The organism is Ramlibacter sp. (assembly GCF_041916345.1).
GTDB lineage: Bacteria > Pseudomonadota > Gammaproteobacteria > Burkholderiales > Burkholderiaceae_C > Ramlibacter.
Genome location: NZ_JAYRZR010000016.1, coordinates 1 through 55,416 on the forward strand (window position 1 = coordinate 1; position 55,416 = coordinate 55,416).

53 protein-coding genes and 1 pseudogene (1 of these 54 only partly in view) are annotated in these 55,416 nt (G+C 70.3%); 40 read left to right on the forward strand and 14 right to left on the reverse strand.

All coding sequences use genetic code 11. The annotated features are described in order from the left end of the window. The 7 genes and pseudogenes from ACE3T5_RS06745 to ACE3T5_RS06775 form a co-directional block, all read left to right on the forward strand. Positions 1-230 (forward strand): annotated as a pseudogene (locus tag ACE3T5_RS06745) (TetR/AcrR family transcriptional regulator); the annotation flags it as partial. Between the two features lie 130 nt (positions 231-360). After that, entirely contained in the window at positions 361-918 is a 558-nt protein-coding gene (locus ACE3T5_RS06750; protein WP_374665780.1) for a TRAP transporter small permease, read from the forward strand. 4 nt (positions 919-922) lie between these two features. Then, entirely contained in the window at positions 923-2,203 is a 1,281-nt protein-coding gene (locus tag ACE3T5_RS06755; RefSeq protein ID WP_374665782.1) for a TRAP transporter large permease subunit, read from the forward strand. Between the two features lie 45 nt (positions 2,204-2,248). Beyond that, the gene (locus tag ACE3T5_RS06760) at positions 2,249-3,247 is read left to right on the forward strand and encodes a TRAP transporter substrate-binding protein (protein ID WP_374665784.1); all 999 of its coding nucleotides are present in this window, start codon (positions 2,249-2,251) and stop codon (positions 3,245-3,247) included. Positions 3,248-3,308: 61 nt separating this feature from the next. Continuing rightward, positions 3,309-4,169, forward strand: coding sequence for a shikimate dehydrogenase (locus ACE3T5_RS06765; RefSeq protein ID WP_374665786.1), 861 nt, complete (start codon positions 3,309-3,311; stop codon positions 4,167-4,169). An 18-nt stretch (positions 4,170-4,187) separates the two neighbouring features. After that, a complete protein-coding gene (locus tag ACE3T5_RS06770; RefSeq protein WP_374665788.1) occupies positions 4,188-5,096 on the forward strand; it encodes a 4-hydroxyphenylpyruvate dioxygenase in 909 nt (302 codons plus the stop codon). Between the two features lie 7 nt (positions 5,097-5,103). Continuing rightward, positions 5,104-6,015: a sugar phosphate isomerase/epimerase family protein gene (locus tag ACE3T5_RS06775; protein WP_374665790.1), complete on the forward strand. Its 912-nt coding sequence runs from the start codon at positions 5,104-5,106 to the stop codon at positions 6,013-6,015. A gap of 120 nt (positions 6,016-6,135) precedes the next feature. Here the strand turns inward: ACE3T5_RS06775 and ACE3T5_RS06780 are convergent, their stop codons facing one another. The 3 genes from ACE3T5_RS06780 to ACE3T5_RS06790 form a co-directional block, all read right to left on the reverse strand. After that, positions 6,136-7,776, reverse strand: coding sequence for a methyl-accepting chemotaxis protein (locus tag ACE3T5_RS06780; RefSeq protein ID WP_374665792.1), 1,641 nt, complete (start codon positions 7,774-7,776; stop codon positions 6,136-6,138). A 120-nt stretch (positions 7,777-7,896) separates the two neighbouring features. Then, the gene (locus ACE3T5_RS06785; protein WP_374665794.1) at positions 7,897-8,307 is read right to left on the reverse strand and encodes a PIN domain-containing protein; all 411 of its coding nucleotides are present in this window, start codon (positions 8,305-8,307) and stop codon (positions 7,897-7,899) included. Continuing rightward, complete coding sequence (locus tag ACE3T5_RS06790) at positions 8,307-8,531, reverse strand: AbrB/MazE/SpoVT family DNA-binding domain-containing protein (protein ID WP_374665796.1); 225 nt, start codon at positions 8,529-8,531, stop codon at positions 8,307-8,309. Before ACE3T5_RS06790 ends, ACE3T5_RS06785 begins: the two co-directional genes overlap by 1 nt. A 138-nt stretch (positions 8,532-8,669) precedes the next feature. Here ACE3T5_RS06790 and ACE3T5_RS06795 point away from each other — a divergent pair, with 138 nt between their 5' ends. Beyond that, complete coding sequence (locus ACE3T5_RS06795; RefSeq protein ID WP_374665798.1) at positions 8,670-9,440, forward strand: NAD(P)H-dependent oxidoreductase; 771 nt, start codon at positions 8,670-8,672, stop codon at positions 9,438-9,440. After that, the gene (locus ACE3T5_RS06800; protein WP_374665800.1) at positions 9,437-10,318 is read left to right on the forward strand and encodes an acyl-CoA thioesterase; all 882 of its coding nucleotides are present in this window, start codon (positions 9,437-9,439) and stop codon (positions 10,316-10,318) included. Before ACE3T5_RS06795 ends, ACE3T5_RS06800 begins: the two co-directional genes overlap by 4 nt. Positions 10,319-10,346: 28 nt before the next feature. Here ACE3T5_RS06800 and ACE3T5_RS06805 read toward each other — a convergent pair whose 3' ends face one another. After that, positions 10,347-10,772, reverse strand: a complete 426-nt coding sequence (locus ACE3T5_RS06805) for a nuclear transport factor 2 family protein (protein ID WP_374665802.1) — start codon at positions 10,770-10,772, stop codon at positions 10,347-10,349. Between the two features lie 85 nt (positions 10,773-10,857). Here ACE3T5_RS06805 and ylqF point away from each other — a divergent pair, with 85 nt between their 5' ends. Then, positions 10,858-11,796 carry a ribosome biogenesis GTPase YlqF gene (gene ylqF / locus ACE3T5_RS06810; protein WP_374665804.1) on the forward strand — a complete coding sequence of 313 codons (939 nt, stop codon included), beginning with the start codon at positions 10,858-10,860 and terminating at the stop codon, positions 11,794-11,796. 48 nt (positions 11,797-11,844) lie between these two features. Here ylqF and ACE3T5_RS06815 read toward each other — a convergent pair whose 3' ends face one another. Next, on the reverse strand, positions 11,845-12,165 hold the full coding sequence (locus ACE3T5_RS06815) for a 2Fe-2S iron-sulfur cluster-binding protein (RefSeq protein ID WP_374665806.1): 321 nt from the start codon (positions 12,163-12,165) through the stop codon (positions 11,845-11,847). A 112-nt stretch (positions 12,166-12,277) separates the two neighbouring features. Here ACE3T5_RS06815 and ACE3T5_RS06820 point away from each other — a divergent pair, with 112 nt between their 5' ends. From ACE3T5_RS06820 to ACE3T5_RS06915, 20 genes are all read left to right on the forward strand, one after another. Beyond that, entirely contained in the window at positions 12,278-13,564 is a 1,287-nt protein-coding gene (locus ACE3T5_RS06820) for a Rieske 2Fe-2S domain-containing protein (protein ID WP_374665808.1), read from the forward strand. Beyond that, complete coding sequence (locus tag ACE3T5_RS06825) at positions 13,564-14,058, forward strand: aromatic-ring-hydroxylating dioxygenase subunit beta (RefSeq protein WP_374665810.1); 495 nt, start codon at positions 13,564-13,566, stop codon at positions 14,056-14,058. The genes ACE3T5_RS06820 and ACE3T5_RS06825 overlap by 1 nt, the downstream gene beginning before the upstream one ends. A 31-nt stretch (positions 14,059-14,089) precedes the next feature. Then, positions 14,090-14,917, forward strand: coding sequence for an enoyl-CoA hydratase/isomerase family protein (locus ACE3T5_RS06830; RefSeq protein ID WP_374665812.1), 828 nt, complete (start codon positions 14,090-14,092; stop codon positions 14,915-14,917). Next, positions 14,917-15,651, forward strand: a complete 735-nt coding sequence (locus tag ACE3T5_RS06835; protein ID WP_374665814.1) for an SDR family oxidoreductase — start codon at positions 14,917-14,919, stop codon at positions 15,649-15,651. The genes ACE3T5_RS06830 and ACE3T5_RS06835 overlap by 1 nt, the downstream gene beginning before the upstream one ends. After that, entirely contained in the window at positions 15,648-16,610 is a 963-nt protein-coding gene (locus ACE3T5_RS06840) for an alpha/beta hydrolase (RefSeq protein ID WP_374665816.1), read from the forward strand. Before ACE3T5_RS06835 ends, ACE3T5_RS06840 begins: the two co-directional genes overlap by 4 nt. Continuing rightward, complete coding sequence (locus ACE3T5_RS06845) at positions 16,607-18,070, forward strand: hydroxymethylglutaryl-CoA synthase family protein (RefSeq protein WP_374665818.1); 1,464 nt, start codon at positions 16,607-16,609, stop codon at positions 18,068-18,070. The genes ACE3T5_RS06840 and ACE3T5_RS06845 overlap by 4 nt, the downstream gene beginning before the upstream one ends. Positions 18,071-18,081: 11 nt before the next feature. Next, on the forward strand, positions 18,082-19,284 hold the full coding sequence (locus ACE3T5_RS06850; protein ID WP_374665820.1) for an acetyl-CoA acetyltransferase: 1,203 nt from the start codon (positions 18,082-18,084) through the stop codon (positions 19,282-19,284). Beyond that, complete coding sequence (locus tag ACE3T5_RS06855; RefSeq protein WP_374665822.1) at positions 19,277-20,068, forward strand: enoyl-CoA hydratase/isomerase family protein; 792 nt, start codon at positions 19,277-19,279, stop codon at positions 20,066-20,068. The genes ACE3T5_RS06850 and ACE3T5_RS06855 overlap by 8 nt, the downstream gene beginning before the upstream one ends. Continuing rightward, positions 20,065-20,847, forward strand: coding sequence for an enoyl-CoA hydratase-related protein (locus tag ACE3T5_RS06860; protein ID WP_374665824.1), 783 nt, complete (start codon positions 20,065-20,067; stop codon positions 20,845-20,847). Before ACE3T5_RS06855 ends, ACE3T5_RS06860 begins: the two co-directional genes overlap by 4 nt. 1 nt (position 20,848) lies before the next feature. Then, positions 20,849-22,357: a 3-hydroxyacyl-CoA dehydrogenase gene (locus ACE3T5_RS06865; RefSeq protein ID WP_374665825.1), complete on the forward strand. Its 1,509-nt coding sequence runs from the start codon at positions 20,849-20,851 to the stop codon at positions 22,355-22,357. 28 nt (positions 22,358-22,385) lie between these two features. After that, positions 22,386-23,699 carry a phytoene desaturase family protein gene (locus ACE3T5_RS06870; RefSeq protein ID WP_374665827.1) on the forward strand — a complete coding sequence of 438 codons (1,314 nt, stop codon included), beginning with the start codon at positions 22,386-22,388 and terminating at the stop codon, positions 23,697-23,699. Positions 23,700-23,719: 20 nt separating this feature from the next. After that, on the forward strand, positions 23,720-25,405 hold the full coding sequence (locus ACE3T5_RS06875; protein ID WP_374665829.1) for an acyl-CoA dehydrogenase family protein: 1,686 nt from the start codon (positions 23,720-23,722) through the stop codon (positions 25,403-25,405). A gap of 14 nt (positions 25,406-25,419) precedes the next feature. Next, a complete protein-coding gene (locus ACE3T5_RS06880; RefSeq protein ID WP_374665831.1) occupies positions 25,420-26,631 on the forward strand; it encodes a CoA transferase in 1,212 nt (403 codons plus the stop codon). A gap of 182 nt (positions 26,632-26,813) precedes the next feature. After that, positions 26,814-27,851: a TRAP transporter substrate-binding protein gene (locus ACE3T5_RS06885; protein WP_374665834.1), complete on the forward strand. Its 1,038-nt coding sequence runs from the start codon at positions 26,814-26,816 to the stop codon at positions 27,849-27,851. A 6-nt stretch (positions 27,852-27,857) separates the two neighbouring features. Further along, a complete protein-coding gene (locus ACE3T5_RS06890; protein WP_374665836.1) occupies positions 27,858-28,352 on the forward strand; it encodes a TRAP transporter small permease in 495 nt (164 codons plus the stop codon). A gap of 2 nt (positions 28,353-28,354) precedes the next feature. Further along, positions 28,355-29,662: a TRAP transporter large permease gene (locus ACE3T5_RS06895; protein WP_374665838.1), complete on the forward strand. Its 1,308-nt coding sequence runs from the start codon at positions 28,355-28,357 to the stop codon at positions 29,660-29,662. Positions 29,663-29,672: 10 nt separating this feature from the next. After that, positions 29,673-30,737, forward strand: a complete 1,065-nt coding sequence (locus ACE3T5_RS06900; protein ID WP_374665840.1) for a phosphotransferase family protein — start codon at positions 29,673-29,675, stop codon at positions 30,735-30,737. Further along, a complete protein-coding gene (locus ACE3T5_RS06905; RefSeq protein WP_374665842.1) occupies positions 30,734-31,180 on the forward strand; it encodes a hypothetical protein in 447 nt (148 codons plus the stop codon). The genes ACE3T5_RS06900 and ACE3T5_RS06905 overlap by 4 nt, the downstream gene beginning before the upstream one ends. 2 nt (positions 31,181-31,182) lie before the next feature. Further along, positions 31,183-32,298 carry a hypothetical protein gene (locus ACE3T5_RS06910; RefSeq protein WP_374665844.1) on the forward strand — a complete coding sequence of 372 codons (1,116 nt, stop codon included), beginning with the start codon at positions 31,183-31,185 and terminating at the stop codon, positions 32,296-32,298. Positions 32,299-32,319: 21 nt separating this feature from the next. Then, entirely contained in the window at positions 32,320-33,873 is a 1,554-nt protein-coding gene (locus ACE3T5_RS06915; protein ID WP_374665846.1) for a long-chain fatty acid--CoA ligase, read from the forward strand. A 31-nt stretch (positions 33,874-33,904) separates the two neighbouring features. On the opposite strand, the gene ACE3T5_RS06920 is transcribed toward ACE3T5_RS06915, so the two are convergent. The 3 genes from ACE3T5_RS06920 to ACE3T5_RS06930 form a co-directional block, all read right to left on the reverse strand. Continuing rightward, the gene (locus ACE3T5_RS06920; protein ID WP_374665848.1) at positions 33,905-34,507 is read right to left on the reverse strand and encodes a TetR/AcrR family transcriptional regulator; all 603 of its coding nucleotides are present in this window, start codon (positions 34,505-34,507) and stop codon (positions 33,905-33,907) included. Positions 34,508-34,652: 145 nt separating this feature from the next. Beyond that, positions 34,653-35,642: an NADPH:quinone reductase gene (locus ACE3T5_RS06925; protein ID WP_374665850.1), complete on the reverse strand. Its 990-nt coding sequence runs from the start codon at positions 35,640-35,642 to the stop codon at positions 34,653-34,655. A gap of 19 nt (positions 35,643-35,661) precedes the next feature. After that, entirely contained in the window at positions 35,662-36,876 is a 1,215-nt protein-coding gene (locus ACE3T5_RS06930) for a cytochrome P450 (protein ID WP_374665852.1), read from the reverse strand. A gap of 186 nt (positions 36,877-37,062) precedes the next feature. Here ACE3T5_RS06930 and ACE3T5_RS06935 point away from each other — a divergent pair, with 186 nt between their 5' ends. Continuing rightward, positions 37,063-38,277 (forward strand): ABC transporter substrate-binding protein, encoded by a 1,215-nt coding sequence (locus tag ACE3T5_RS06935; protein WP_374665854.1) that lies wholly within the window; start codon positions 37,063-37,065, stop codon positions 38,275-38,277. A 114-nt stretch (positions 38,278-38,391) separates the two neighbouring features. Here the strand turns inward: ACE3T5_RS06935 and ACE3T5_RS06940 are convergent, their stop codons facing one another. Beyond that, on the reverse strand, positions 38,392-39,210 hold the full coding sequence (locus ACE3T5_RS06940) for a LuxR C-terminal-related transcriptional regulator (protein ID WP_374665856.1): 819 nt from the start codon (positions 39,208-39,210) through the stop codon (positions 38,392-38,394). A gap of 108 nt (positions 39,211-39,318) precedes the next feature. Here ACE3T5_RS06940 and ACE3T5_RS06945 point away from each other — a divergent pair, with 108 nt between their 5' ends. Genes ACE3T5_RS06945 through fahA form a run of 3 tightly spaced genes read left to right on the forward strand, consistent with a single transcriptional unit; the run spans position 39,319 to position 43,407 of the window. After that, positions 39,319-40,305: a Bug family tripartite tricarboxylate transporter substrate binding protein gene (locus ACE3T5_RS06945; protein ID WP_374665858.1), complete on the forward strand. Its 987-nt coding sequence runs from the start codon at positions 39,319-39,321 to the stop codon at positions 40,303-40,305. Positions 40,306-40,315: 10 nt separating this feature from the next. Then, positions 40,316-42,097, forward strand: coding sequence for an FAD-dependent monooxygenase (locus tag ACE3T5_RS06950; RefSeq protein ID WP_374665860.1), 1,782 nt, complete (start codon positions 40,316-40,318; stop codon positions 42,095-42,097). 8 nt (positions 42,098-42,105) lie between these two features. Further along, the gene (fahA, locus tag ACE3T5_RS06955; RefSeq protein WP_374665862.1) at positions 42,106-43,407 is read left to right on the forward strand and encodes a fumarylacetoacetase; all 1,302 of its coding nucleotides are present in this window, start codon (positions 42,106-42,108) and stop codon (positions 43,405-43,407) included. Positions 43,408-43,411: 4 nt separating this feature from the next. Here the strand turns inward: fahA and ACE3T5_RS06960 are convergent, their stop codons facing one another. From ACE3T5_RS06960 to ACE3T5_RS06980, 5 genes are read right to left on the reverse strand one after another with little or no spacing between them, the layout of a single operon-like run. Then, positions 43,412-45,388 (reverse strand): FAD-dependent oxidoreductase, encoded by a 1,977-nt coding sequence (locus ACE3T5_RS06960; RefSeq protein ID WP_374665864.1) that lies wholly within the window; start codon positions 45,386-45,388, stop codon positions 43,412-43,414. A gap of 10 nt (positions 45,389-45,398) precedes the next feature. Next, positions 45,399-46,142, reverse strand: a complete 744-nt coding sequence (locus tag ACE3T5_RS06965) for an SDR family NAD(P)-dependent oxidoreductase (RefSeq protein ID WP_374665866.1) — start codon at positions 46,140-46,142, stop codon at positions 45,399-45,401. A 20-nt stretch (positions 46,143-46,162) separates the two neighbouring features. Further along, positions 46,163-47,002 carry an SDR family NAD(P)-dependent oxidoreductase gene (locus ACE3T5_RS06970; RefSeq protein WP_374665868.1) on the reverse strand — a complete coding sequence of 280 codons (840 nt, stop codon included), beginning with the start codon at positions 47,000-47,002 and terminating at the stop codon, positions 46,163-46,165. Further along, the gene (locus ACE3T5_RS06975; protein WP_374665870.1) at positions 46,999-48,693 is read right to left on the reverse strand and encodes an FAD-dependent oxidoreductase; all 1,695 of its coding nucleotides are present in this window, start codon (positions 48,691-48,693) and stop codon (positions 46,999-47,001) included. The genes ACE3T5_RS06970 and ACE3T5_RS06975 overlap by 4 nt, the downstream gene beginning before the upstream one ends. A 19-nt stretch (positions 48,694-48,712) precedes the next feature. Next, on the reverse strand, positions 48,713-49,942 hold the full coding sequence (locus ACE3T5_RS06980; protein ID WP_374665872.1) for a cytochrome P450: 1,230 nt from the start codon (positions 49,940-49,942) through the stop codon (positions 48,713-48,715). 140 nt (positions 49,943-50,082) lie between these two features. Between ACE3T5_RS06980 and ACE3T5_RS06985 the strand changes: the two genes are divergently transcribed. From ACE3T5_RS06985 to ACE3T5_RS07010, 6 genes are all read left to right on the forward strand, one after another. Further along, entirely contained in the window at positions 50,083-51,120 is a 1,038-nt protein-coding gene (locus ACE3T5_RS06985) for a TRAP transporter substrate-binding protein (protein ID WP_374665874.1), read from the forward strand. 9 nt (positions 51,121-51,129) lie between these two features. After that, positions 51,130-51,651, forward strand: a complete 522-nt coding sequence (locus ACE3T5_RS06990) for a TRAP transporter small permease (protein ID WP_374665876.1) — start codon at positions 51,130-51,132, stop codon at positions 51,649-51,651. Further along, complete coding sequence (locus ACE3T5_RS06995; protein WP_374665878.1) at positions 51,648-52,946, forward strand: TRAP transporter large permease; 1,299 nt, start codon at positions 51,648-51,650, stop codon at positions 52,944-52,946. Before ACE3T5_RS06990 ends, ACE3T5_RS06995 begins: the two co-directional genes overlap by 4 nt. 189 nt (positions 52,947-53,135) lie before the next feature. Further along, positions 53,136-53,927, forward strand: coding sequence for an ABC transporter ATP-binding protein (locus ACE3T5_RS07000; RefSeq protein WP_374665880.1), 792 nt, complete (start codon positions 53,136-53,138; stop codon positions 53,925-53,927). After that, complete coding sequence (locus ACE3T5_RS07005) at positions 53,927-54,643, forward strand: ABC transporter ATP-binding protein (protein WP_374665883.1); 717 nt, start codon at positions 53,927-53,929, stop codon at positions 54,641-54,643. The genes ACE3T5_RS07000 and ACE3T5_RS07005 overlap by 1 nt, the downstream gene beginning before the upstream one ends. Before the next feature lie 13 nt (positions 54,644-54,656). Then, positions 54,657-55,416 carry the 5' portion of a branched-chain amino acid ABC transporter permease gene (locus tag ACE3T5_RS07010; protein WP_374665885.1) on the forward strand. 110 nt of this gene lie beyond the right edge of the window, so 760 of the gene's 870 nt are visible here — the first part of the coding sequence; the start codon lies at positions 54,657-54,659; its stop codon lies off the right edge, out of view.

Here is a 55,416-nt window from a genome sequence, read left to right on the forward strand (position 1 = left end):
CCATCGCGGCCATCCGCCACCTGTATGAGCGCGGCCTGAAGCAGGGCGTGTTCCGCCCCGGGCTGGACCCGGTGGACATCCATGCGTCCATCTCGGCGCTGAGCTTCTTCAACGTGTCGAACCGGCACACCTTCGGGCTCATCTTCAAGCTCGACACCACCTCGCCCGCGTACATCGCGCATCGGCGCGACAACGTGATCGAGATGGTGGTCCGGTTCATGAAGAAGTAGCTGGGATTGCGCTGGCGCTCCAGCCCAGCCTACGAATACCGACGGACCCTGGCTGGCTTGCCCAACCCCGTACTTTCCCCAATCGTAAAACTAACCAGTCCGTACAAAATGCGGATCCAGGAGACCTGATGTGGCGCAACGACTCTTGGACGCGATCTTCCGGCTGTTCCAGTTCCTGATGGTGCTGGCGCTGGCCGGCATGGTGCTCATGGTGTTCGGCAACGTGGTGCTGCGCTACGGCTTCAACTCCGGCATCACCGTGTCGGAGGAGCTCTCCCGCTGGCTCTTCGTGTGGATGACCTTTCTCGGCGCGCTGGTCGCCATGCGCAACCACGGCCACCTGGGCACCGATGCGCTGGTGAGCCGTCTGCCGCCCGTGGGCAAGAAGATCTGCTTCGCGCTGGCGCATGTGCTCATGCTGTACGCCTGCTGGCTGCTGTTCCGCGGTGCGTGGCAGCAGACGGCCATCAACCTGGGCACCACCAGCGCGGTGATGGAGGTCTCCATGGCCTGGCTCTACGCGAGCGGCCTGCTGTTCTCGGTGATGGCGGCGCTGGTGCTGCTGCTCGAGCTGTGGCGCATGGTCACCGGCCAGCTCGCCGAGGCGGAGCTGATCGGCGTGCGCGAATCCGACGACATGCCCCACGGCGACCCGCACCCCGTGGACACGCCCCCGCGCAAGGACTGAGCCGATGACCATCGCCATCTTCCTCGGGGCGCTGCTGGGCGCCATGGCCCTCGGGGTGCCCATTGCCTTCTCGCTGCTGCTCACAGGCGCGGCGCTGATGTGGCACCTGAACATGTTCGACGCGCAGATCCTGGCGCAGAACGTGATCGAGGGCGCCAACAGCTTCCCGCTGCTGGCCGTGCCCTTCTTCATGCTGGCCGGCGAGATCATGAACGCGGGCGGCCTCTCGCGCCGCATCGTGAACTTCGCGATGACGCTCGTGGGGCACGTGCGCGGCGGCCTGGGCTACGTGGGCATCATGGCGGCCATCCTGATGGCGGCCCTGTCGGGCTCGGCGGTGGCCGACGCCGCTGCGCTGGCCGCCCTGCTGCTTCCGATGATGAACCGCGCCGGCTACGACACCGCTCGCTCGGCCGGCCTGCTGTCGGCCGCCAGCATCATCGCGCCCATCATCCCGCCTTCGATCGGCTTCGTGATCTTCGGCGTCGCGGCCAACGTGTCGATCTCCAAGCTGTTCATGGCCGGCATCGTGCCTGGCTTGATGCTCGGTGCCGCGCTGTGGCTCACCTGGTGGTGGCTGGTGCGCAAGGAGAAGATCCAGCCCGCGCCCCGCGCGACGCGCGCCGAGGTGCTGAGCGCGCTGAAGGACGCCACGTTTGCACTCGTGCTGCCCGTGATCGTGGTGGTGGGTCTCAAGTTCGGCGTGTTCACGCCGACGGAGGCCGCCGTGGTGGCCGCGGTGTATGCGCTGTTCGTCGCCACGGTCGTCTACCGCGAGCTGAAGCTCTCGCAGCTCTACGGCCTGTTCCTGGCCGCCGCGCAGACCACCGCCGTCATCATGTTCCTGGTCGCCGCCGCGATGGTGAGCGCCTGGATGATCACCGTGGCGAACCTGCCGGCGCAGCTGGTGGACCTGCTCAAGCCGCTGCTGGACAACCCCACGCTGCTGCTGATCGCCATCATGGTCATCACCATGCTGGTGGGCACGGCGATGGACATGACGCCCACCATCCTGATCCTCACGCCGGTGTTCATGCCGATCATCAAGGCCGCGGGCATCGACCCCGTGTACTTCGGCGTGCTGTTCATGATCAACAACGCCATCGGCCTCATCACCCCGCCGGTGGGCACGGTGCTCAGCACCGTGGCCGGTGTCGGCAAGGTCAGCATGGACGACGTCACCCGCGGCGTGTGGCCGTTCATGCTGGCGCAGTTCGCCGTGATGTTCCTGCTCGTCCTGTTCCCGAGCCTGGTGCTGGTGCCCGCGCGCTGGTTCTACGGCTGACGCCCTGTCCCTTTCTTCCCTCCCTTCATCCCCAGGAGACAACCCATGCAGCGCTTCTTCCTCAAGACCCTGGTCGCCGCCGTGGCCGTGGCCGCCTTCGGCGTGGCCCAGGCCCAGACCAGGACCATCAAGTTCGCCAACCAGAACGCCAAGGGCCACCCCATCGTGATGGGCATGGAGAAGTTCGCCGAGATCGTGGAGGCCAAGTCGGGCGGCAAGCTCAAGGTCAACGTGTTCCCCGGCGGCGCGCTGGGCAGCGACCAGGCCAACGTGTCCTCGCTGCAGGGCGGCACGCTGGAGATGGCGAGCATGAACTCCGGCATCTTCGCCAGCCTGGTGAAGGACTTCGCGATCTACGACTTCCCCTTCCTGTTCGGCAACCCGAAGGAGGCCGACATGGTGGTGGACGGCCCCTTCGGTCAGGGCCTGCACAAGAAGCTGGAGGAGAAAGGTCTGGTGGGCCTGGCCTACTACGAGCTGGGTTTCCGCAACCTCACCAACAGCAAGCGGCCCATCGCCAAGGTGGAAGACATCGCCGGCCTCAAGCTGCGCGTGATCCCGAACCCGATCAACGTGGACTGGGTGAAGGCCGTGGACGCCAACCCCACGCCGTTGCCCTTCCCGGAGCTGTACGCCGCGCTGGAGCAGAAGGCGGTGGACGGGCAGGAGAACCCGGTGGCCACCATCCGCGGTGCCAAGCTGTTCGAGGTGCAGAAGTTCCTGACGCTCACCAACCACCAGTACAACCCGCAATCGGTGGTGATCAGCAAGCGCTTCTGGGACACGCTGTCGGCCGACGAAAAGAAGATCCTGCAGGACGCCGCCGTCGAATCCGCGAAGTTCCAGCGTGAGCAGTCGCGCAGCGCCGCCGCCGGCATCCTCGACGAGCTGAAGAAGAGCGGCATGCAGGTGACGGAGCTGCCGGCCGCCGAGGTGGCCAAGCTGCGCGACAAGATGAAGCCCGTGATCGCCAAGCACACCGACAGCGTGGGTGACGCCACCGTGAAGGCCATGATGGCCGAGCTGGAGAAGGCGCGCCGCTGAAGCGCACCGTGACGCAACAGGCCCTGTCCCGGGCACCCGCTGCGGTGCCTGGCCTCCTGCCATGAACGCCCGCATCGCCAGCCCCCTGCAGATCGACGGCCACACCGAGCTGATTGCCCACCTCGGCTGGCCCACGCACGCCTTCAAGGCACCGATGATCTACAACCCGTACTTCGAGTCCATCGGGCTCAATGCGGTGGTGGTGCCCATGGGCTGCAAGCCCGAGGCCTTTGCGACGGTTCTGCGGGGGCTGTTCCAGCTGGAGAACATCCGCGGCGCGCTGATCACCATGCCGCACAAGGTGAGCGTGGTGGACCTGCTGGACGAGGTCACGCCGACCGCCCGCGTGGCCGGTGCCTGCAACGCGGTGCGGCGTGCGCCAGACGGCCGCCTGCAGGGCGACATGTTCGACGGCGAGGGCTTCGTGCGCGGCCTGCAGCGCAAGGGCCTCGCAGTGCAGGCCGCCCGCGCCCTGGTGGTGGGCTGCGGCGGCGTCGGCTCGGCCATTGCCGCTTCGCTCGCCGCGGCGGGCTGCGCGGAACTGCATCTGTTTGACGTGCAGGCGGCGTCGGCCGATGCGCTGGCCGGCCGCCTGGCCACGCACTTTCCCACGACGCGTGTGCACACCGGCGGGCGGGATCCCGCCGGCATGGACCTGGTGGTCAATGCCACGCCACTGGGCATGAACCCGGGCGATCCGCTGCCGGTGGACATGAGCCGGCTGGAGGCCCGCACCTTCGTGGGCGAGGTGGTGATGAAGGCGGAGCAGACCGCCTTTCTCGCGGAAGCGCAGGCCCGCGGCTGCCGGGTGCAGGTGGGCACGGACATGCTGTTCGAGATGATCCCGCCCTACCTGGCGTTCTTCGGCCTGCCGACCACCACCGCCGAGAACCTGCGTGCCGTGGCGCGGCTGCGCTATTGACCCACAAGGAGCGCGTGCATGAGCGATCTGCTGCTGCAACCCGATTCCCTGCGCGAGCCGCTGCAGGACGCCTGGAGCGACGAGCACAACCCGGCCGGCCTGGACGGCATCGAGTTCATCGAGTACGCCACCTCGCGCCCGCAGGCGCTGGGCCATGTGCTGGAGATGATGGGCTTCCGGCCGGTGGCGCGGCACCGCTCGCGTGAGGTGACGCTGTATCGCCAGGGCGAGCTGAACATCGTGGTGAATGCGCACCCGGTGGACGGCGAGCACACCGCGGCCGATGCGCGCCCGGCGTTGGCCGCCATTGCCCTGCGCGTGCGCGATGCGCGGGCCGCCTATCGCCACGTGCTGGAGCGCGGCGCCTGGGAGGTGCCCACCCACCCGGAGGCGATGGAGCTCAACATCCCCGCCATCCATGGCGTGGGCGGCAGCCGCATCTACTTCGTCGACCGCTGGCGCGACTTCTCCATCTACGACGTCGACTTCATCCCCATCCCCTCGGTGGACGCCCAGCCGCCGGCCGTGGCGGGCATCCACTTCTTCGGCATCGTGCAGTACATCGGCCTGGGCCGCACAGCGGATTGGACGGCCTTCTACCAGGCGCTGTTCGGCATCGTGCCGATCCCGGACGCGCAGCGCTACGGCATCCTGCCCGGCGGCACGCTGCTGCGCGCACCCGCGCGCGAGCCGGGCCACGGCTTCCTGCTGCAGCTGATCGAGCCGCAGTCCGATGACGCGGAAGACGACGAACGCTGGCAGCGCATCGGCCTGGGCGTGCCGGATGTGCTGGCCGCGGTGCGGGCCCTGCGCGCCCTGGGCATGGAGTTCGTGGAGACCGAGGCCGCGCACACCGAGCAGCGCGGCGCGCTCACGCGCACCTATCTCGGCAGCGTGGTGTTCGAGCTGGTGCACAGCCCGCGGTGAGGCGGCCATGACGCACCGCCGCAGCCTGCAGCAGGCCATTGCCGGTTTCGGCATGGACACCATCACCCTGGCCGGCCCGCTGGAGGCCAAGCTCGAGGCCATGGCCGAGGCCGGCTTCAGCCAGGTGATGCTCAAGGCCAACGATCTGGTGGGCCATCCGCAGGGCTGGCGTGCGGCGGTGAAGGCGGTGCACGCCAGTGGCCTGCGCGGCACCGGCTTCCAGGTGCTGCGCGACTTCGAAGGCCTCTCGGGCCACCTGCACCAGTACAAGGTGGACATTGCCAAGGCCATGCTGGAGATGTGCGCGGTGCTGGGCTGCAAGGTGCTGCTGGCCTGCTCGTCGACCTCCACCCATGCCAGTACCGACCCCGACCACCTGGCGCGCGACCTGCGCAAGCTGGCCATGCTGGCGCTGCCGCTGGGCATTCGCATCGCCTATGAGGGCTTGTCGTGGGGCCGCACGGTCAATGAGTTCACGACCTCATGGGACATCGTCACGCGTGCCGACTGCCCGAACCTCGGCATCGGCATCGACTCGTTCCACATCCTGGCCGCGAAGACGCCGCTGGCGGCCATGGACGACCTGGATGCCTCGCGCATCTTCCTCGTTCAGCTGTCCGACTTCATGTGGCAGGAGACGCGCACCTTCGAGGAGCGCATGGCCACCGCGCGCACCTTCCGCGTGTTTCCGGGCGAGGGCGTTCACACCCCGCAGCTGGTGGAGATGGTGCTGAAGCTGCGCGACCTGGGCTACGCCGGCGACTGGAGCTTCGAGGTCTTCAACGACGACTATGTGCAGATGCCGCTGCCCTTCGTGGCCGAGCGCGCGCGCCGCTCGGCGCTGTGGCTCGCCGAGGAAGTGCTGCGCACGGCGCAGCCGCTGCCGAACCAGCTGCGGCTGCGGGCGGTACGGGGGTAGGCGGGAACGCTGGGGTTGCGCTGCGCTTCACCCCAGCCTACGGGGAGGGTACGGGAAAGCACCGGAACTGGCGGGTTGTTCGTAGGCTGGCGGTGACCGAAGGGAACCCCAGCGATCCCCTCACCGCTGCCAGGGCAGCGACTGCCCCGCCGCATGCCCCACCGCCATCGGCGGTTCGATCTCCGCCAGCACCGGCTCCGGCGCATGCATCGGTTCGCCCTCTCGCTGATCCCCCAGCCGGAACCGCTGCAGCTGTTCCAGCAGCGCCTGCGCCTGGGCCTTCATCGCCTCGGTGGCCGCGGTGGCCTCTTCCACCAGCGACGCGTTCTGCTGCACCACCTGCTCCATGTGGACCACGGCGGTGTTCACCTGGCCGATGCCCTGGCTCTGCTCCTGGCTGGCGGCGGCGATCTCGGCGATGAGCGCGCTCACGCGCTGCACCGAGGCCACCACCTCGCGCATCGTCGCGCCGGCCTGATCCACCATCTTCGTGCCGGTCTCCACGCGGTTCACGGAGTCGGCGATCAGGGTCTTGATCTCCTTGGCGGCGGCTGCGCTGCGTTGCGCCAGCGTGCGCACCTCGCCTGCCACCACGGCGAAGCCGCGGCCCTGCTCGCCGGCGCGCGCGGCCTCCACCGCGGCATTGAGCGCGAGGATGTTGGTCTGGAAGGCGATGCCGTCGATCACGCCGATGATGTCGCCGATGCGGCCCGAGGCGGCGGAGATGTCGTGCATGGTGCTGACCACGCGGCCCACCACCTGACCGCCCTTCTGCGCGATGTCGGCGGCACCGGCGGCCAGTTCGCTGGCCTGCCGCGCGTTCTGCGCGTTCTGCGCCACGGTGGACGTGAGCTCCTCCATCGAGCTGGCCGTCTGCTCCAGCGTGCTCGCCTGCTCCTCGGTGCGCTGCGACAGATCGAGGTTGCCCTGCGCGATCTGCTCACTGGTGTCGGCTACCACGTGCGCGCCGCGCGCCACCTGCGCCACCAGCTCACGCAGGTTCTGCGTCATGCCCAGCAGGGCGCGTGACAGCTCCGCCGTCTCGTCCGAGCCGACCACGCGGATCTGCGCGGTGAGGTCGCCCTCGGCAATCCGCGCGGCCGTCTTGATGGCGGCATCCAGCGGCCGCACGATGGCACGGCTCACCGCCACCGCGATGCCCACCGAGGCCAGCACCGCCAGCGAGAGGATCACCAGCAGCAGCACCTGCCCTTGGCGGTAGCTGGCGGCGGCGCGGTCATAGCTCTCCTGCGCCAGCTTCTTCTCCAGGTCGCCCAGCGCATTGAGCGCCTGCAGCGTGGCCTGGTAGGTGTTGTCGGCATCGGCCATCAGCCCGCCCGCCGTGGCGGCACCGCCGCTCTTCTCCACCGCCTCGCGAACGCCATTGCGGTATTCACCCAGGTGCCCCAGCGCCTGCTCCAGCAAGGCCCGCTCCTGCGGGGCCAGGCTGGGCTGCGCCTTCATGCCGGTGAGGAAGCCGTGCACGTCGTCGATCTGGTCCGTGAGCGGCCCGGCCGTCGCCTTGATGCTCTCGTCACTGAGCGTGCCGCGCCAGGTGAACAGCCGGTAGATGCTGGCATGGGTGGCGCTCAGCCGCTGGGCGGTGCCCATCGCGGCCTCCACGCCGGACCGCCGGTTGGTGGTCAGCTCCTCCAGCGAAGCGGCCTGCCGCTCCAGCACCCCATAGGCCAGGGCGCCGAAGGCCAGCAGGCAGACGATGGCCACGGCGGGCGCGATGAGGATCTTGAGCCAGATTTTCATGGGGGGTCCGTGGGGCGGGCTGGGGCCAACGTGGAGCCACTGTAGCAAGGGGCGGACCACCGGGCGAGCGGGCCATCCCGGACAGGGATGGCTGAGTCCCGGCCAGAGGTAGGGAGGCCCCTACGCCGTCCCGCGCGGAACCGCACGCGCGCCCTGAACCTTGGCTGCCCGCCTGTCGAAGGTCCATAGTGGCAGCGCACCGGCCTGTGCAGCAAGTGCCACGTGCAGGCAGTCCGCGAAGTCGGCCGTTCCTTCGCGGTACAGCTGCAGCGCCACCTCGAGCGCCTGTTCGGATTCGAAGCGAAGCTCAGTGGTCGAAAGCAGGTTCGCAAGTACCGCCATGACGTCCTCCTTGTCGAAGCCGAAGCTGGCGCGCAGCACCCATCCCAGCTCCAGTGTCACGGTCACCGGCACGAAGAGCATCTGCCCGCTGGTGACGTGGTCCGCGATGAGCCGTCTGGCTGCGGCCAGCTGGCCGCTGTCATCCCGAACCACGTAGCGCACGAGCACATTGGTGTCGAGCGCGGCCATCAGCGACGCCAGGGGTTCATGTCATCGATGGCAGCCCGCTTGCCCTTGGGTGCCTTCAACATCCCCGCCAGGTCGAGGATGGACTTCGTCTTCGCGCGAACGATGATCGTGCCGTCGGGCATCACCGACCAGACGAGGCGGGTGCCCGGCTCGGCCAGCAGGCGCGCCCGGATATCCGAAGGCACCGTGGTCTGGCCCTTGGCGGTGATGGTGGACTCGGTCATGGGGCGCTCCTTACAATCCCCTTCATTGTAAGGCACGGTCGCCAGGCGGGGCAGTTCTGCCGACTGGGGCTGGTGGCTTGGTGGCCTGCCTCTTTAAAAGACCGACCCGTCGGTTTATGATGCGCGCAGGAGATCCCCATGCGCGTCCTGATCGTCTTCGCCCATCCCGAGCCGCATTCCTTCGGCCACGCCCTGCTGGACCGCGGGGTCGAGACGCTGCGCGGGCAGGGGCATGAGGTGCAGGTGTCGGACCTGTACGCCATGGGCTTCAACCCCGTGGCCAGCGGGGCGGACTTCACCGAGCGGCGCTTTCCCGACGCGCTGCAGTACGACCGCGAGCAGAAGCAGGCCTCGCAGAAGCACACCTTCGCACCCGACATCCAGGCCGAGCTGGACAAGCTGCTGTGGTGCGACCAGCTCATCCTGCAGTTCCCGTTGTGGTGGTTCTCGGTGCCGGCGATCCTGAAGGGCTGGATCGACCGCGTGTTCGTCAACGGCACGGTGTACGGCGCGGGCGGCCGGCGCTTCGACCGCGGGGGCCTGCAGGGGCGTCGCGCCATGCTCGCCATCACCACCGGCTGCGAGGCGCGGATGATGGCGCCCGATGGTCTGCTGGGCGAGCGAGACGTGATCCTCTGGCATCTGCACCATGGCGTGTTCGGCTATGTGGGCCTGCAGGTGCAGGCGCCCTTCATGGCCTGGAACATCCAGTACACCGATGCCGAGGCGCGGGCGGCTTACCTGGATGCCTACGCCGAACGCCTGCGCACGCTGGCGGATGCGCCGGTGCTGCCCATGCATCGGCTCGACGAGTTCGGTCCCAACTGGCGCCTGAAGCCGGAGGTGGCGCCGCGCACCGTGGGTCATCGGCATGTGGCCATCGGCCAGGCCACCGGGGAGGGCGCATGAAGCTCGCCCCCTGGAACGGCACCGACATCGCCTTGCTGCTGCAGCTGCAGGCGCAGGGCCCCGGCTGCTGGCGCAACGCATTTGGTGATCCCAACAAGAACGGCCGGGCCTATGGCGGCCAGTTGCTGGGCCAGGCCCTCATGGCCGGCCTGCTGGAAGCGCCGGCCGATCGCCCGCCTTCGATGATGCAGTTCCTGTTCCTGCAGGGCGCGCTGCACGACGAGCCGATCGACTTCACCGTCACGCCGCTGCAGGACGGCAAGCGATTCACCTCGCGCCATGTGCGCGGCGCGCAGGCGGGCGGGCGCATGGTGCTGGACGCGCAGGTCACCTGCGCCGCCGAACTGGCATCGCCCACGCACGAGCAGCCCTGTGCGGCCCCACCCGGGGAGCACGCGACGGATCTGCCCGCCATGCAGGATCTGCCGGCGGACTTGCTGCAGGGCATCGAGTCGCTGGGCGGCTACTCGCAGGACATGAAGGCGAGCGTGGATTTCCGCGTGCCCGACGCGCGGCGGCAGATCCTGGCGCTGGACCGCCAGCCGCGGCTGCGCTTCTGGTTGCGCGCGGCGTCCCCGCTGCCGAATGACCCGCGCGTGCACGCCGCTGCCTTCGCCTACCTCTCGGACTGGTGGACCAACTTCGCCAGCCTGGCGCTGCACCGTGCCGACCTGGGCGCCCGCCGTCTCTACATCGCCAGCCTCAACCACGCGATCTGGCTGCACCGCCCGCCGCGGGTGGACGAGTGGCTGCACTTCGATTGCGAGAGCCCGGGTTCCATGCGCGGCCGCGGGCTTTCCATCGGCCGCGTGCACGACGCGCAGGGGCGCCTCGTGGCCTCGGTCACGCAGGAGTGTCTGCTGGCCTACGCGGACTGAGCGGCTGCCTGTCCTTCGCGCTGCGCGGTCAGCCCGGCTGCGGCAGGCTATGCCACCAGATGCGTGCCTCGCTGCACAGGCCGTCGGCAAACGTGCCTTGCAGCACCCCATCCAGCACCATCCGCGGGAGTGGATCGCCCGGCTGGCGCGCGACGAGGCTGGTGCCCGTGGACCGCGCCCAGATCTGGAACAGCTCTTCCGAGGCGACCTGGTAGGTGACATGCCAGTGCGCGATGCCGGAGGCGCCCTGGTCCGCCAGCACCTCGAAGCGGACCCGCACGTCCTCCTGCAGCTGCACCCGCTTCCAGTAGTCCATCAAGGCCGCGGTGCCGCGCTGCACCTGGAACGGGGTGTTGTGGTACTGGCCGTCGGGGTGGAACAACGCGGCGAACTGCGACGGGTCGCGTTGTTGCCAGGCGGCCTGGTAGCCGAGCATGAAGGTGTGAATGTTCATGAGGTGCCTTCTTCGCGGACGTTGCCGGTGCGCCATTGTGAGGGCCCGGCACGGCCTGCCAGCCCGCACCCGGTAGCATCGCCCCATGGCCATCCAATGGTTCCCCGGACACATGCACCTCACGCGCAAGGCGATTGCCGAGCGGGTGAAGGACATCGACGTGGTCATCGAGGTGCTGGACGCACGGATGCCCGGTTCCAGCGCCAACCCGCTGCTGGCGGAGCTGACCGGGCACAAGCCCACGCTGAAGATCCTGAACAAGCAGGACATGGCCGACCCGGCGCGCACACAGGCCTGGCTGGCCCACTACAACGCCGTGCCCGGCACGCGCGCGCTGGCGCTGCAGGCCATCGACGCCGCGGCGGTGCAGCCGCTGGCCGCCGCCTGCCAGGCGCTGGCGCCTGGGCGCGGCGGCCTGGCCAAGCCGATGCGGGTGCTGATCTGCGGCGTGCCCAACGTCGGCAAGTCGACGCTGATCAATGCGCTCACCCGCAAGCGGCATGCGAAGACGGGCGATGAAGCCGGCGTGACCAAGCTGGAGCAGCGCATCACGCTGGCCGATGACTTCTACCTGTACGACACGCCCGGCCTTCTGTGGCCGCGCATCATCGTGGCCCGCAGCGGCTTCAACCTGGCCGCCTGCGGCGCCATCGGCCGCAACGCGTATGACGAAGAGCTGGTGGCGCTGGAGCTGCTGGGTTACCTGCGGCAGCACTATGCGGGCCTGCTGGAAGCGCGATTCAAGTTGAGCGGCGTGGCCGCGATGCGGGACGAGGACTTGCTGGAGGCCGTGGGCCGGCAGCGCGGCGCGCTGCTGGGCAAGGGCAGGGTTAACACCCAGAAGGCCGCGGAGATCGTGATCCAGGAGTTTCGGGGTATGACGCTGGGGCGGATCACGCTGGAGACCCCGGCGGAGTTTGCGCAGTGGATGGCCGAGGGTCAGGCGCTGGACGCAGAGCGGCTGGCCAAGAAGGCAGCGCGGGCCGGCAAGCGTCCGCAGCGGCAGGCGACCGACGGCGAGTGAGCGTGGGGCGCCGCCTGCGCGCCGAGACAGTGCGCGCGGCAGGCGCGACTACACCTGCTCGTCGGGCAATTGCACGGTGATGCCCTCCAGCGCTTCGGTCACCCGCAGCTGACAGCACAGGCGGCTGGTCGGCCGCAGGTCGGGCACGCCCTCCAGCATGAACACCTCGGTCTCGGAGCGGGGTGGCAGCAGCGCGGCATGGCCCTCGTCCACGTAGCCGTGGCAGGTGGCGCACGAGCAGGCGCCGCCGCAATCGCCCAGGATGCCGGGCACGCCGTTGTCCAGCGCCACCTGCATCAGGGTGCGGCCGATGGGGGCCTGCACGTTGTGCGTGTGGCCGGCGGGATCGATGAAGACGACGGTGGGCATGGCGCTCCAGAAATGGGTTCCGATCCGGCGTTGACATAGTCCGTCTCGTCGGACTATTATTGCATCACTTTCCGCCGGTCCACAACCGGTCCTCACCTGGGAGCCCAGACCCTTGAACGCCTGCCCCACCGAAGCGCCGCCCGTGCCCGTATCGGCGCCCATCGCCTTCCACAAGCTGGTGAAAGACAGCCACGTGCATGGCTCGCTGTACACCGATCCGGCGATCTGGAACGCCGAGCTGCGCCAGATCTGGGGCCGCACCTGGGTGTACGTCGGCCATGAGAGCGAGGTGCCCAACGCCAACGACTACGTCATGAAGTCCATTGGCCCCGAGCCGGTGATCATGACGCGCGGCAGGGATGGCCGCGTCCACCTGCTGCACAACCGCTGCCCGCACCGCGGCAACCGCGTGTGCATGACAGAGCAGGGCAACGCGCGCTCCTTCACCTGCCCGTACCACGGCTGGACCTTTGCGAACGACGGCGCGCTCAAGGGCTGGCCCTTCCCCTCGGGCTACGAGGGTGTGGACCGCTCCGAGTTGGGCCTGGGCCGCGTGGCCCGGGTGGACAGCTACCGCGGCTTCGTCTTCGGCTCCCTCGCGGCCGAGGGCCCGTCGCTGCAGGAGCACCTGGGCGCCGCGATGCGCTCCATCGACGCCCTGTGCGAGACCTCGCCGGAGGGCGAGGTGGAGATCACGGCCGGCTTCCTCAAGCACAAGGTACGCGCCAACTGGAAGTTCCTGGTCGAGAACGAGACGGATGGCTACCACCCCTCGTTCGTGCATGCCTCCATCTTCGAGGTGGCGCAAAGCGGCATCGGCAGCCTGTACAGCGCCGAGTCCACCGCAGTCTCTCGCGACTTCGGCAACGGCCATACCGAGAACGACCTGCGGCCGGAGTTCCGCAAGCGCGACCAGCCGCTCTCGTGGTTCGGCACCACGGCCGACAAGCTGCCCGAGTACGTGGCGAAGATGAACGCCGCCTACGGGGAAGAGAAGGCGCGCCGCATCCTCATCGACGGCACGCCGCACATCATGATCTTCCCCAACCTGTTCATCGCGGAGATCCAGATCTTCGTGATCCAGCCGGTGGCGGTGGATGAGACTATCCAGCACGTGACGGCGCTCCAGTTCAAGGGCGCGCCCGACCTGAACCGCCGCCTGCGCCAGCAGACCATGGGCTCGGTGGGGCCGGCCGGCTTCCTGCTGGCCGATGACGCCGAGATGTACGAGCGCACCCAGATGGGCGTGCAGATGCGCAACCCCGAGTGGCTGTTCCTCGGCCGCGGCAAGCACCGCGAGCGCCGCGACGAAGACGGCTTCCTGATCGGCGACAACACCGACGAGGTGCCCAGCCGCGGCATTTGGCGCCACTACCGCGCCCTGATGGAGGCCGCCTGATGCCCATGACCGCAGCCCAGCGCGAGACGCTGGAGGACGTGACGGCCTTCCTGGTGCGCGAGTCGCGCCTGGCCGACGAGCACGCCTATGACGACTGGGAAGCCCTGTGGGCCGACGACGGCGTCTACTGGGTGCCCGCCAACGGCGACGACATCGACCCCGAGCAGAAGATGTCGATCCTCTACGACAACCGCTCGCGCATCGCCCTGCGCATCCGCCAGTACCACACCGGCAAGCGGTTCAGCCAGACGCCGCAGTCGCGCCTGCGCCGGCTGGTCTCCAACATCGAGGTGCTGGCCGACGACGGGCGCGAGATCCGCGTGGCCGCCAACGTGCTGGTGTTCGAGTCGCACACGCGGGGGGATCAGCTCTGGGCCTCGCGCAATGAGTACCTGCTGCGCCGCCAGGCGGATGGCAGCCTGCGCATGGCGCTGAAGAAGGTCATGCTGGTGAACAACGCCAACGCGCTGTACTCCATGGCGTTCCTGATCTGATGGCCGCGCGCCTTACCTGAGGACCCCACGCATGACAACGGAGACAACCCCCCCCGAGGCGCTGGTCGCCACCGGCCTGGCCCTGCTGGACCTGCATGCCGATGGCGTGGCGCACATCCGCCTGAACCGGCCTGAGGCGTCCAATGGCCTCAACATCGAGCTGCTGAAGACCCTGCACGAGGTGATCATGCGCGTGCACGGCGACAAGCGCGTGCGGGCCGTGCTCATCACCGGCGAAGGGCGTCACTTCTGCGCCGGCGGTGACACGCACACCTTCCTGGCGCAGGGGGAGGATCTGCCGCACTACATCCGCGTGGCCACCGGCTACTTGCAGCTCGTGGCGGCGGGGCTCATCCGCCTGAACCCGCCGGTGGTGTCCGCGGTGCAGGGCTTTGCGGCCGGCGGCGGCGGCATGGGGCTGGTGTGTTCGTCGGATTTCGTGGTGGCCGGTGAGTCGACGAAGTTCCTGGCCGGCGCCACGCGCGTGGCCATGGTCCCCGATGCCGGCGTGTCCGTCACGTTGACGCAGCTGGTGGGCTTCCGCCGCGCGATGGAGATCCTGATGCTCAATCCGGTGATCGATGCGGCCGAGGCCAAGGCCATGGGCCTGGTCACGCGCGTGGTGCCGGATGCCCAGTTGATGGACGAGGCCTGGTCCCTGGCGCGCCAGCTCGCCAGCGGTGCCCCGCGCGCGCTGGCCAACACCAAGCGCCTGCTGTGGAACGGCATCGGCGCCGGCGTGGAAGCCGCCATGCCGGAGGAGAACAACACCCAGGCCGTGCTGTGCGGCACCCAGGACGCACTGGAGGGCCTGGCCGCGGTGATCGAGAAGCGCGCACCGCGCTTCACGGGGCGGTGATGGCCGGCGGCGCCAGGCGGCGAGCGCTGGTCACGGGTGGCGCCAGTGGCATCGGCGCGGCCATCGCGCGTCGGCTCGCGGCGGACGGCCTGCACGTGGTCGTGGCCGATCTGCAGGGTGATGCCGCACGCGAACTGGCCGCCACCATCGGCGGTACCGGGCTCGTGCTGGACGTGACGGACTACGACGCAGTCACCGCGGCCGCAGCTGCCCACGGCCCGTTCGCGGTGCTGGTCAACTGCGCCGGCATCGACCAGCACGCCTTCTTCACCCAGACCACGCCGGCGGATTGGCGGCGGCTGCTGTCGGTGAACCTCGACGCGGTGCTGAACACCACGCATGCCGTGCTGCCCGCCATGCAGGCAGCCGGCTGGGGGCGCATCGTCAACGTCGCTTCGGAGGCGGGTCGCCTCGGCTCGCGCGGGGGCGCGGTGTACGCAGCGGCCAAGGGCGGCGTGATCGCCTTCACGCGCTCCATCGCCCGCGAGAACGGCCGCAAGGGCATCACCGCCAACGTGGTGGCGCCGGGGCCGATCGACACGCCGCTGCTGCAGCAGGCCGTGGCGCAGGGCGGTGAGAAGCTGCTCGCGGCGATGACCGGCGCCACGCTCGCCGGGCGGCTGGGCACGTCGGATGAAGTCGCGGCCACGGTGGCTTTCCTTGCCTCCGAGCCGGCGGGCTACATCACTGGCGAAGTGCTGGGCGTCTCGGGCGGCATGGGGTGTGGGGCGTGAGCGCGTCGGCCACCACGCCTGCCGACGCCATCGCTTGCATCCGCGCGGTCTACGCCCGCTGGACGCGCGAGACGACCCTCGCGCAGATGCGCGCCGACTGGGACGCGCTGTTCGACCTGCCCGTCACCGCGCACCACGCCGCTGTCGACCTCGATGGCATCCCCAGCGAATGGATCACCGCGCCCGGCGCGCGCCAGGATGCCGCGATCCTCTACCTGCACGGTGGCGGCTTCCAGATCGGCTCGGTCGCCTCGCACCGGGAGCTGATGGCGCGCCTCTCCGCTGCCGCCGGCGTGCGCGTGCTCGGCATCGACTACCGCCTGGCACCGGAGCACCGTCATCCCGCCCAGGTGGAAGACGCCTGCCGCGCGCTGCGCTGGCTGCTGGCGCAAGGTCTCACGCCGGACCGCATCGCGCTGGCAGGGGATTCCGCCGGTGGCGGCCTCGCGCTCTCGGCGCTGCTGGCGATGCAGGCCGAGGGGCTGGCCAACTGGGCAGCCGCCACGCTGTTCTCTCCCTGGACCGACATGGCGCTCACTGGGGCCACCTACGGCGATGGCGCCGTGGACGATCCGTTGAACGCGCGCCCGATGCTGCAGGCCATGGCGCGTGCGCGCCTGGGCCGCGAGGCCGATCCGCTGCATCCGCTCGCCTCGCCGGTGCACGCCTCGATGACTGCGCTAGGCTGCCTGCCGCCACTGCTGGTGCAGGTGGGCGAGCGCGAGATCGTGCGCAGCGATGCGGCCGATCTCGTGGCCCGTGTGCAGGACGCCGGCGGCCGCGCGCAGCTGCAGGTGGCGCCCGGCCTCTTCCACGTGTACCAGCAGTTCCCCGGCCTGCCGGCGGCGCGCGACGCAGTGGAAGCCGCGGGCCGGTTCCTCGCCGGGCACCTGGGCGTGGCCGTGACTGGCACCCCTTCACGCATCACTTCCTCCGTCACAGAAGGACCTTCCTCATGATCGGCATCACCGCCCATGGCGGCTACATCCCGCGCCTGCGCCTGTCGCGCCAGGCAGCGGCGCAGGCCAACGCCTGGTATGCACCGCACTTCGCGGGGCGCAAGGGCACACGCGCCTTCGCCAACTGGGACGAAGACAGCATCACCCTGGCCGTGGCCGCCGCGCGCGACTGCCTTGGCCCTCGCGAGGACCGCAGCCACGTGCGCACCGTGTTCCTGGCTTCCGACACGCTGCCCTTCGCCGAGCGCCTGAATGCCGGCGTGGTGGCGGGCGCGCTCACGCTCGACGACGAGGTGGACGCGGTGGATCTGGGCGGCTCGCAGCGCGCCGCGCTCACCGCCGTGGCGCAGGCCGTGGCGCGCGTGCAGGCGGGCGGCGGCGACGTGCTGGTGCTGGCCGCCGACAACCGCCGCACCCGCGCCGCCAGCGCGCAGGAGCTGGACTACGGCGACGCTGCCGCGGCCCTGCTGATCGGCCGCGAGAACGTGATCGCGGAGTTCCTGGGCAGCGGCACGCTCTCGGTGGACTTCGTCGACCACTTCCGCGCCAGCGGGGAGGAGGTGGACTACCACTGGGAAGAGCGCTGGGTGCGCGACGAGGGCATCGCCAAGCTGGCGCCGCGCGCCATCGAGGCGGCGCTGAAGCAGGCGGGCGTGCCGCCCGCGCAGGTGGATCACTTCATCTTCCCGACCAGCTTCGCGAAGATGGATGCGCAGCTCGCCAAGGCCTGCGGCATCCGCGCCGAGGCGGTGGCAGACGCCCTGCTGGACCGCGTGGGCGATAGCGGCCTGCCGCATGGCCTGCTGCTGCTGTCGCACGTGCTGGAGCGCGCCGAGCCGGGCCAGGTGATCGTGGTGGCGCAGTTCGGCAGCGGCGCGCAGGCGCTGGTGTTCCGCGTCACCGAGGCGATCCGCGGCTTCCGGCCCGCGCGCGGCGTCAGCGCTTGGCTCGCGCGCGGTGTCGAGGAGCGGCACTACACGAGGTTCCTCGCGTTCAAGGGCCAGCTCGCCCTGGAGCGCGGCATGCGCGGCGAGCAGGACAAGAAGACCGCGTTGTCCACCGCCTGGCGCCATCGCTCGGCGCTGCTGGGCTTGGTGGCGGGCCGTTGCGAGGTGACGGGCAGCGTGCACTTCCCGCCCTCGCGCCTGTCCTACGACCCCGGCCAGCCGCGGCTGGACACCCAGAAGCCCTGGAAGCTGGCCGACCGCGCGGCGCGCGTGCTGAGCTGGTCCGCCGAGTACCTCTCGTACCACCCCTCGCCGCCGCACCACTACGGGCAGATCGATTTCGAGGGTGGCGGCCGCATCCTGATGGATTTCACCGATCTCGAAGTGGGCGAGGTCGACACCGGCTGCGCGATGGAGATGGTGTTCCGCATCAAGGACACCGACGAGCGCCGCGGCTTCACCCGCTATTTCTGGAAGGCGACGCCGGTGCGCGCCGCCACCCCCAACCCCTGAAGGAGCGCCGCATGGCCAGTGGAATCAAGGACAAGGTCGCCATCCTCGGCATGGGTTGCAGCCGCTTCGGCGAGCGCTGGGACGCGAGTCCCGAAGACCTGATGCTGGAGGCCTACAACGAGGCGATGGCCGATGCCGGCATCACGCCGGACCAGCTGGGCGCCGCGTGGTACTCCACGCACATGGACGACGTGGGCACGGGCCGCGGCGGCACGCCCATGAGCATCGCGCTGCGGCTGCCCAACATCGGCGTCACGCGGGTGGAGAACTTCTGCGCCGGCGGCTCCGAGGCCATCCGCGCGGCGGTGTACGCGGTGGCCGCGGGCGCGTGCGACATCGCGCTGGCGCTCGGCGTGGAGAAGCTCAAGGACACCGGCTATGGCGGCCTGCCCATGGCGCAGGTCGGCACCTACATCCCGCAGTGGTACCCCAATGCGGTGGCGCCGGCGAACTTCGCGCAGCTCGCGAGCGCCTATCGCGCGCGCCATGGCGTGGACGCGGCGCTGCTGAAGCGCGCCATCTCGCACGTGTCGGTGAAGAGCCACGCGAACGGCGCGAAGAACCCCAAGGCGCACCTGCAGAAGGAGATCACCGAGGAGCAGTGCCTGAAGGCGCCGACCATCGCGGCGCCGCTGGGCCTGTTCGACTGCTGCGGCGTCTCCGACGGCGCGGCCGCCGCCATCGTCACCACGCCCGACATCGCGCGCGGCCTGGGCAAGACGGACCTCGTCACGTTCAAGGCGCTGCAGCTCGCGGTGTCCAACGGCTGGGAGCTGCAGGGCAGCGGCTGGGACGGCAGCTACGTGCACACGGCGCGCATCGCGGCGAAGAAGGCCTATGCCGAGGCCGGCATCACCGATCCGCGGCGCGAGCTCAGCATGACCGAGGTGCACGACTGCTTCTCCATCACCGAGCTGGTGACCATGGAAGACCTGGGCCTCTCCGGCGAAGGCGAGGCGGTGCGCGACGTGCTCGATGGCGTGTTCGACGCCGAGGGCGCGGTGCCGTGCCAGATCGACGGCGGCCTCAAGTGCTTCGGCCACCCGGTGGGCGCCAGCGGCATCCGCATGCTGTACGAGATCTACCTGCAGCTGCAGGGCCGCGCCGGCCGCCGGCAGCTGGCGAACCCGAAGACGGGCCTGATCCACAACCTGGGCGGCCAGCCTTCGCAGAACGTGTGCTCGGTGTCCATCGTGGGGCTGCAGGGTGTCTGAAGCGCCTGAGCCCGTGGTCCTGCTGGATCGCCCCGCGCCGCACGTGGCGCGGCTGCGCATCCATCGCCCGGACAAGCGCAACGCGATGGATCACGCCGTGCGCGAGCTGCTCATCGCCCACCTGCGCGAGCTGCAGGCCGATGCCTCGGTGCGCGCGCTGGTGCTGGGCGGCAGCGGCGGCACGCTCTCGGCGGGCGGCGACGTGCCCACCATGGCGGGGCTCAGCGAGGAGCAGGCGCGCCAGCGCATGCAGCACGGCCATCTGCTGTGCCGCTTGCTGGCCCATGCACGCATCCCGGTGGTGACGGCGATGGAAGGCATCTCTGCCGGCGCAGTGGTCGGCCTGGCGCTGCTGGGCGATCACATCGTGGCCGGGCCCGGCACGCGCGTGCTGTTCCCGTTTCTCAAGCTGGGCCTGGCGCCGGACTGGGGCCAGCTGCTCACGTTGCCGCGCCGCGTGGGCATCGGCCCGGCGCGCCGTCTGTTGACGGCGGGCATGCCGGTGACGGGCGAAGAGGCGCACCGCATCGGCCTGGCCGACGAGCTGGTGCCGGACGACCAGGTGATGGACCGCGCCGTGGCCCATGCGGCCGCCCTGGCCCTGCTGCCATTGGAAGCCTACGGCCGCATGAAGATGCGCCTGAACCACCCGAGCGCGACGCTGGATGACGAACTGTCCCGCGAGGAAGACGACCAGGCCGCGCTGCTGACCGGCCCCGAGTTCGCCGAAGGCTTCGCCGCCTTCCGCGAGAAGCGGGCGGCGAAGTTCACTCCAGACACATGACTGCCTCTACCCCCGATCTCGTGCGCGTGGAGCGCGAAGGCGCCGTCGCGCTGCTCACGCTCAACCGCCCCGACAAGCGCAACGCGCTCGACCTCGCCATGCGCGCCGCCATCGCCGACGCCTTCCGCGCGCAGGACGCCGATGCCGCCGTGCAGGCCATCGTCATCACCGGCGGCGAGGGCATCTTCGCCGCGGGCGCGGACCTGAACCTGCTGGTGGACAAGGGCGCGCAGGACGTGGCCGATCTGGACCTGGGCCAGTACTGGGCGCCGGTGGCCGGCTGCCGCAAGCCGGTGATCGCCGCGGTAAGCGGCTTCGCGCTGGGCGCGGGCTGCGAGCTGGCGCTGATGGCCGACTTCATCGTGGCCGACATGACCGCGCGGCTGGGCCAGCCCGAACTGGCGGTGGGCATCATGCCTGGCGCGGGTGGCACGCAGCGCCTAGTGCGCGCGGTGGGCCGGCAGGTGGCCAGCCTGATGCTGCTCACGGGCGAGCCGTTGACCGGTGAGCGCGCCTTCCAGCTTGGCCTGGTGGCGGAGCTGGTCGAGCCCGCCCAGCTGAGACTGCGCGCGATGGAGCTGGCGCGCAAGGCGGCGCGCATGCCGCCCAAGGCGGTGCAGGCCACGCGCCGCGTGCTGCGCCAGGGCGCGGATCTGCCGCTGGATGCGGCGCTGGCGCTGGAACATCGCGAGTTCCTGCTGTTGTTCGACACCGCCGACAAGACCGAGGGCATGCGCGCGTTCCTCGACAAGCGCAAGCCGGTGTTCAAGGGGAACTGAGATGAACCCGACCGTCATCGGCGTCGTTGGCGCCGGCACCATGGGCCGCGGCATCGTCCAGCTGTTCGCGCAGGCCGGGCACGTGGTGCGCTGCCACGACGCCCAGCCCGGCGCTGCCGCGAAGGCGGTGCAGGCCGTGCTGGACCAGCTGACCAAGCTCGTCGAGAAAGGCCGGCTGAGCGCCGACGCGCTGGCGGCCATCCGCGGGCGGATCCACGTGAGCGAAGACCTGGCCTCTTTCGCCGACTGCGATGTGGTGATCGAGGCCATCGTGGAAGACCTCGATGCCAAGCGCGCGCTGTTCCGCGCACTGGAGGCGGTGGTGTCGCCGGAGGCCATCCTCGCCTCCAACACCTCCTCCCTCACCGTCGCGGACATCGCCGCCGCCTGCGAGCAGCCGGCGCGCGTGGCCGGTCTGCACTTCTTCAACCCGGTGCCGCTGATGAAGGTGGCCGAGGTGATCGCGGCCGTGCGCACCGCGCCGGCGGTGGTGGAGACGCTGCGTACCCTCAGCGAGGGCGCCGGCCACCGCGCCGTGGTCACGGCCGACCAGCCGGGCTTCCTGATCAACCACGCCGGCCGCGGCCTCTACACCGAGGGCCTGCGCGTCGTGGAGGAGCAGGTGGCGACCCCCGCCGACGTGGACGACGTGCTGCGCGAGGCGCTGGGCTTCCGCATGGGCCCGTTCGAGTTGCTGGATCTCACCGGCCTCGACGTCTCGTCGCGCGTGATGAGTTCCATCTACGAGCAGTTCCAGCAGGAGCCGCGCTTCCGCCCGTCGTCGCTGGTGCCGCCGCGCGTGGCCGCCGGCCTGTTCGGCCGCAAGACGGGCGAGGGCTGGTACCGCTATGTCGAGGGCCGGCCCGAGCGCCCACCTGCCCGCGAGCGACCCGCCGTTCCCGCGGGTGTGTCGGTGTGGATCGATCCCGCCGCGTCTGGCCACGGTGAGCTGGCCACGCTGCTGCAGGCCGCCGGCGCCCGCCTGGAAGGCGAGCCGGCCCGGGCCGACCTCGGCATCGTGCAGCCCTGGGGCGAAGACGCCACCAGTGCGGCGGTGCGGCTGGGCCTGGACGCTGCGCGCACCGTGGCGGTGGACCCGATCACGCCGCTCGCGCTGCGTCGCACGCTGATGCTCACCATCGCCACCGCGCCGGCCGCACGGGACGCGGCGCTGGCCCTGCTGGCCGCGGACGCCGTGCCGGTGACGGTCATCAACGACAGCCCCGGCTTCATCGCCCAGCGCGTGATCGCCACCATCGTGAACATCGCCGCCAACATCGCGCAACGCGGCATCGCGAGCGTGGCCGACCTGGAGGCCGCGGTGCAGCTCGGCCTGGGCTACCCGCGCGGCCCGCTCGCCTGGGGCGACCACCTGGGCGCCGAGCGCATCCTCGCCATCCTGCGCGCCCAGCACGCGGCCACGGGTGACCCGCGTTACCGACCCAGCGCGTGGCTCGTGCGCCGCGTGGCGCTCGGCCTGCCCCTCACCACGCCCGAAGCGGCGCGCTGACTCTCACCCTTTCTTGGAGACGACAGACATGACGAATGCATCCCCGCTGCGCTTCGACGCGGTGGTCATCGGCGCCGGCGCCGGCGGCCTGAGCGCCGCGGCGCGCCTCACCGCGGCCGGCCAGCGCGTGCTGGTCGCCGAGCGGCTGAACCGCCTGGGCGGCCGTGCCTCCAGCGAGACCATCGACGGCCACATCGTGAACATCGGCGCCATCGCCATCGAGCGCGGCGGCGTGTTCGAGGAAACCTTCGATCTGCTGGGCGTGCCGCTGGACATCCGTGAGCCGAACCCGGCCACGGTGTTCTACATCGACGGCAAGGTGATCAACGTCGCCAAGGGCGGCTGGGGCATGCTGCTGGGCACCTTCACCAAGCAGGCGGCCAAGATCGGCGCCAAGTTCGCGGATGCGCGCGCGGGCGACCTGCCCGAGGCGAAGATGAGCACGCAGGAGTGGCTGGCCCAGTACACCAGCAACGAGACGGTGCATGCCATCTTCCGCAACCTGTGCGCGGCCATCTTCGCCGCCAACGCAGACGAACTGCCGGCGCGCGCCTTCCTCACCTACTTCGCGATCAAGGGCGCCTTCAAGCGCTTCGGCTTCTGCCCGCGCGGCACAGTGGGGCTTTGGGATGACCTGGCCGGCGGCATCCGCAGCCGCGGTGGCGAGGTGTGGACGGGCGCGAGCGCCACGCGCCTGCATGTGGAGGGCGGCCGCCTGGTCGCCATCGACATCGAGCGCGGCGGCGTGACGCAGCGCGTGGAGGCGGGCGCCTTCATCAGCAACATCGGGCCGGCGGCCACGGCAGCATTGCCCGGCGCGGAGGCCATGGGCGCCCACTACGTCGCGCAGTCGCGCGCCACGCCGAAGCCCGCCGCCAACATCGTCATCAACTTCGCCACGCGCGAGCGCCTGCTTGACGTGCCCGGCCTGGTGACCTTCGGCAAGACGCGCCGCCTGTGCAACATGGGCGAGCTCACCGCCACCTGCCCGGAGCTGGCGCCCGCCGGCTGGTACCAGTACGTGGCCTATGCGGTGCCGAAGCCGGCCATCGGCGACTTCGACGAGAAGGCGGAGATCGAGGAGTCCCTGGCGGACCTGCGCGAGCTGTTCCCCGGCTTCGCGGGTGCCAAAATGCTCTCCGTCCGCGTGATGCGCGGCGACTGGCCGGCGCAGCGTTCCTGCGCGGGCTTCGACATGCCGCAGGACACCCCGCTGGCCAACCTCTGGCACGTGGGCGACGCGGTCAAGGATTACGGCGACGGCGGCACGCAGGCCTGCGCCTACACCGGCCGCGAAGCGGCGAACAAGGCCCTGGCTGCGCTGGAGCGCGCCCCGGCCTGAGAAAGGACGATGCCATCGTGATGGACGACACAAGGCAGTTGCAGGTGGCGCAGGCGCGGGGCGTGCTGCAGGCGTGGCGCGCGGCCTTCGACGCCGCCACTGCGGCATTGGCACGCGACTGCCTCAATGAGCGCGGCCGGCTCGACGCTCGCCGGCTGGACGCGCAGCAGGTCCCCAGCTTCGAGCTGGCCTGGGCCGCCGCGGACCTGCTGGCCGCCGAGACGGCGGTGGAGGCGCTCACGACCGACGCCACGGATGCCGATGCCGCGCTGGCGCTGGTCTTCCTCACCGAAGTCGGGTCCGAGCTGCTGCGCCGGCTGGAGGCCGTGCAGATGGATCTGGGCCTCGACGCCACCAGCGTCAGCGCCCTGCGGTCCCACCCCGCCTGGCTGGACCTGCTGCGCACGGCGGGCGGCGCGCGGGCGCTGGAAAGCGCGGGCCGTGCCGTGGCCGGCACCGATGGTGAGGTCGGCCCGCGGGACCTCGACGAGCCGCACGCCCTGGCGCAGGATGCCTTCCGCCGCTTCGCCGCCGAGGTGGTGGCGCCGCAGGCCGAGGCCATCCACCGCGAAGACCTGACCGTGCCCGAGAGTCTGCTGCAGCCGCTGCGCGAGATGGGGGTGTTCGGCCTCGCCATCCCGCAGGCGCACGGGGGCAGCGCGCCGGACGACCAGGAAGACGCCACGCTGATGGTGGTGGTGACCGAGGCCTTGTCCGAAGCTTCGCTGGCCGCCGCCGGCAGCCTGATCACGCGGCCCGAGATCCTGAGCCGTGCGCTCATGGCGGGCGGCACCGAGGCGCAGAAAGCGCACTGGCTGCCGCGCCTGGCCGCCGGTGACCCGCTCTGCGCCATCGCCATCACCGAACCCGACTATGGGTCGGACGTCGCCGGCCTGGCGCTGCGCGGGACGAGCGTGCCGGGCGGCTGGCGCCTGACCGGCGCCAAGACCTGGTGCACCTTCGCCGGCAAGGCGGGTGTGCTGATGGTGGTGACGCGCACCGACCCGGATCGCTCGCTGGGCCACAAGGGCCTGAGCCTGCTGCTGGTGGAGAAGCCCTCGTTCGACACGCATGCGTTCGAGGTCAAGCAGCCGGACGGCGGCCGCCTCACCGGCCGCGCGATCCCGACCATCGGCTATCGCGGCATGCATTCCTTCGATCTGGCGTTCGAGGACTTCTTCGTGCCCGACGCCAACGTGATCGGCGGCGAGGCGGGCCTGGGCCAGGGCTTCTACTACACCATGGCCGGCATGGTGGGCGGCCGCATGCAGACCGCGGCGCGTGCCTGCGGCGTGATGCGCGCCGCGCTGCGCGCGGCCATCCGGTACACCGCGGACCGCAAGGTCTTCGGCTCACCGCTGGCCGACTACCCGCTGACGCAGGCGAAGCTCGCACGCATGGGCGCGCGCCTTGCCGCCTGCCGCCACCTGGCCTATCGCGTGGCGAAGCTGGTCGATGCCGGGCAGGGCCGGATGGAGGCGAGCCTGGTCAAGCTGCTGGCCTGCCGGTCCGCCGAGATGATCACGCGCGAGGCGCTGCAGCTGCACGGCGGCATGGGCTACGCGGAAGAGACGGCCACCAGCCGCTACTTCGTGGATGCGCGCGTGCTCTCCATCTTCGAGGGCGCGGAAGAGACGCTGGCGCTGAAGGTGGTGGCGCGGGCGCTGTTCGAGCGCGCGCTGGGCGTCACGCCCACGGCGGGCTGAGCAGGGTGCAGGCGATGGCAACGACCGGCATCCTTGACGGCCTGCGTGTGGTGGAGGCCGCGGCCTTCGTCGCGGCGCCGCTGGGCGGCATGACGCTGGCGCAGATGGGCGCAGAGGTGATCCGCATCGACACGCTGGGCGGCGGGCTCGACTACCGCCGCTGGCCGGTGACGGACGACGACACCAGCCTGTTCTGGTGCGGCCTGAACAAGCACAAGCGCTCGGTGGCGCTCGATCTCGCGAAGCCGGAAGGCCGCGAGCTGGCGATGGCGATCATCACCGCGCCGGGGGACGAGGCGGGCCTGTTCCTCACCAACTTCCCGCCGCGCGGCTGGCTGGACCACGAGGCGCTGCAGGCGCGCCGGGCGGACCTGATCCAGCTCACGCTGCAGGGGGACCGCCACGGCGGATCGGCGGTGGACTACACCGTGAACGCCGCGGTGGGCGTGCCCTTCATCACCGGCCCCGAGGACCTCGACGAGCCGGTGAACCACGTGCTGCCCGCGTGGGACCTGATCACCGGCCAGATGGTCGCGGTGGGCCTTCTGGCCGCGGAGCGGCATCGCCGCCGCACGGGGCAGGGCCAGCATGTAAAGCTCTCGCTGTATGACGTGGGCCTGGCCGTGATGAGCCACCTGGGCTTCATCGCCGAGGCGCAGCTCGGCCAGCAGCGCCAGCGCCATGGCAACGAGCTGTTCGGCGCTTTCGGCCGCGACTTCACTTGCGCCGACGGCGTGCGCGTGATGCTCGTCGGCCTGACCGGCAAGCAGTGGCGGGCCATCCGTGAGGCCACGGGCATCGGCGAGCAGGTCGATGCGCTGGGCGCTCGGCTGGGCCTGGACCTCGCGCGCGAGGGGGACCGCTTCCGCGCGCGGCGCGAACTGGCCGACCTGGTGCGGCCGTGGATCGCGGCACGGCCCTTCGCCGAAGTGGCGCGCACGCTGGAGCAGCACGGGGCGTGCTGGGGACGCTACCAGTCCATCACCGAGATGGTGACGACCGATCCGGATTGCAGCGAGGCCAACCCGATGTTCCGCCGCGTGGCGCAGCCGGGCGTGGGCGAGATCCTCGCGGCAGGCCTGCCGCTCGACTTCAGCGCCGCGGCGCGCGTGCCGGCCGCGCCGGCGCCGCGCTTGGGCGAGCACACCGAGCATGTGCTCAGCGAGCTGCTGGGGCTGACGCAGGGCGCCTATGGCGCGCTGCGCGAGAAGGGCGTGGTGGGGTAGGGCGCGCGCCGACCGCTCGTCGGTTCCCCATCGCGAAGCCGCCCTTCGCCATTCACGAATCCGTGCAAACCCGATGCCCAGGCGCCAGACTCCGCGCCTAACATAAACCGACGCGTCGGACTAAAGACGCGAACCGGCCCTGATCGTTCCGTCCCTTTCCAACCGCCAACGGAGACCCCGCCATGTTGATCCCGAAATCCCTGCGCCGCCTTGCCGCGGTGCTCGCTGCCGCCGGCTGCGCCTTCGCCGCCGCCGGTGCCTCCGCACAGACCACGGTGCTGAAGTACTCCAACTGGCTGCCCGCCGGCCAGGCGATGCGGGTGCAGGTCATCGAGCCGTGGATCGCCGAGGTGGAGAAGGTCACGCAAGGCCGCGTGAAGATCGACACGCTACCCAAGGTCGTGGGCACGGTGCCGGCGCAGTTCGACGTGGCGCGCGACGGCCAGGCCGACCTGGTGGTGTTCATCCCCGGCTACACGCCCAACCGCTTCGACATCCTGGAGATCGCCCAACTGCCGTTCCTGGGCGACAACCCGGAGGTGCTGGCGCCCGCCGTGGACCGCTTCTATCGCCGGCACCTGGCCTCGTACAACGAGTTCAAGGGTGTGCATCCGCTGTCGGTGTACGTCGTCTCCCCGGGCCAGCTGTTCAACCGCGTGCGGCCCATCCGCACGCTGGCGGACTTCAAGGGCCTGAAGATGCGCAGCCCGCAGGCCAGTGCCACGCAGGCCCTCACGCTGCTGGGCGCGGTGCCGGTGAGCAAGCCGGTGAGCGAGACCTATGAGCTGCTCTCCTCGGGCGTGCTCGATGGCACCTTCATGCCGCCGGAGTCGATCCCTGCCTTCAAGCTGACCGAGCTGGTCTCGCACGCCACCATCGTGCCGGGCGCCATCTACAACACGGTGCTGGTGCTGGGCATCAACGAGGACAAGTGGAAGGCGATCAGCCAGGCCGACCGCGACGCGATCACCCGCATCTCCGGCGAGGCCTTCGCGCGCAACATCGGCAAGGCCTACGCCAATGGCGACAAGGCGGCGTTCGAGACCCTGCGCAAGGCGGGCAAGAGCGTGGAGACCCTGTCGCCGGCGGTGGTGGCCGAGCTCAAGACCGCGCTGCAGCCGATCGAGAAGGACTGGATCGAGAAGGCGCGCAAGAAGGGCGTCGCCGATCCGCAGAAGCTGCTGGACCAGATGCGCGCCGACATCGCCGCCGGCCGTTGAGATCGCATGCGTAAGGAAGCATCGGCACTGCCGGCTCGCGCGCTGGAAGCGGTGGGCGTCGTCGCGCTGGCCGTGCTGATGCTGGTGGTGCTCGTCGACGTCGCCGGCCGCAACCTCTTCAACCGGCCGCTGCCCTGGGGCACCGAGTTGCTGGAGGTGGTGCTGGCGGTGATGGTCTTCGCGCTCTATCCACTGCTGGCGCTGCGCGCCACGCACATCGTGGTGGACCTGATCCCGGTGCCCGCCGCCCTGCGCCTGCCGCAGCGCCTGCTGTCGGCGCTGGTCGGTGCCGTGCTGTTCGGCGTCATCGCCTACTGCACCGGCCGGCAGGCGGTGCGCTCCGCCACCTACGGCGACGCATCCGCCCTGCTGAAGATCCCCACGGCCTGGGTGCTGTGGGGCATGTGCGCGCTGTCCGTCGTCACCGCACTCGCCTTCCTGGTGGCGGCCTGGCGGCGCGATGCCACCCGAGCGGCCGTGCACGGCGTGGCATTGGACTAGCGATGCTCGCCACCTGCCTCGGCTTCCTCGCCGCCTTCTCGCTGATCCTGTTCCAGGTGCCCATCGCCACCGCGCTGGGCCTGGTGGGCTTCGGCGGCTACGTGCTGCTGAGCGGCTGGACGCCGGCGTTCAGCATGGTCGCCACCATCACCCGCGACAGCACGCTGGTCTACACGCTCATCGTGCTGCCGCTGTTCGTGCTGATGGGCAATCTGGTGGCCGGCGCGGGCATCTCGCAGGATCTGTTCCGGGCTGCGCAGGCACTGATCGGGCGCCGGCGCGGCAGCCTGGCCATGGCCACCGTCGCGGCCTGCGGCGGCTTCGGCGCCATCTGCGGCTCCAGCGTGGCGACCGCGGCCACCATGGGCAAGGTGGCCATTCCCGCCATGCGCCGCCTCGGCTACGGGGATTCGCTGTCGGCCGCGGCGGTCGCCGCCGGCGGCACGCTGGGCATCCTCATCCCGCCCTCGATCATCATGGTGGTGTATGGCGTCGCCACGCAGACGCATATCGGCAAGCTGTTCGCGGCCGGCATTGTGCCGGGCCTGATCGCGGTGGTGGGCTACATCCTGGCCGTGAAGTTCAGCGTGTGGCGCGATCCAGGCCTGGCGCCGGCTGTGGATGAGACCGAAGCGTCCAACGGCCGTGCGTTGCTGGCCTCGCTGTGGCCGGTGGTGGCGATCTTCGGCGTCGTGATGGGCGGCATCTACGGCGGCCTGTTCACCGCGGTGGAGGCTTCGGGCATCGGTGCTGCCGCCGCGCTCGTGTTCGCGCTCGGCCGCCACAACCTGCGCCTGCGTGACATCTACGCGATCTTCGTGGACACGGCGCAGACCTCGGCCATGATGTTCGGCATCATCCTGGGCGCCGCGCTGTTCGGTGAGTTCGTCAACATGACCGGCGTGCACGAGGCGCTGCTCAAGCTGGTGCAGGGCAGCGGCCTGTCGCCCTTCGGCATCGTGCTGATGATGATCGCGGTGTACCTGGTGCTGGGCTGCGTGCTGGAGAGCCTGTCGATGATCCTGCTGACGGTGCCGATCTTCTTTCCGATCATCAAGGCGCTCGGCTTCGATCCGGTCTGGTTCGGCATCCTCATCGTGGTGGTGGTGGAGATCGGCCTGATCACGCCGCCCATCGGCGTGAACCTGTTCGTCATCCGCTCGGTGGTGCCCGACGTGCCCATGCGAACGGTGATCCGCGGCGTGATCCCGTTCATCGTCGCGGACCTGGTGCGCGTGCTGCTCATCGCCGCGGTGCCGGCGCTGTCGCTGTGGCTGCCCGGCCTGCTGTTCAAGAGCGCCACGGGATAGGGGGCGCCACATGGTGGAAGTCATGGAAGCGGGCGGCGCAGCGGTGTCCCACGCCGCGCCGTTCGACGCGGCGGCCCCGAGCCTGCCAGGGCGCCTCGCTGCTTGGCTGGGCCAGCAGTGGGGTCAGCCCGTAGCGGTGTCGCGCTGGCAGCGCTTTCCGGTCGGCATGTCGTGGGTGACCATCGGCTTCACGGCCACCGTCGGCGGCGAAGAGCAATCCCTCATCCTGCGGCTGGGCGACCCCAAGGGGCTGTTCGCGCCCTACCGCACCGAGCCGGAATACCTGGCCCTGAGCGCGCTGGCCAAGTCGCCCGGGATCCCCGTGCCGGCCGTGCTGGCACGCTGCGACGACGCATCGGTGCTGGGCGCGCCTTTCATGGTCACGGGGCGCGTGGCCGGCGACACGCCCACGCCCTGGAACAGCATGAAGCTCCTCGACGACGCCGAGCGCACGGCCCTGGGCCATGCCTTTAGCGACGCGCTGGGCGACCTGCATGCCTTCGACTGGCGGACCACGCCGCTGGCGGCCTGGGCCGAGGGCCTGACGCCCGCCAACGTGGCACGCCGCGAGCTGCACCGCTGGGCGGCCGAGGCCGGCCATCCCGCGCAGCCGCTGCCGCCGGCCATGCACCATGGCCTGCGCTGGTTGCAGGCGCGCGCGCCGGTGGCCGAGCGCATCGCGCTCGTGCATGGCGACTACCGCGTGGGCAACTTCCTGCGCGTGGGTGACCGCATCACGGCCATCCTGGACTGGGAGCTGGTGCACCTGGGCGACCCACATGAAGACCTCGCCTGGGCGTGCATGCGCGCCTTCTCGCCGGCCGCCGGGCAGGTGGGCGGGCTGGTGGACCGCGCCACCTTCCTGGCCCGCTGGTCGGCCCGCAGCGGCCTGCAGGTGGACGAGGCCCGGTTGCGCTACTACCAGGTGATGATGCAGTTCAAGTCGGCGGCCATGCTGCTGGGCGCGGTGCGTCGGGTGGAGGCGGGCCGCGCTTCGGATGCGCGCATGGCCGCCATGGGCTTCCAGCTCGCGCCGACGCTGATGGAGATGCTGCGCCTGATGGAGGCCGCATGAATACCACCCCGGCCACCCTGCTGGAGGCGGCGCGCCGCGCGCTGCGCGATGCCGTGCGGCCCGTGCTGGCCGACGAACATGCGCGCACGCAACTGGCGGCCGTGGACGACATCCTCTCGAAGCTGCAACGCATGACGGCATGGCAGCCGGCGCTGGAACGGGAGGAGGGCGATGCGCTGCGCGCGGGCGAGGCGCAGTTCACCGACCGAGCGCTGGCGCTGGGGTTCGCGCCGCCCGCGCCCATCGATGCGGGGGCGGCGGATGCCCCGCAGCAACGCGCACGCCAGCTGAGTGACTGGCTCTACGACACCGTGCCCGCGGGCGGCACCCGCGACGAGCTGGATGCGCTGCTGCGCGCGGCCCTGCGGCAGGCCGTGGCCGCCGAGCGCCGCCATATTCCCCGCACCGACTTTTCGGCGATGACCGGATCCAAGGACGATTGACCATGCTCACCCCCCAGGACGACCTGCTCGGCCACCAGACCCCCGGCAACTTCACCGACGCCGGTGGCGGCGATGTGCGCTTCACCGAGCGCTACTGGTACACCGCGCATCCGGTCGACGGCAGCGCGCTGATCCTGGATGCCGGCTTCGGCTACTACCCCAATCGCGGCGTGATGGATGCCTTCGCGGGCATCACCATCGGCCGCCGGCAGATCAACTTCCGCGCCTCGCGGCGCCTGGGCCTGCGCCCGCTGGACACCGAGGTGGGCCCGCTCAGCCTGTGGGTGGACCTGCGCACCGGCCGGCACCACCTGGCCCTGCGCGAGAACGCGTCGGGCCTGAGCTTCGAGCTGGTGTTCGAGCCGTCGCTGCCGGCCACGCAGGAGAAGCAGAGCCGGCGCGAGCGCAAGGGCGTGCTGGAGGAGGACCTGGCCCGCGTGGCCCAGTTCGGCCGCTGGTCCGGCTGGCTGGTGGCCGACGGCCAGCGGCATGAGCTGCGCCCCGACACCTGGTGGGGCCAGCGCGATCGCTCCTGGGGCATCCGCTCCGAGATGCGCACCGATCACGACAAGCCGCCCGTGCAGCAGCATGCGCAGTTCCTCTGGACCTGGTCGATGTTCCAGTTCGAGGACTGCGGCGTCTCGGTGTTCCTGAAGGAACGCGAGCCCGGGCACCCGTACTACCTGTCCTGCAGCGAGGTACGCCGCGGCCCGGACGGCCAGGTGACGCATCGCGAGGCCACGGCCGTGCGGCACGACATCACCTGGGCCGACGATCCGCTGGGCCAGACGATCCGTGAAGGCGTGCTGGACATCGAGTTCACGGTCGGTCCGCCGCGCCGCATCCGCTTCACCGGGCTGCCGGCCCGCTTCTACCTGAAGGGCGGCAACTACGGCGGCTTCGCCGGCTGGAACCACGGCGACGACCGCGGCGAGTACGCCGAGGCCCATGACGTGTGGGATCTCGACGACCCGGCGGTGCGCTTCAAGGCGCGCACGCTGTCCGATCATGTGATGCGGGTGGAGAGCGAAGGCGCCACCGGCATCGGCATCAGCGAATACGGGGTGGCGGCCGGCTACCCGCTGTACCCGGCGCCGCAGCAGTTTCCGGCGCTCTGATTGCACTTCCGGGAGACCGTCATGCAGCTCACCCAGGCCCTGACCCGCGCGGTGCAGACGCGCCATGGCCACCTGGCCACGATCTACAACGGCCGCCAGCGCACCTGGCGCGAGGTGGGCGAGCGCGTGCCGCGCCTCGCCGCCGGCCTGCGTGGCCTGGGGCTGAAGCCGGGTGAGCGCCTCGCCGTGCTGGCCCTCAACAGCGACAACTACATCGAGCTTCTGTTCGCTGCCGCCTGGGCCAACCTGGTGCTGGTGCCGCTGAACACGCGCTGGGCCGTGCCCGAGAACGTTTACAGCCTGCGCGACGCGGGTTGCGCCGGCCTGCTGGTGGACGATGCGTTCGCTGCCCAGGTGCCAGACCTGCTGGCCGGCCATGCCATGCAGCACGTCGTGCACATGGGCGATGCGCCCACGCCCGCCGGCCTGCACGCCTACGAGGCGCTGATCGCGCAGTCCGCGCCCATGGCCGACGAATGCGGCCGGTTCGACGACCTGTACGGCATCTTCTACACCGGCGGCACCACGGGGCATCCGAAGGGCGTGATGCTGTCGCACACCAACTTCATCGTCTCCTCCATCAACTGGATCGCAACGCTGCACTTCAGCGACCAGACGGTGTACATGCACTCCGCCGGGCTGTTCCACCTGGCCGGCACCTCGCCCGCGGTCGCCTTGACGCTGGCGGGCGGCACCCACGTGTGCCTGCCGAAGTTCGACGCCGTGCTGGCCTTCGAGGCCATCCAGACGCACCGCGTGAACTACGTGCTGTTCGTGCCCACCATGGTCAACATGCTGCTGAACCACCCGGACTTCAGCCGCTACGACCTGAGCAGCGTGCGCTACTGCGAGTACGGTGCCTCGCCCATGCCCGATGCGGTGCTGGCCGCCGCCATCGAGAAGCTGCCCACGTGGGAGTTCATCCAGGGCTATGGCATGACGGAGACGGCGGCGCTGACGGTCAGCCTGCCCTGGCGCTTCCACTTCGACGGCGATCATGGGCCGGCGAAGCGGGCCGCCGCGGGCCGTGCGGCCTTCGGCGTGGACGTGAAGATCGTCGATCCCGAGGGGCGCGAGCTGCCGCGCGGCACCGTCGGCGAGATCGCGGTGCGCGGCGCGCAGGTGATGCTCGGCTACTGGAACAAGCCCGAGGCCACCGCCGCGGCCATCCGCAATGGCTGGATGCACACCGGCGACGGCGCCTGGATGGACGAGGACGGCTTCATCTACATCGTCGACCGCGTGAAGGACATGATCATCAGCGGCGGCGAGAACATCTACTCCAAGGAGGTCGAGAACGCGGTGCACGCGCACCCGGCGGTGCGCGAGTGCGCCGTGATCGGCGTGCCGGATGAGAAGTGGGGCGAGGCGGTGCTGGCCATCGTGGTGCTGAAGGACGGCCAGCAGGCCACCGCGCAGGCGATCATCGACCACTGCCACACGCTCATCGCCAACTACAAGTGCCCGCGGAAGGTGGAGTTCCGCGACGCGCTGCCCCTCTCGGGCGCGGGCAAGATCCTGAAGAACGTGCTGCGCGAGCCTTACTGGCAAGGGCGCACGCGCGCCGTGCACTGACCGGCGCGGCTTGCGTCACCCGCCCGCTGGCTCAGCCCGCGGGCAGATCCTTGAAGCCGTGCACGAACAGCGCCGCGATGCGCTGGCCCAGCTCCGCCGGAGTGATGTCGCCATTGCGGCGGTACCACGAGAACGTCCAGATCATCATGCCGAACAGCAGCAGCGCGTAGGGCTTGCTCACCTTCTCCTGCGTCATCAGGCCCGGATTGATCTCACGCAGGATGCCCTCCAGCAGCTCCACCAGCTCCACCTCCAGCGCGCGGATCTCGGCCAGCTGCGCCTTGGGCAGGAACTTCAGGTCGTTCATCAGCATCACGTGCTCGTCGCGCGAGCGCGCCGCGCCGCGCATGAAGCTCTCCACGAACTGGTTGAAGCGCTCCTCCGCCGGCAGCGGCAATGCCACGATGCGACGCAGCTCCTCGGCCTGGGCCGTGATGTGCTCATGGAGGATCGCGAACAGCAGCTCCTCCTTGCTGGGGAAATAGTGGTACAGGTGCGACTTGGAGGTGCCGCACGCATTCGCCACGTCCAGCATCGTGGCGTGGTCGAAGCCCTTGCGGGCGATCAGCCCCGCCGCCCGCTGCAGGATGGTCCGCTTCTTGTCCTCGTAGTCGCTTGCGCGCACCCGTGTCATGCCTGCCCCTGTTGCCGACCCGCGTAGGGGCCGGACGCCTTGTCCATTATTAGACCGACGAGACGGACTATAGACCGCCGATGGCCCTTTCGGCATTGGGGAAACCCTTGAGGTGCCGCCACGGGCCGGGCGGCGCGAGCCGGTGTCAGATGGCTCGCACGTCCAGCAGCACGTGGCCCATCAGCGTGCCGCTTTCCACCAGGTCATGCGCCTCGGCGATGCGCGTCAGTGGCAGCCGCCGGGCCACGGTGTGGCGCAGGCGGCCCGCGCGCAGCAGCGAGTCGATCTCGTCCTGCGCCGCCTGGCGGTCCGCCGGTGCGATGTCGTAGATCATGAAGAAGCGCAGGCGGATGCTGGCCTGCATCATCCACAGCGCGGGCAGCGTGGCCTCGGTGCCCGTGATGCCGTACACCACCACCTGGCCGTGCGGCCGCAGCACGCCGGGCAGCTGCGCCGCATTGGCGGTGAGGTTGACCTCGATGACGGCGTCCACGCCATGGCCGCCGGTGAGCGCGCGCACCTGCGCTGCGAAGTCGTGTGCCCGATAGTTCACCGCATGGTGCGCGCCCGCGTCCAGCGCATGCCGCGCCTTGTCGTCGGAGCTGACGGTGGCGATCACCGTCGCGCCGCGCGCTCGCGCCATCTGCACGGCGTAGTGGCCCACCGAACCGGCGCCCGCGGTCACCAGCACGGTCATGCCCGGCGCCGCATCGACCAGCCGCACGGCATGCATGGCGGTGAACGCGGGAATGCCGAGGCAGGCACCGTCTTCCGTGGACACCCCGTCCGGCAGGCGCACGGCCTGGGCCGAGGGCAGGGCGATCCACTCGGCCGCGGTGCCGAAGGGGCGCTTCCACTGGCCGTTCCAGATCCACACCGACTCGCCCAGGCGCGAAGCTGGCACGCCATCGCCCACGGCGTCGATGACGCCCGCGCCGTCGCTGTGCGGGATGATCAGCGGCGCGATGAGCTGGCGGCCGCCGCCGCCCTTGCGCGTCTTCCAGTCGGACGGGTTCACGCCCGACCACTGCAGGCGCACGCGGACTTCGCCCGGTCCGGGCTCGGGGGTGGGCTGCTCGCCGATCGTCAGCACGTCGGCGGCGGGGCCCTGGCGGGTGTAGAAGGCAGCACGCATGGTGTCGATGCGCGGCGGCTTACTTCGGCTGCACGCGCAGCGGCAGCTTGTTCAGCATGCGCATCTGGTTGATGGGGCGGTAGGTCGGCACGCCGGCGAGCTCGATCGACTTCACCCGACGCGCCAGCTCCGACAACAGCGCCTCGGATTCGCCGCGGGCGATCATCTGGCCGATGCAGGCATGCGCGCCCGTGCCCATGGCCAGGTGGTTGCCGGCGAGCTGCGGCCGGTCGATGTCGAAGGCGTCGGGGCGCTCCCAATGCCGCGGGTCCCGGTTCGCCGCGCCCATGAACACGCCGATCTTCATGTCAGCGTCCAGGCGGACGCCCGACAGCTCGGTGGCGGCGGCCGTGGTGCGGTAGGTCACCTGGAACGGCGACTCGTGGCGGATGCCTTCCTCGAAGGCGGCCTTCACCTTGGCGGGATCGGCATGCACCTTGGCCCACTGCTCGGGATGCCTGGCGAGCTGGTGCAGCGCGAAGCCCATGCCCGAGATGGTGGAGTCGGTGCCGCCGCCGACGAAGCTGCGCACGATGTTCGAGGCCACGCCGGCCGCCAGCTCGCCCTTGTCCTCGGCCTGGAACAGCAGCTCCGCGATGGAGCCGGGCAGCACCGCATCGCGCTGCACGGTCTTCTCGAACCATTCGAGATAGGGCTGCGCCTTCTCCATGGCCGCGTGGTACAGCGCGTTCTTGGGGCCGCTCTGGTTGAATCGCATCTCGCCGATGATCAGCGTCTCCTTGCGCGGCAGCCGCACGCCCACGGCCGCGGGGAAGGCCTGCAGCACGAAGGCCTCCACGCAGTGCTCCACACCGTCGAACTCACGCCGCTCGATCAGCTCGTCCACCAGCTTGGCCGCCTTGTCGACGAAGCTCTCCTTGAAGCGCCGGATGACCAGCGGCGACAGCACGCGCGTCACGGCCGCGCGCACCTGCGTGTGCTCGGGCGGGTCCACCTCCAGCAGGCGGCTGGGAATGCGGAAGTCGCCCGGCTTGCGGATGTCCTGGATGCCGATGCCGCCGCTCGTGATGAACCGCGTGTGGTCTGCCAGCACTTCCTTCGCCTCCGCATGGCGGCCCACCGCGTACACGCCGTGCGGCTTGATCAGCACCACCGGCCCGGCCTCGCGCAGGGCGTGATGAAAGGCGTAGGGGTCGCGCAGCACCTCGATCGCGTAGGGATCGATGTCGAGCACGGGCGCATCGCGCACGGGGGTATCGGCAACAGCGGTCATTCGATTCTCCGGTTCAGCGTGCAATCTAGTCGGCGGCGACGCGCCTGTCAGTCCCTCGCGCGGGGACGTCGGGGTCTTGTCACGCCGGGGAGGGACAGACGCAACGTGACACCGTGGGTCTACTTGCGCCCAGATCTGTGCGGCCCCGTGCCGCGCGGGCCGTCCACTCAACGACCAGGAGACTCCATGCGCAGAACCTTCCTCATCGCCGCCGTCGCCGCCGCCAGCGCGCTGGCCTGGGCACCCGCCCACGCCCAGAAGCAGTACGGCCCCGGCGTCACCGACACCGAGATCAAGCTGGGCCAGACGGTGGCCTACAGCGGCCCCGGCTCTGCCTACTCCATGGTGGGCCGCATGTCGGTGGCCTACTTCAAGATGCTCAACGAGACCAAGGGCGGCATCAACGGACGCAAGCTCAACCTGCTGTCGCTGGACGATGCCTACTCGCCGCCCAAGACGGTGGAAGTCACGCGCAAGCTGGTGGAGAGCGACCAGGTGTTCGTGATGGTCAACTCCATGGGCACAGCGATGCAGACCTCGGTGCAGAAGTACCTGAACGGCAAGCAGGTGCCGCAGGTGCTGTTCTATGCCTCCAGCCCCGGCCTGCACGATGCCAAGGCCACGCCGTGGACGGTGCCGTTCTCCTTCGCCTACAACATCGAGGGCGGGATCTACGGCAAGCACATGCTGCAGGCGAAGCCCAACGCGAAGATCGGCGTGCTGTACCAGAACGACGACGTGGGCCGCTCGTACCTGAAGGGCCTGAAGGAGGCCCTGGGCCCCAAGGCCGCCAGCATGATCGTGAAGGAGGCGAGCCAGGAGGTGACGGATCCGACGGTCGATTCGCAGATCCTGCAGCTGCAGGCCGCGGGCGCCGACACGCTGATGATCTTCACCTCCAACAAGGCTGGCGCGCAGGCGATCCGCAAGGTGGCCTCCATCGGCTGGAAGCCCTATACCGTGGTGGCCTACGTCTCCAGCTCCATCACCGGCGTGCTCACGCCGGCCGGCCTGGAGAACTCGGTGGGCCTGGTCTCCACCTCGTGGTTCAAGACGCCGTCGGACCCGCGCTGGGACAACGACAAGGCCATGCAGGAGTACCTGGCCTTCTTCAAGAAGTACCTGCCCAACGACAACCCGGGTGACACCACGTCGGTCTACACCTACATGGGCGCGCAGCTTGCCGCCCTGGCGCTGGAGCGTTGCGGCAACACCCTCACGCGGGAGAACTTCCTGAAGCAGATCCAGGGCCTGAAGGATGTGGAGCTGGGCATGCTGCTGCCCGGCATGAAGGTGAAGTTCGCCGCCGACGACTACTACCCGATCCGCCAGGCGCAGCTGGTGCAGTTCGACGGCAAGAGCTGGAAGCCGATGGGCGAGGTGGTTTCGCTGGACCGGTGACGGCTGAGGAAGCGCTGGGGTTGCGCTTGCGCTCCACCCCAGCCTACGAAGGCACGAAGACCGACGCAACGGGCGGCCTCGTAGGCTGGGGTGAAACCCCAGCGTTTCAGGCGCTCACCCCCGCCACTTCTGTTGCAGCCCGAGATACCACCCCAGCAACTCCCGCTCGCTGCCGATCCCCAGTCGGCGATAGGCGAGCTTGCGGAATGTCTTGACCGTCTCGGTGCCCACGTCCAGGTCCAGCGCGATGCCCGCGGTGGACAGGCCGTAGAGGATGCGGGCGCAGACTTCCGCCTCGCGCTTCGTCAGCGGCGACAGCGCTGCGAGGCAGGCCTCGATGTCCGGCAGGGAGCTGATCACGCCCGACAGGTCGGGTGACTGGCCGCGGTCACGCTGCAACTCGGCGTGCTTGGCCAGCACCGAGATCAGCAGCGCCGCCGAATCGCCCACCCGCTTCACCTCATCGGGGCTGAAGCCCCCGCGCCCTTCGCGCAGGATGCTCATGCTGTAGACCGAGCGGCCGCTGCGTCCGGCGATGACCAGGCGGTCGCGGATGCGCGGCCACACGGCCTCGCGCAGGTCCTCGTCCTCGAAGCGGCGCAGGTCCATGCGCATCAGCAGGGGCTGGTGTGCGGGCAGCCGGGTCTGCGCATAGACCATGGCCGGGTCCTTCTCCCAGGTCTGCCGCGCGAGATAGGTCGAGACGCGGTCCTGTGCGGTGGCCGATCCGTCGTGGCTGCCGGTGGCCAGCTCGCTCGGGGCCTCGGCGCCCAGCCGGAACACGGCGCAGTAGTCGGCGCCGCAGGCCTCTTGCAGGTGGTTCAGCAGGCTGGCGCCGAATTGCGCCGTGCCGGTGGCCTCCAGAGCGGCCGCCAGCGTGCGCGCCGAGGCGGAACCCGGCGGCAGCATTTGCGACGAACGGTGCGTGGCCAAGGTTCTCCTGGGAATGGCGGGCCGGCGGTTCCCCCTGCAGGGGGAATGAAATTGTAGGCAGCCCGGGCTAGAGTGCCCGCCATCGACCCTTTCCAGATGGAGACCCGCATGCACAAGCGCCACTTCCTCGCCGCCCTCGTCGCGGCCCTCGCCACCACGCTCGCGCCCACGGCGTCGGCCCAGGCCCGTTACCCCTCTCAGCCGATCCGCCTGATCGTGCCCTATCCGGCGGGGGGCGGCACCGACTTCTTCGCGCGGTCCATCGCCCCCGGCATCGGCGAGGCGCTGGGCCAGCAGGTGATCGTGGAGAACCGCCCCGGTGCCAGCGGCATGATCGGCGCGCAGTTCGTGGCGAAGCAGGCACCGGCCGACGGCCACACCATCCTGCTGGGCGATATGACCACCTACGCGGTCAACCCCACGATGTTCGAGAAGCAGCAGCAGTACGACATCCAGAAAGACCTGGCCCCCGTCACGCTCGCGGCCCAATTCGACTTCCTGTTGGTGGTGAACCCCAACGTCGTGCCGGCCACGACGGTGGCGGATGTGGTCGCGGCCGCGGCCAAGGCGCCCACGGGCCTGAGCTATGCGTCGCCCAGCATCGGCACCACGCATCACCTGGCGATGGAGATGTTCGCGCGCGAGGCGGGCGCGAAGCTGGTGGCCATCACCTACAAGGGCGGCGGCCCCGCCGTGCAGGACCTGCTGGGCGGCCAGGTGGGCGTGATGTTCCTGGACCGCGCCACCGCCAAGCCGCACCTGGAGTCCGGCAAGCTCAAGCCTATCGCGGCCGCCGGCGGCCAGCGCATTTCGCTGTTCCCCAACGTGCCGACGATGGCGGAGCAGGGCATCAAGGGCTTCAACGTGGCGGGCTGGCAGGGCCTGACCGTTCGCGCCGGCACGCCCGAGGCCATCGTGAAGGCGATTGCGGCCGCCTATGCCAAGACCGTCGCCTCGCCCGAGCTGAAGAAGAAGCTGGCCGACGCCGGCATCGACACCATCACCTCCACGCCCGAGCAGTTCGCGGTCCACATCCAGGCCGAGACGCTGCGCTGGCGCAAGGTGATCCAGGACCGCGGCATCAAGGCCGAGTGAGGCGGCGCACATGGCCCACTTCGAGACCCCGGTCCTCATCGTCGGCGGCGGCGGCTTCGGCCTGACCACGTCGATCTGCCTGTCGCACCTGGGCGTGCCGTCGCTGCTGATCGAGCGGCACGCGACACCGTCGCCCATGCCCAAGGCGCGCTACCTCAACCAGCGCACCATGGAGATCTTCCGCCAGCACGGCGTGGCGGAGCAGATCTACGCGAAGTCGCTGCCGGTGGAGTACGTGTCCACCACCCGCTGGGTCACCAGCCTGGGCGGCGACGGCCCGCATGACCGCAAGATGCTCTACGAGATGGAGACCTTCGGCGGCGGGTCGCTCCGCGCCCACTACCGCGCCAACAGCCCGGTGGAAAGCACCATCTATCCGCAGGTCCGGCTGGAGCCGCTGCTGCGCGACCATGCCGAGGCGCTGGGCGTGGGCCAGCTGAAGTTCAACTGCTCGCTCACCCGCTTCGAGCAGGACGCAGGCGGCGTCACGGCCTGGGTGGAGGACCGCGGCACCGGCGAGACGCACACCGTGCGCGCGCGCTACCTGGTGGCGGCGGACGGCGGCAAGACCATCGGCGAGATGGTAGGCGTGAAGCTCGAAGGCACGCCGGAACTGATCGACATGGTCACGATGTATTTCCGCGCCGACCTGTCGAAGTACCTGGACAACGACAACTCATTCGCCTACTGGATGGCCTCGCCCGGCGGCGACACCGGCTCCTGGGGCACCGGCGTGCTGGGCAAGCTGGGCCCGACGCCAGACCGGCATTCCGAGGAGTGGATGTTCCACTTCAGCTTCAAGTCCGACGACCCCGAGCGCTTCAACGAGGACAAGCTGATCCCGCGCATGCGCGCGCTGATGAAGATCCCCGACCTGCAGCCCGAGGTGCTGGGCGTGGGCCACTGGATCGTGCAGGGCGTGCTGGCGGACCGCTACCGCTTCGGCAACGTGTTCCTGGGCGGCGACTCCGCGCACCGCCACACGCCCACCACCGGGCTGGGGCTGAACTCCGCCATCCAGGACGCGCACAACCTCGCGTGGAAGCTGGCCTGGGTGCTGCAGGGCCAGGCGAGCGACGCGCTGCTGGACACCTACGAGAGCGAGCGCCGCCCCGCAGCCGAGCGCAACGTCAACTGGGCGCTGTTCACCTTCTCCAACCACCAGCTCACCGGCGCGGCCATCGGCCTGGTGCCCGGCGACGCGAAGCGCAGCGAGACCAACTTCAAGGCGCTGCTGGCCGACACGCCCGACGGCGAGTCGCGCCGCTACCGCTTCCGCGAGGTGATGAAGCTGCACAACACCGAGTACCAGGCGAACGACCTGGAGATCGGCGTGCAGTACGAGCATGGCGCGCTGGTCCCGGACGGCACGCCGCTGCCGCAGCGGGACCCGACCGGACGCCACTACGTGCCCAGCACGCGGCCCGGCGCGCGCCTGCCGCATGCCTGGCTGGAGCGTGAGGGTCAGGCGATCTCCACCCAGGACCTGGTGCCGCGCGACGGCTTCGTGCTGATCACCGGCCAGGCCGACTCGCCCTGGGCGGAGGCTGCGGCGCAAGCGGCCGAGGCCTTCGGCGTGCGCATCACCGTGGTGCCGGTCACCGACACGGGCGCGGTGCGGGACGGCAAGCACGACTGGCGCCGCATCCGCGAGATCGGTGACGACGGCGCGCTGCTGGTGCGGCCGGACCAGATCATCGCGTGGCGCTGCATGCATGCGCACCCGCGGCCGCAGGCCGAGTTGGAGGCGGCGCTGCGGGTGGTGCTGCGCCTGTCGCAGGTGGCGGCGTGAGGCTGACCATGCTCGACGAAACCCATGATCCGGCGGCCCGCAGCTGGGTGCCGGGGGCGAATGGCCATGCGGACTTCCCGCTGCAGAACCTGCCCCTGGGCCGGGCGCGCGTGGCAGATGGTGAGGCGGTGTTCACCGCCATTGGCGACCACGCGCTGGACCTCAGCGCGTTGGCGAAAGAGGCTTCCTTGCCCGCCGAGGTGGCCGCGGCGCTCGCGCCCGTGGCGGGCGGCTCCCTGCAGGCGCTCATGGCGCTGGGCCGCCCGGCCAGCCGCGCGCTGCGGCACGCCGTGTTCGGCCTGCTGCGAGAGGACGCCTCACCAGCGCTGTGTGGCCTGGTGGAGCGCCACCTGCTCGCGCGTGCCGGCCTGCAGCTGCTGCTGCCCTGCCAGCCGCCCACCTTCTCGGATTTCTATTCGTCCATCCACCACGCGCGGCGCATCGGTGCGCTGGTGCGGCCGGATGCGCCGCTGCTGCCCAACTACCGCTACATGCCGGTGGCCTATCACGGCCGCACCACCTCCATCGGGGTGTCGGGCCAGGCGGTGCGCCGGCCGCGCGGGCAGATCGTGCAGGGGCCTGACAAGGAGATCGTCTACGCGCCCTGCGCGCGGCTGGACTACGAGGCCGAACTCGGCTTCCTGATCGGCGCAGCCAGCACGCTCGGCGAACCGGTGCCGCTGGGTGAGGCGCACGACCACCTGTTCGGCGTGGCGATGCTCAACGACTGGTCGGCGCGCGACATCCAGTTCTGGGAGTACGTGCCGCTCGGGCCTTTCCTGGGCAAGAGCTTCGCCACCACGCTGGGTGCGTGGGTGGTCACCCGCGAGGCGCTGGCGCCGTTCTGGCAGGCGCCTCCTTGGGAGGCGGACTCCGAGCACCACCTGCTGCCGCATCTGGATCATCCGCAAGAGCGGGCACGGGGCGCCTTGAACGCAACCGTGGAAGTGTGGCTGTCGACCGCGCGCATGCGGACGCAGGGCCTGGCGCCGCATCGGGTGTCGGTGAGCCAGAGTGCGGACTCGTACTGGACGGTCGGGCAGATGATCGCCCACCAGACCTCCAACGGCGCGAGCGTGGACCCGGGGGATCTCATCGGCTCGGGCACGCTCTCGGGGCCGAGCGAGGATTCTTGCGCCTGCCTGATGGAGCTCACGGCCGGCGGCAGGAAGCCCCTGGCCCTGCCGGGCGGTGAGCAGCGCACCTTCCTCGAAGACGGGGACGAGGTGACGATGGTGGGGTACTGCGAGGCGCCAGGGCGCGTGCGGATCGGGTTGGGGGAGGTGACGGCGCGGGTGGTGGCGGCGTAAGGGGTCAGATCGCCCACCCCTCCCGGAACCCCTCCAGCACCGCGTCGTCTACCTCGCGCGGCGCCACGGCGTCGCCGATCCGCCGCGCCGCGATGCCGCCGGCCACGAGCTGGTGGTACAGCCCATCCTCGCTCTCGCGCATCATCGCCAGCACCACGGTGTCGGCGGTCACGGTCTGCTCCACGCCATCGAGTGCGCCGCGCAGCGTGACCTCGCCACGTGCGATGCGTTCCACATGGGTCGCGGTGCGCAGCTGCACGCCCGCCTGCGCCACGCGCGGCATCAGCCACGGCCAGTCGAGCGTGGCCTCCAGCTTGCGCCCCAGCATCGCGTCGTGCGTGACCACGGTCACCTGCCGGCCCAGGCCGGCCAGCAGGCGCGCCAGCCCCAGCGGCAGGTAGTCGCCGTTCTCGTCGACGATCAGCACGCGTGGACCGCAGAAGGCGGGATCCTCGAGCGCCGCCAGTGGATCCATCACATGCGCGCCTTTCGCCTGCGCGATGCCCTCGCGATCCGGCCGGAAGGTGGAGAAGCCGCTGGTCTGCCAGCGTGCACCGGTCGCCACGATCACTTCATCGGCGCCGAAGGCCCGCACGGCTTCCACGGTGGCTTCGCGGTTCACTTCCACCTGCACGCCTCTCCGCTGCAGCGATGCGGCCAGGTCCTCGACCAGGAAGCGCCAGCTGCCGTAGTCGGGCAGCCGCGCGGCCGCGCGCACCTGGCCGCCGACCGCGCTGCCGCGCTCCCACACCGTCACCGCGTGGCCGCGCGCGGCCGCCGTGTCGGCGGCCTTCAGGCCCGCAGGGCCGGCACCGATCACGAGCACCTTGCGTGGCTGCGCCACCGGTCGCAGCGCGGCGGTGCCCACACGCGCCTCGCGCCCCGTCGCCGGGTTCACCGTGCAGCTCATGTTCTGGCCCAGGCGCCGCCAGCAGCCCTGGTTGGCGCCCACGCAGCGGCGGATCTCGTCGGCGCGGCCTTCGCGCGTCTTGTTCACGATCTCGGGGTCGGCGATCTGGGCCCGCACCAGGCCCACCAGGTCCGACTGGCCTTGCGCCACGATCTGCGCGGCCGTCTGCAGCTCGCGCACCGAGCCCTGGATCAGCAGCGGGATGCGCCCCGCCAGGGCCGCGCGCACCTTCTGCGCGTTGGCGGCCAGCGGCGCCGTCTCGCCGCTGGAGGCCGGTGGCACCAGCTTGTGGTTGAAGTGGTAGTCGGTGTGCGAGAGGCACACGTAGTCGAACAGCGGCTCGCGTTCCAGCACCTGCACCACGCGCACCGTCTCGTCGGGGTGCGTGCCGGCCTCGCCCAGGTACTCGTCCAGGCTCAGCTTGATGCCGACCACGAAGTCCGGACCGCAGCGGGCCCGCACCGCGCGGCCGATCTCCAGCGCCAGGCGGCAGCGGCGCTCGGTATCGCCGCCCCAGGCGTCGTCGCGCCGGTTCCACCAGGGCGAGAGGAAGTTGGCGAGCAGGTAGCCGTGCGAGCCATGGATCTCCACGCCGTCGGCGCCACCGGCCTGCACGTTCGCGGCCGTGCGGGCGAAGCCTTCGATCACTTCGCGGATGTCGGCCTCTTCCATCGGCTTGGGCATGGCGCGGTGCACCGGCGAGGGCAGGGCCGAGGGCGCCAGCACCGAGCCCCACAGGTCCAGGCTGTCGGTGCGGCGCCGGCCGCTCGCGCCCATGTGCGTGATCTGCACGAACACGGGCACGCCTTCAGCCTTGGCCGGCGCGGAGAACGCGCGCACCGATTCACGCCACGCCGGCTCCCAGGGGGACACGCCCGCGGCGCCGCTCTGCGGAGTGACATGGAAGCCGTGGGTGACGATCAGCCCGACGCCGCCCCGCGCGCGCTCCAGCAGGTAGGCGCCATAGGTCGTGGCGTCGAACGAGGGTTGGTGCGCCGGCAGGTAGATGCGGTTGCGCGTGGTGACGTGGCCGATGCGCACCGGCTCCCAGAGGCGGTCCAGGCGGGTCATGCCAAGCCCCTCACGAGAAGCACATGCCGCCATTCACGTCCAGCACCGCGCCGGTGGTGAAGGTGGCCCCGGCCGAGGCGAGGAAGGCGCAGGGCCAGCCGATCTCCTCGGGCTGGCCGAAGCGCTTCATGGGGTAGTTGTCCAGCGCGAAGGGCTGGTTGGCCGACACCAGCAGTGGCGTGAGGATGGGGCCGGGCGCCACACCGTTCACGACCACGCCGCTCGCGGCGGCCTGGCGCGCGAAGTAGCGCACCAGGGCCGACAGCGCGCCCTTGGAGGCCGCGTAGGCCGGCTCCACCGCCAGCGTGGAGCCCGCGTTGCGCGCCGCCATGGAACTGGTCAGCACGATGCGGCCGCGCTGGCGTTCCATCATGCCCGGAAGCACCGCGCGGATCAGGTTGGTGGGGCCCTTGACGTTGATGTCCATGGTGCGGGCAAAGAGCGCATCCCAGTCGTCGCCGCCATCGATCCAGTCGCCCTTGACGTAGTAGCCGCTGGTGTCGATCAGCGCGTCGAGTTCGCCGCCGATCGCCTTCACCACCGCGTTCACGTCGTCGCGCTTCGTGTTGTCCAGCGCGAAGGCGGCGCGGGCGCCGATCTCCTTCGCCAGCTCCGTGGGGGCCTTCAGGTCAGCCAGGTACAGCTCCGCGCCCAGCGTGGCGCAGACGCGGGCCGTCGCCCCGCCGATGGCGCCGCCGGCGCCGGTGAGAAAGAGGCGCTGGCCGCGCAGGTCGAAGTGGTTCTTCATGGTCATGGGGTTCGGAAGGAAAAGGGTCAGGCGCCGTCGGGCGCGCCGTAGGCACCGGCTTCCAGCAGCGCGCGGGAGCCGAGGTCGGCCCCGTTCCAGCGCGTGAAGTAGCCGCTGGAGGTGCCGCCATCCACCGGCAGCACCGCGCCATTGATGAAGCTCGCGCCCTCGGACAGCAGAAAGAGCGTGGGGCCCGCCTGCTCCTCGGCGCGCGCCAGGCGGCCCAGGGGCACGCGGTCCACCATGGCGTGCTGCACATGGTCGGCCGGCAGGTTGGCGCGCACCAGGGGCGTGTCCACCACGCCCGGTGCCACGCTGTTCACGCGCACGCCATGGCGGCCCCATTCGATGGCCAGCGCGCGGGTGAGGCCGATCACGCCGTGCTTGGAAGCGCTGTAATGCGCGCGGCCAGCGTGGCCGCCCAGGCCGTCGACCGAGGAGATGGTGACAATGGCACCGCGGCGCCGCGCCACCATGCGCCGGCCCACCGGCTGGATGGAGCGGAACATGCCGCTCAGGTTGACGTCGATGCAGCGGCTCCAGATCTCGTCTGCCATCACGGCGGCGGGCTGCGGCGGCGAGATGCCGGCGCAGGCCACCATGCCGGTGAGCGGCCCGAGCAGTGCTTCCACTTCCGCCACGGTCGCCTCGCAGGCGGCGGCGTCGCGCACATCCAGCGTGCGGCCCAGGGCGGGCACGCCCAACGCGCGCAGCTCGGCCTCAACCTGCTGCGCGCGTTCGGCCACCGCGTCCACCACGGCCACGTGCGCACCGCCGCGGGCAGCTTCCAGGGCGATGGCCCGGCCGATGCCGGAGCCGCCGCCGGTGATGAGGAGCACGCCGCCCTTGAGTCCGTAGTCCATCATGCCGTCACCTCCTGGGCGCGCACCGGCGCCGCCACGCGAGGCTGGGCCATCTGCTGCGCGGCGATGTAGCCGAAGGTCATGGCCGGCCCGATGCTGGAGCCGCCACCCGGGTACTTGCCGCGCATGATCGAGTTCATGTCCAGGCCCGCCGCATAGAGACCGGGGATCGCGCGGCCCTCTTCGTCCAGCACCTCGGCGCGGCCGTTGGTGGCGAGACCGCCCACGGTGCTGAGGTCGCCGGGGTGCAGGGCCAGGGCGTAGTAGGGGCCTTCGCCCACCGGCGCCACTGAGGGATTCGGCCCGTGTGTCTGGTCGCCGCGGAAGCGCGAGTGCGCGTCGGCACCTTTGCCGAACTCGGGGTCCTCGCCACGCGCGGCGCCTTCGTTGAAACGCTGCACCGTCTCCACCAGCGCGCGCGGCGGCACGCCGATCTTCGCGGCCAGCGCCTCCAGCGTGGGGGCCTCGATGAGGTGGCCGGACTCGACATAGGGCCGCTCACTGAACGGTGCCGGCCGCGCCAGGCCCAGGCCGTACTTGCGCACGAAGTCGCGGCTGGCCACCAGGTGCACGCGCGTGAAGCCGCGCGCATGCATGGTGCCCACGAAGGTCTGGTAGGAGGTGCCCTCGTTCACGAAGCGGCGGCCCGAAGGGTCCACCGCGATGCAGCCCGGCATGGCGCGGTCGATGAAAATGTGCGGGTACTTCACCAGACCGCCGCCCGGCGGACGGTGCAGCGACACCGGCGTCCAGATGCAGTCGCCGGCATGGCGCGGATCATGGAAGCCGCCTACCGCCGCGCCCAGGCGCACGCCGTCGCCCACGTTGCCCTCGGGCTGCAGCGAGTGGTGGTGCTGCGCCATCGGGATGTAGCGGGCGCGCAGCTGCTCGTTGGCACCGTAGCCGCCGGAAGCCAGCAGCACGCCGCGGCGGGCGCTCACGTTGATCCGCTGGCCCTGGCGCTGCACCACCACGCCGGTGACCGCGCCATTGCTCTGCAACAGTTCCACCGCCGGCGCGTGGTTCCACAACGTCGCACCCGACTGGATGGCGGAATGGAACAGGCGCGCCGCCAGCGCATTGCCGTTCACGATGCGGGTGCCGCGGCCGTGCACGAGGCGGTCCATCACGAAGCGGCGCATCACGCGCGCGGTGTGGCGGAAGCCGGCCCAGGTCTTCAGCGCGTGGCGCATCGGATGGATGTCCGCGCCCTCGATCTGCATGCTGCCGAACAGCATGAGCTGCGGCAGCGGCATGCGCAGCTCGTTCAGGCGCGCGCCCAGCTGGCGGCCGTCGAACTCCACCGTCAGCAGCGAGCGGCACTTCGCCGCGCCGGGCAGGCCCGATTCGTAGTCGGGCAGCGGGAAGGGCTTGAAGCGCACCGCGGAGTGATCCTCCAGGAACTTCAGCATGCGCGGCGCCTCGTCGAGGTAGGTCTCCACCAGGTCGGGCACATAGGCCTCGCCCAGCACCGCCTTCAGGTAGGTCTGGGCCGCCTCGCGCGTGTCGGTCAGGCCGATCTGCTGCATCACGTGGTTGCACGGGATCCAGGGCGCGCCGCCCGAGTAGGCGGTGGTGCCGCCGAAGTGGCCGGTCTTCTCCAGCACCAGCACCTCCAGGCCCAGCTGGCGCGCGGTGATGGCGGCGGTGAGGCCGGCCGCGCCGCTGCCGATGACGATGACGTCGGTTTCCATCAGGTCCTCTTTCCTTGGTTCATTGCGGCACCAGCCGCAGCGGCAGGCGGTCCAGCGTGCGCATCTGGTTGACGGGGCGCCACTCGGGCGCCCCCGCGGGTTCGATGGCCTTGACTCGCGCGAGCAGGGCGGCCAGCAGGCACTCGGCCTCCAGCCGGGCCATCATCTGGCCGATGCAGTTGTGGTCGCCGGCACCGAAGGCCAGGTGGCCCACGGTGTTGCGGCGCGCGTCGTAGTCGTCCGGCCGCTCCCAGCGGCGCGGGTCGCGGTTGGCCGCGCCCAGGAACACGCCCACCTTGCGGTCGGCCTGCAACTGCACGCCAGCCAGCTCGCAGTCGGCGAGCGTGACGCGGTACGTCACCTGGAACGGCGTCTCCATCCGCGTGCCCTCCTCGAAGGCGCCCCGGGCGCGGGAAGGGTCCTCGCGCAGCCATTGCCATTGCGCCGGCTGCCTCGACAGGTGCAGGAGGGTGGAGCCGATGCCCGCGATGGTGGAGTCCATGCCGCCGCGCACGAACGTGCGGGTGAGGTTCGAGGCCGTGCCCGGCGCGATGGTGCCGGCGTCCTCCTCCAGGAAGAACTGCCAGGCCAGGCCGCCCTCGCGCACGTGCTGGCGCTGCTGGCTGTCCTCGAACCACTGCAGGTAGGGCTGCACGCGGCGCATGGCCTCGTGATACAGGTCGTTCGGCGGCCCGCTCTGGTTGAAGCTCATGGCGCCGATGGCGAGGATGGCGTCGCGGTCGAAGCGCACGCCCACGGCATCGACGAAGACCTTGAAGATGTACGACTCCACCAGGTGCTCCACCGCCTCCACCTCGCGCGGGCCGTCGAGCAGGCGCTCCACCAATGCGGCGGCGTCGCGTTCCATGTCGGCGCGCCAGCCGCGCACCTTGGCCGGTGAGAGGTGACGGTTCACCACTGCGCGCAGCTTCGTGTGATCCGGCGGGTCCACCTCCAGCAGCTGGTTCAGCGGGCGGAAGTGGGCACCCGGCTTGCGCGCGTCGGCCAGGCCGATGCCGCCGGTGGTGCTGAAGCGGCGGTGGTCCTTCAGCACCTCCTGCGCCTCGGCGTGGCCGCCCACGCCATAGACGCCGTGCGCGGTGAGCTCGGCCACGGGCCCGGCGGCCCGCAGGGCCTCATGAAAGTCGTACGGATGGCGCAGCACGTCCATCGCATACGGGTCGATCGCCAGCGGCGCGGGCGACGTGAGCACGGTCATGCGCACCTCGGTGATTGGGATGAGGGGCACTGTAGGCAGCACCGTGCGCGGTGTCTGTCCCGTCCCGGGGGACATGGGGTGCCACGCTGGCTGCGTCCCCGTCGAGGGGGACTCCCAAGCCGCGCGCGGCTCGTGAGAATCCGTCACCTCACGTGAACTGGAGACCTGCCTTGAAGAAGCTGAGCCTGATCGTCCGCGGCGCCCTGCTGGGTGCCAGCCTCTCCGCCCTGGTGGGCGCGGCCCACGCACAGACCGTGCTGAAGGTGTCCAACTGGGTGCCGCTGCAACACGCCTACAACACCGAGGTGGTGATCCCCTGGGCGAACCAGATCGAGAAGGTGACCGCCGGTCGCGTGAAGCTGGAGATTCTTCCCAAGGTGGTGGGCACGCCCGGCACGCAGTACGAGGTGGCGCGCGACGGCCTGGCCGACATCGTGACCGTCGTGCCCGGCTACAGCCCCGGCCGCTTCGACGTCTTCGGCCTGGGCGAGCTGCCGATGGCGAGCGCCGACCCCACCGTGGGCGCGCCCGCCTACTACAACTTCTACGAGAAACACCTGGCGCCGCTGAACCTGTTCAAGGGCACCCATGTGCTGAGCGTCTTCACCACCTCGCCCGGCCAGATCTTCACGACGAAGAAGCCGGTGACCAGGATGGCGGACCTGGCCGGCATGAAGCTGCGCAGCCCGGTGACCACCACCGCCGACAGCCTGAAGGCCGTGGGCGCCGTGCCGATGCAGAAGCCCTCCACCGAGCTGTACGAGCTGCTCTCGGGCGGCGTGCTCGACGGCACGCTGGCCGGGCCGGACCAGGTGAACGGCATGCGGCTGGGGGATGTCACCAAGCACCTCACCGTGGTGCCGGGCGGCTTCTACAGCTCCGTCATGGCGGTGATGATCAACGAGGACGCGTGGAAGAAGATCAGCGAGGCCGACCGCAAGGCCATCCAGGCGATCTCGGGGCGGCCGTTCGCCGAGCGCATCGGCGTCGTGTTCTCCAAGAGCGTGGCCGACGGCACCGCGGCCTTCAAGGCCAAGGGCGGCACGGTCACCGAGGCGTCGCCCGCCATGGTGGCCGAGATGAAGAAAGCCTTCGAGCCGATGGAGAAGGCGATGTTCGAGAAGGCGCGCAAGGCCGGCCTGGCCAACCCCGAGGCCGCGCTGACGGAACTGAAGGCCGAGATCGCCAAGAGCGAAGGCCGCAAGTAAGAAGGCAGCGTGCGCCTGATCGACAAGCTTCGCGGCGGGCTCGCCGCCGCCGCGGGCGGCACCGCCTGCGCCGCCCTGTTCGTGATGATGGTGGTGGCGGTGGTTGACGTCGTCCTGCGCACCGTCTTCAACAAGCCGCTCGCGGCCGCGTCGGAACTGATCGAACTCGCCATGGTGGCGACGATCTTCCTGGTCTATCCGCTGGTGTCGTGGAAGGGCCTGCACATCAGCATCGACCTGCTCGACTCGTGGATGCCCGACGTCGCCCGTCGCATCCAGCATGTGCTGGCGGCCTTGCTCGGCGCCGCTGTCTTCACCGCGGTGGCGTGGCGCGTGGGCTTCCTCGCGCGCGAGGCCTGGGCCAGCAACGAGGTCACGGGCGTGCTGGGCGTTCCCTTGGGCCACGTGTATGCCTTCATCTGCGGCTTCTCCGGGGTGACCAGCCTCACCTTCCTGGCGCTGGTGCCACGGGCCTTCGCGCGCGGGCCGTTCCGGCATGCCACGCTGGCCATCGACGAGGTGCCGGAATGATCCTGCCCGGACTCCTCGGCTTCGTCGCCGCGCTGGCGCTGATCTTCGTGCGCGTGCCCATCGGCATCGCGCTGGCGGTGGTCGGCTTCGGCGGCTTCTACCTGCTCAAGGGGCTGACCCCGGCGCTGAGCATGATCGCGATCGCGGCCAAGGACAGCAGCATGTCCTATGCGCTGTCGGTGATCCCGCTGTTCGTGCTGATGGGCAACCTCATCGCCGCGGCCGGCATCTCGGCGGACCTGTTCCGCGCCGCCCAGATGCTGATGGGGCGCATGCGCGGCGGCCTGGCGCTGGCCACCGTGCTCTCCTGCGGCGGCTTCGCGGCGGTCTGCGGCTCCAGCGTGGCGACGGCCTACACCATGGGCAAGGTGTCGCTGCCCTCGATGAAGCGCTACGGCTACTCGGACAGCCTGGCCACGGCCTCGGTGGCCGCGGGCGGCACCCTGGGCATCATCATCCCGCCGAGCGTGATCATGGTGATCTACGGCATCGCCACCGAGACGCACATCGGCAAGCTCTTCGCCGCCGGGCTGATCCCCGGGCTGCTGGGCATCCTCGGCTACTTCGCGGCTATCCGCTGGACGGTGTGGCGCAACCCGGCCTCGGCGCCGCTGGCCGACCCCGTCTCGCGCGACGAGCGCATGGATGCGTACCGGCGCGTCTGGCCGGTGATCCTGCTGTTCGGCGTGGTGCTGGGCGGCATCTATGGCGGCCTGTTCACCGCGACCGAGGCGGCGGGCGTGGGGGCCACGGGCGGCTTCCTGTTCGCGCTGGTGCGCGGCCGGCTGGGCTTCGCGCAGTTCTACAACGTCTTCCTCTCGACGCTGGAGACCTCGGCCGTGATGTTCGCCATCGTGCTGGGCGCCAACATCTTCGGCGAGTTCATGAACATGACCGGCCTCGACACGGCCGTGCTCAAGCTGGTGAAGGGGCACGACCTGCAGCCCATCACGGTGATCTTCATCATCATCGCCATCTACGTGGTGCTGGGCGCGCTGATGGAGGAGCTGTCGATGATCCTGCTCACGCTGCCGGTGTTCTTTCCGCTGGTGGTGGGGCTGGGCTACGACCCGGTGTGGTTCGGCATCCTGGTGGTGGTGCTGTGCCAGGTGGGCCTGATCGCGCCGCCCATCGGCATGAACCTGTTCGTGATCAAGGCGGTCGCGCCGGATGTGTCGCTGGCCACCACCATCCAGGGCATCTCGCCCTTCATCGTGGCGGATGTGCTGCGGGTGGCGTTGCTGGCAGTGTTCCCGGTGGTGACGCTGGTGCTGCCGAACCTGTTGTTCAAGTAGGGCGGAGCGCTGGGGTTTCGCTGTCGCTCCACCGCCAGCCTACGGGGCGGGGTTCGATGGCGGGTTTGCGTAGGCTGGGGTGCAACCCCGGCGTTTCCGCTCGCGCCCGCCCCCCCCTCTCTGTACCACCGCCAGGGGACTGACGCGCCCGCACGCGCCGCCGACACTGGCCTTCCACTCCTGCTCGCCATGACCACCGTCACCGACTCCTCCCATCCCCTGCTGAGCGTGCGCGATGTCTCGGTGCGGTTCGGCGGCATCGTGGCCCTCGACGGCATCAGCTTCGACGTGCAGCGCGGGCAGATCTGCGGCGTGATCGGGCCCAACGGCGCGGGCAAGACCACGCTGTTCAATTGCCTGAGCCGGCTGTACCAGCCGCACGCTGGCCGCATCACTTTCAACGGCGAGGACCTGCTGGCCAAGCCGCAGCACGGCATCGCCGCCGCCGGCATCGGCCGCACCTTCCAGAACGTGGCGCTGTTCCCTGCCATGACCGTGCGCGAGAACGTGCAGGTGGGCCGCCACTGCCGCACGCGTACCGGCTACTGGGCCAACGCGCTGCGCCTGCGGTCGGTGCAGCGCGAGGAGGCGGAGGTGCGCGCGCACACCGAGCGCATGCTCGACCTGCTGGCGCTGCAGGACGTGGCCGACACGCCGGTGAAGAATCTCTCGTTCGGCACGCGCAAGCGCGTGGAGATGGCCCGCGCGCTGATCGCGGAGCCGCAGCTGCTGCTGCTGGACGAACCCGCCGCCGGCCTGAACCACGAGGAGGTGGATGGCCTGCGGCAGCTCATCGCCGACGTACGGGACCGCTTCCGCGTGACGGTGCTGCTGGTGGAGCACCACCTGAACCTGGTCATGCGCGTGTCCGACCAGGTGGTGGCCATGAACTTCGGCCGCAAGATCGCCGACGGCCCGCCCGCGCAGGTGCAGGCCGACGCGGAGGTGGTGCGCGCCTATCTCGGAACGGAGACCGCGTGATGGCCGCACCGCTGCTGGAAGCGAAGAACGTCGAGGCCTTCTACGGCCCCACCCGCGTGCTCAAGGGCATCTCGTTCGAGGTGGCCGAGGGCGGCATCACCACCATCCTGGGCGCCAACGGCGCCGGCAAGACGACCACGCTGCGCGCCTTGAGCGGCCTGGTGCGCACCGCGGGCGAGATCCGCTTCGCGGGGCAGCGCATCGACGGCCTGTCCACCGAGAAGATCGCGGCGCTGGGCGTGGCCCACGTGCCCGATGGCCGCGGCACGCTGGTGAACCTGACGGTGGAAGAGAACCTGCTGGTGGGCGCCTACCTGCAGCGCGACAAGGCCAAGGCGGCCGCCGCCATGGAGCGCATGTTCGGCTACTTCCCGCGGCTGCGCGAGCGCCGGCAGCAGCAGGCCGGCACGCTCTCGGGCGGGGAGCAGCAGATGCTGGCGATCAGCCGCGCGCTGATGCAGGGGCCGCGCCTGCTGCTGATGGACGAGCCCTCGTTCGGCCTGGCGCCGCTGATCATCCGCGAGATCTTCCAGATCATGCGCGTCATCAACGAGCAGGAGGGCGTGAGCATCCTGCTGGTGGAGCAGAACGTGGCGCGCGCGCTCGACCTGGCGGACCACGCCTGGCTGCTGGAGACCGGCCAGACGGTGATGAGCGGCACGGCCCGCCAGCTGCGCGACGACGAGCAGATCCGTCGCTCCTACCTGGGTTTCTGAGAAGGCGAACGCCATGGAAAACCTGTTGCACCAGATCGTCTCCGGTGTCGCCATGGGCGGCATCTACGCCTGCATTGCGCTGGCGCTGGTGATGATCTACCAGTCCACCCACCACATCAACTTCGCCCAGGGCGAGATGGCGATGTTCTCCACCTTCGTGGCCTTCGCGCTGCTGAAGGCGGGCCTGCCCTACTGGGCCGCCATCGCGCTCACGCTGGCCTTCGGCTTCGTCATGGGTTTCGTGATCGAGCGTGCCGTGATGCGGCCGCTGAAGGATGCCCCCGAGCTGTCGGTGATCGTGGTCTTCATCGGCCTGTTCGTCGGCATCAACTCGCTGGCGGGCTGGATCTTCGGCCATCAGCTGGAGACCTTCCCCAGCCCGTTCCCGCAGAAGGTGCCGGGCACCGCCATGATCTCGGGCCACGAGCTGGGCACCATCGCCGTCACGCTCTCGGTGATGGGGGTGCTGTACGCCTTCCTGCGTTTCACCAAGCTGGGGCTGGCGATGCGCGCCTCGGCCGAGAACCCGGTGTCGGCGCGGCTGGCCGGCATCCCGGTGTCACTGATGCTCTCGCTGGGCTGGGGCCTGTCGGCCCTGATCGGCGCCATCGGCGGTGTGCTGGTGGCGCCGGTGGTGTTCCTGGACCCGCACATGATGGGTGGCGTGCTGATCTACGCCTTCGCCGCGGCGCTGCTGGGTGGCATCGACAACCCCTGGGGCGCGGTGGCGGGTGGCCTGATCGTCGGCGTGGTGGAGAACCTCGCCGGCACCT

Coding starts and splice junctions, on each gene's coding strand:
- ACE3T5_RS06755 (WP_374665782.1), top strand. CDS start 923: ATGACCATCGCCATCTTCCTCGGGGCGCTGCTGGGCGCCATGGCCCTC.
- ACE3T5_RS06760 (WP_374665784.1), top strand. CDS start 2,249: ATGCAGCGCTTCTTCCTCAAGACCCTGGTCGCCGCCGTGGCCGTGGCC.
- ACE3T5_RS06765 (WP_374665786.1), top strand. CDS start 3,309: ATGAACGCCCGCATCGCCAGCCCCCTGCAGATCGACGGCCACACCGAG.
- ACE3T5_RS06770 (WP_374665788.1), top strand. CDS start 4,188: ATGAGCGATCTGCTGCTGCAACCCGATTCCCTGCGCGAGCCGCTGCAG.
- ACE3T5_RS06775 (WP_374665790.1), top strand. CDS start 5,104: ATGACGCACCGCCGCAGCCTGCAGCAGGCCATTGCCGGTTTCGGCATG.
- ACE3T5_RS06780 (WP_374665792.1), bottom strand. CDS start 7,776: ATGAAAATCTGGCTCAAGATCCTCATCGCGCCCGCCGTGGCCATCGTC.
- ACE3T5_RS06785 (WP_374665794.1), bottom strand. CDS start 8,307: ATGGCCGCGCTCGACACCAATGTGCTCGTGCGCTACGTGGTTCGGGAT.
- ACE3T5_RS06790 (WP_374665796.1), bottom strand. CDS start 8,531: ATGACCGAGTCCACCATCACCGCCAAGGGCCAGACCACGGTGCCTTCG.
- ACE3T5_RS06795 (WP_374665798.1), top strand. CDS start 8,670: ATGCGCGTCCTGATCGTCTTCGCCCATCCCGAGCCGCATTCCTTCGGC.
- ACE3T5_RS06800 (WP_374665800.1), top strand. CDS start 9,437: ATGAAGCTCGCCCCCTGGAACGGCACCGACATCGCCTTGCTGCTGCAG.
- ACE3T5_RS06805 (WP_374665802.1), bottom strand. CDS start 10,772: ATGAACATTCACACCTTCATGCTCGGCTACCAGGCCGCCTGGCAACAA.
- ylqF (WP_374665804.1), top strand. CDS start 10,858: ATGGCCATCCAATGGTTCCCCGGACACATGCACCTCACGCGCAAGGCG.
- ACE3T5_RS06815 (WP_374665806.1), bottom strand. CDS start 12,165: ATGCCCACCGTCGTCTTCATCGATCCCGCCGGCCACACGCACAACGTG.
- ACE3T5_RS06825 (WP_374665810.1), top strand. CDS start 13,564: ATGCCCATGACCGCAGCCCAGCGCGAGACGCTGGAGGACGTGACGGCC.
- ACE3T5_RS06830 (WP_374665812.1), top strand. CDS start 14,090: ATGACAACGGAGACAACCCCCCCCGAGGCGCTGGTCGCCACCGGCCTG.
- ACE3T5_RS06835 (WP_374665814.1), top strand. CDS start 14,917: ATGGCCGGCGGCGCCAGGCGGCGAGCGCTGGTCACGGGTGGCGCCAGT.
- ACE3T5_RS06845 (WP_374665818.1), top strand. CDS start 16,607: ATGATCGGCATCACCGCCCATGGCGGCTACATCCCGCGCCTGCGCCTG.
- ACE3T5_RS06850 (WP_374665820.1), top strand. CDS start 18,082: ATGGCCAGTGGAATCAAGGACAAGGTCGCCATCCTCGGCATGGGTTGC.
- ACE3T5_RS06860 (WP_374665824.1), top strand. CDS start 20,065: ATGACTGCCTCTACCCCCGATCTCGTGCGCGTGGAGCGCGAAGGCGCC.
- ACE3T5_RS06865 (WP_374665825.1), top strand. CDS start 20,849: ATGAACCCGACCGTCATCGGCGTCGTTGGCGCCGGCACCATGGGCCGC.
- ACE3T5_RS06870 (WP_374665827.1), top strand. CDS start 22,386: ATGACGAATGCATCCCCGCTGCGCTTCGACGCGGTGGTCATCGGCGCC.
- ACE3T5_RS06875 (WP_374665829.1), top strand. CDS start 23,720: ATGGACGACACAAGGCAGTTGCAGGTGGCGCAGGCGCGGGGCGTGCTG.
- ACE3T5_RS06880 (WP_374665831.1), top strand. CDS start 25,420: ATGGCAACGACCGGCATCCTTGACGGCCTGCGTGTGGTGGAGGCCGCG.
- ACE3T5_RS06885 (WP_374665834.1), top strand. CDS start 26,814: ATGTTGATCCCGAAATCCCTGCGCCGCCTTGCCGCGGTGCTCGCTGCC.
- ACE3T5_RS06890 (WP_374665836.1), top strand. CDS start 27,858: ATGCGTAAGGAAGCATCGGCACTGCCGGCTCGCGCGCTGGAAGCGGTG.
- ACE3T5_RS06895 (WP_374665838.1), top strand. CDS start 28,355: ATGCTCGCCACCTGCCTCGGCTTCCTCGCCGCCTTCTCGCTGATCCTG.
- ACE3T5_RS06900 (WP_374665840.1), top strand. CDS start 29,673: ATGGTGGAAGTCATGGAAGCGGGCGGCGCAGCGGTGTCCCACGCCGCG.
- ACE3T5_RS06905 (WP_374665842.1), top strand. CDS start 30,734: ATGAATACCACCCCGGCCACCCTGCTGGAGGCGGCGCGCCGCGCGCTG.
- ACE3T5_RS06910 (WP_374665844.1), top strand. CDS start 31,183: ATGCTCACCCCCCAGGACGACCTGCTCGGCCACCAGACCCCCGGCAAC.
- ACE3T5_RS06915 (WP_374665846.1), top strand. CDS start 32,320: ATGCAGCTCACCCAGGCCCTGACCCGCGCGGTGCAGACGCGCCATGGC.
- ACE3T5_RS06920 (WP_374665848.1), bottom strand. CDS start 34,507: ATGACACGGGTGCGCGCAAGCGACTACGAGGACAAGAAGCGGACCATC.
- ACE3T5_RS06925 (WP_374665850.1), bottom strand. CDS start 35,642: ATGCGTGCTGCCTTCTACACCCGCCAGGGCCCCGCCGCCGACGTGCTG.
- ACE3T5_RS06930 (WP_374665852.1), bottom strand. CDS start 36,876: ATGACCGCTGTTGCCGATACCCCCGTGCGCGATGCGCCCGTGCTCGAC.
- ACE3T5_RS06935 (WP_374665854.1), top strand. CDS start 37,063: ATGCGCAGAACCTTCCTCATCGCCGCCGTCGCCGCCGCCAGCGCGCTG.
- ACE3T5_RS06945 (WP_374665858.1), top strand. CDS start 39,319: ATGCACAAGCGCCACTTCCTCGCCGCCCTCGTCGCGGCCCTCGCCACC.
- ACE3T5_RS06950 (WP_374665860.1), top strand. CDS start 40,316: ATGGCCCACTTCGAGACCCCGGTCCTCATCGTCGGCGGCGGCGGCTTC.
- fahA (WP_374665862.1), top strand. CDS start 42,106: ATGCTCGACGAAACCCATGATCCGGCGGCCCGCAGCTGGGTGCCGGGG.
- ACE3T5_RS06960 (WP_374665864.1), bottom strand. CDS start 45,388: ATGACCCGCCTGGACCGCCTCTGGGAGCCGGTGCGCATCGGCCACGTC.
- ACE3T5_RS06965 (WP_374665866.1), bottom strand. CDS start 46,142: ATGACCATGAAGAACCACTTCGACCTGCGCGGCCAGCGCCTCTTTCTC.
- ACE3T5_RS06970 (WP_374665868.1), bottom strand. CDS start 47,002: ATGATGGACTACGGACTCAAGGGCGGCGTGCTCCTCATCACCGGCGGC.
- ACE3T5_RS06975 (WP_374665870.1), bottom strand. CDS start 48,693: ATGGAAACCGACGTCATCGTCATCGGCAGCGGCGCGGCCGGCCTCACC.
- ACE3T5_RS06995 (WP_374665878.1), top strand. CDS start 51,648: ATGATCCTGCCCGGACTCCTCGGCTTCGTCGCCGCGCTGGCGCTGATC.
- ACE3T5_RS07000 (WP_374665880.1), top strand. CDS start 53,136: ATGACCACCGTCACCGACTCCTCCCATCCCCTGCTGAGCGTGCGCGAT.
- ACE3T5_RS07005 (WP_374665883.1), top strand. CDS start 53,927: ATGGCCGCACCGCTGCTGGAAGCGAAGAACGTCGAGGCCTTCTACGGC.